Source organism: Pseudomonas corrugata, from assembly GCF_050920615.1.
In the GTDB taxonomy this organism is placed as follows: domain Bacteria; phylum Pseudomonadota; class Gammaproteobacteria; order Pseudomonadales; family Pseudomonadaceae; genus Aquipseudomonas; species Aquipseudomonas corrugata.
On record NZ_CP130434.1, the window covers coordinates 5,892,797 to 5,949,061 of the forward strand.

The window sequence follows — 56,265 nt, forward strand, 5'->3', positions numbered from 1 at the left end:
GGGCTGTTCTATGCCGGGCTGCGCGAACTCTCGCCGCGCCAGGCCCTGGGCCGGGGCTGGTGCTTCGGTTTTGGCCTGTTTGGCGCGGGCACCAGCTGGATCTACGTCAGCATCCATAACTTCGGCGGCGCCTCGGTGCTGCTCGCCGGGCTGCTGATGCTGCTGTTCGTGACCGCCATCGCCTGGTTTTTTGCCCTGCCCGCCTGGCTTTGGGCGCGCTGGCTGCGGCGCAATGAAGCCCCGTTGGCCGATGCCCTGGCATTCGCCGCGCTGTGGTTGGGACAGGAAGCGTTTCGCGGCTGGTTCCTCACCGGTTTCCCATGGCTCTATTCCGGTTATAGCCAGCTCGATGGCCCCTTGGCCGGTCTCGCGCCGGTGGGTGGGATGTGGCTGATTTCCTTCACCCTGGCCCTGACCGCCGCGCTGCTGTACAACACCCCCCGCCTGATCCGCGCCGGACGCAAAGGCTTTATCGCGGCGGGCGTGGTCCTGCTGATCGGCCCTTGGGCCGCCGGCGTGGCGCTCAAGGGTCATGCCTGGACCAGCCCCTCGGGCGATCCGCTCAGCGTTGCCGCCATTCAGGGCAACATCGAGCAAAGCATGAAGTGGGACCCGGAACAGCTCAACGCCCAACTGGCGCTGTACCGCGACATGAGCTTTACCTCCAAGCGCGTCGATCTGCTGATCTGGCCGGAAACCGCGGTCCCGGTGCTCAAGGAGTCTGCCCAGGGCTATCTGGACATGATGGGCAGTTTCGCTGCCGAGCGGCATTCGGCGTTGATTACCGGGGTGCCGATTCGCCAGCTTGTACGTCATGAGAAACGCTACTTCAACGGCATTACCGTGACCGGAGAAGGTGACGGTACTTACCTGAAGCAGAAACTGGTTCCGTTCGGCGAGTACGTCCCTCTGCAGGACCTGCTGCGCGGCTTGATCGCCTTCTTCGACCTGCCCATGTCGGACTTCGCCCGGGGGCCGGCCGACCAGCCGTTGCTGCAAGCCAAGGGTTACCAGATCGCACCGTTCATCTGCTATGAAGTGGTGTACCCGGAGTTTGCCGCCGGCCTTTCGGCCCGCAGCGACCTGCTGCTGACCATCAGCAACGACACCTGGTTCGGCACCTCGATCGGCCCGTTGCAGCACCTGCAGATGGCCCAGATGCGCGCCCTGGAAGCCGGTCGCTGGATGATTCGCGCCACCAACAACGGCGTGACCGGCCTGATCAACCCCTTCGGCCAGATCACCGCCCGGATCCCGCAATTCGAACGCGGCATCCTGTACGGCGAAGTGGTGCCGATGCATGAATTGACGCCGTACCTGCAATGGCGCTCGTGGCCGCTGATCATCCTGTGCGTGCTGCTGCTGGGTTGGGCGCTGGTGACCAGCCGGATCGCCAAGACCGTTTAAGGTTTTTTGATCGTTCCCACGCTCCGCGTGGGAATGCAGCCCGTGACGCTCCGCGTCACATTGGCGGCCGACGCCAGCCCGATTTGGAACGCAGAGCGTCCCTTGAGGCATTCCCACGCAGGAGCGTGGGAACGATCCGCTAACACCTCAGCGGTAAAACAACCAATACCCCACCAACCCCACCGCCTCATTCATCAACTGCCCCGACTGCCAGATCGACTTGAACTCCGGCATCCAGCCGCCCAGCGGCCGGGCATTGTCCTGCCCCAGGAAGCCCACCGGTGCAGCGACCACTTCGAACCCGGCTCGCTGGAAGCTCCAGACAGCTCGCGGCATATGCCAGGCCTGGGTCACCAACACGACACGACGAATCCCTTCCGGGTGGAGGATCCCGGCGCTCATCTGCGCGTTTTCCCAGGTGGTGCGGCTGAGCCCCTCTTGCCAGCGCACGGTGACGCCAAAATCATCCAACATCGAATCGGCCATCAGCTTTGCCTCGCTGGGCGGCGTGCCGTAGTGCAAGCCGCCGGAGGTCAGCACGGGTAAACCAGACGCCTTGGCCAGCCGCGCCGCATAACGCTGGCGCTCCAGCCCGACCCCGGTGGGCTGGTCGGCTCCCCAGGCAAGGTCACCACGCTCGCGGCCCGAGCCCAGCACCACGATGGCATCGGCACGCTCGGCCAGGGTCGCCCACTCACTGCGAGACAGCGGCGGCTCTCGCTCCAGCGCCTTGGCACTCCATTGCACCACTACAGGCAGGCTCAACAGCCAGAAACCGCCCAGTCCTGCGATAAAACACACGCGAGCCAGGCGCGGCCGGGAGTTGCGCCACCACCAGGCAAGCGCCAGCAGCAGCAAAAGAATGCCGGGCGGCAGTAACAGTTGTTTGATGAAATAGCGAAATGGCATCGGGCATCTCCATAGATGCCCGAAGCCTAGGTGGATTGACGCAAAGCGACAACTGATTCGAAAGAAGCCTGAATCAAAAGCTTGGACCAAAAAAGCGCAACGCGTGAATCCGGCTTTACTTGAACTGCAGCGACCGGACTTTTACAGCATCCTTGTCGGGCGTCCGATCCTTGAGCCAGACAACCTTGGCCGAACGGGGCGCATCAAGACGCTGGAGTACCTGAGCCCCGCTTGTGCGGGCCTGATGTCCGACCTGTTCGAGATAAGCCTTGACCAGTTCGAACTCTGCGGGGCTCAAGCCACGCAGTTCCAGCTCTGCCGGACGTTCATTACGCAAGCGTCCGGCGGTTCTTGCAGCGTCCAGGGCCACCCCGAGACGATCGATCAGTTTTTCATACAACTCCGGTGTAGCGACTTCTCGTTGTGATTCAACCATCCCTCACCTCATTGAAGATAAGACTCACTCCCCATTGAGAAGCTTAGCTTCGCTGGGCAAACCGACAGGACGCCGCGACCAACGGCCCTGAACGCCCGACAGCGCCGGCTGTCGACACTGCCCGACACGCAATCAGGGTTTCCCTCCGCAGAGTGCGGTCATGTATGCTACGGCGCTTCCTGTAACTCCACTTCCAGCTCCGCTGGGCATCGAAAGCGCCGCACCTGGCGCCGTCTGCGTCCAGCATGGCAACGAAGAGGATTGGGCCACCCCATTCAGTACAAAAGTAGCCATGCACGAACACTATCAGCCCCGTGAAATCGAAGCCGCCGCCCAGTCGTTCTGGGACGAGCAAAAGTCCTTTGAAGTCAGTGAACAGCCAGGCAAGGAAACCTACTACTGCCTGTCGATGTTCCCTTACCCCAGCGGCAAGCTGCACATGGGGCACGTGCGCAACTACACCATTGGCGACGTGATTTCCCGCTACCAGCGCATGCAAGGCAAAAACGTCCTGCAACCCATGGGTTGGGACGCCTTCGGCATGCCGGCGGAAAACGCCGCGATGAAGAACAACGTGGCGCCCGCCAAGTGGACCTACGAAAACATCGCCTACATGAAGTCCCAGCTGCGCAGCCTGGGCCTGGCGGTGGACTGGTCCCGCGAAGTCACTACCTGCAAGCCCGACTACTACCGTTGGGAGCAGTGGCTGTTCACCCGCCTGTTCGAAAAAGGCGTGATCTATCGCAAGAACGGCACCGTGAACTGGGACCCGGTGGACCAGACCGTGCTGGCCAACGAGCAAGTGATCGATGGTCGCGGCTGGCGTTCCGGCGCGCTGATCGAAAAGCGCGAGATCCCGATGTACTACTTCAAGATCACCGCCTACGCGGATGAGCTCCTGGAGAGTCTCGACGAGCTGACCGGCTGGCCCGAGCAGGTCAAGACCATGCAACGCAACTGGATCGGCAAGTCCCGGGGCATGGAAGTGCAGTTCCCCTACGACGTCGCCTCCATTGGCGAAGCCGGCACCCTGAAGGTTTTCACCACCCGTCCGGACACCCTGATGGGCGCCACCTATGTAGCCGTAGCGGCCGAGCACCCGCTGGCGACCCTGGCGGCACAGAGCGATCCCGCGCTGCAGGCATTCATTGCCGAATGCAAAGGCGGCAGCGTCGCCGAAGCCGATGTCGCCACCCAGGAAAAGAAAGGCCTGCCGACCGCCCTGTTCGTCGAGCACCCGCTGACCGGTGAAAAGCTCCCGGTGTGGGTCGCCAACTACGTGCTGATGCACTACGGCGATGGCGCTGTAATGGCGGTACCGGCCCACGACGAACGCGATTTCGAGTTCGCCCACAAGTACAACCTGCCGGTCAAGACCGTGGTTCGCACCAGCGCTGGTGACCAGACCCCGGCCCCTTGGCAGGACGCCTACGGCGAACACGGCGAACTGATCAACTCCGGCGAGTTCGATGGCCTGGATTTCGCCGGCGCGTTCGACGCCATCGAAGTGGTCCTGATCAAGAAGAACCTGGGCGCCTCCCGCACCCAGTTCCGCCTGCGCGATTGGGGCATCAGCCGCCAGCGTTACTGGGGCTGCCCGATCCCGATCGTGCATTGCGGTACCTGCGGTGACGTACCGGTACCGGAAGATCAACTGCCCGTGGTCCTGCCGGAAGACGTCGTACCCGACGGCGCCGGTTCGCCCCTGGCACGCATGCCCGAGTTCTACGAGTGCAGTTGCCCGAAATGCGGCGCGCCGGCCAAGCGTGAAACCGACACCATGGACACCTTCGTCGAGTCCTCGTGGTACTACGCCCGCTACGCCTCGCCGCACTACACAGGCGGCCTGGTGGAAAAATCCGCCGCCGACCACTGGCTGCCGGTGGATCAATACATCGGCGGCATCGAACACGCCATTCTCCACCTGCTCTACGCGCGCTTCTTCCACAAGCTGATGCGTGACGAAGGCCTGGTGAGCTCCAACGAGCCGTTCAAGAACCTGCTGACCCAGGGCATGGTGGTCGCCGAGACTTACTACCGTCGCGAAGCCAACGGTGCCTACACCTGGTTCAACCCGGCCGACGTCGAACTTGAGCGCGACAGCAAGGCCAAGGTCATCAGCGCCAAGCTGATCGCAGACGGCCTGCCGGTGGAAATCGGCGGCACCGAGAAGATGGCCAAGTCGAAGAACAACGGCGTCGACCCACAGTCGATGATCGACCAGTTCGGCGCAGACACCTGCCGCCTGTTCATGATGTTCGCCTCGCCACCCGACATGAGCGCGGAGTGGTCCGATTCCGGCGTCGAAGGTTCGCACCGTTTCCTCAAGCGCGTCTGGCGCCTGGCCCAGGCTCACGTTGTTCAGGGCCTGCCAGGTAAACTGGACGTCGCGAGCCTGAACGACGAACAGAAAGCCATTCGCCGTTCGATCCACCTGGCCATCAAGCAGGCCAGCCATGACGTCGGCCAGAACCACAAGTTCAACACCGCCATCGCCCAGGTGATGACGCTGATGAATGTGCTGGAAAAAGCCGCGCAGGTGACCGAACAGGATCGCGCACTGATGCACGAAGGTCTGGAGGCCGTGACGCTGTTGCTTGCCCCGATCACGCCGCACATCAGCCACGAGCTGTGGAACCAACTGGGCCACCCTGCCCCGGTGATCGACGCCGGCTGGCCGGTGGTGGACGAAAGCGCGCTGGTGCAGGACAGCCTGACCCTGGTCATCCAGGTCAACGGCAAGCTGCGCGGCCAGATCGACATGCCGGCCACCGCTACGCGCGAAGAAGTCGAAGCTGCCGCACGAACCAATGAAAACGTGCTGCGCTTCGTCGATGGCCTGACGATCCGGAAAGTGATCGTCGTGCCCGGCAAACTGGTCAACATCGTCGCAAGCTAATTGGATCGGGCACCGGGTCAGTGACCCGGCGCCGAATATGACCTGCCGGGGCCGCACTGCCGGCCCATAGGTTTCAAGGGGAGCAACAAGATGATGAAACGTAATCTGCTGGTCATGTGCCTGACGGTCCTGCTGAGCGCTTGCGGCTTCCAGCTGCGCGGCACCGGCACCACCGAACTGGCCATCAATGAGCTGGACCTCAGCGCACGTGACGCCTACGGCGACACCGTGAAGATGCTGCGCGAGATGCTGGAAAACAGCGGGGTGAAAGTCTATAGCGGAGCGCCGTACAAGCTGGTGTTGACCCGTGAACAACAAACCCAGCGCAGCCTGAGCTACGCCGGTGCCGGTCGTTCGGCCGAGTACGAGCTGAACAACGTGCTGAGCTATGAGATCCGCGGCCGGAACGACCTGGTGCTGCTGGACGACAAGCTCCAGGTGCAGAAGGTCTACCTGCACGACGGCAATAACATCACCGGTTCCGACCAGGAGTCGACCGAAGTACGCGAAGAAATGCGTCGCGACCTGGTCCAGCGCATGATGCTGCGCCTGCAACAGCTGAGCCCGGCCCAGCTGGAACAGTTGCAACAGACCGCCGACGCCAAGGCCAAGGCTGAGGCCGAGGCACTGGAAGCGGCACGCAAGGCTGAAGCGGAAACTCCGCAGCAGTCGCCTATGCAAATCCCGGCTGAATAAGCTTCGTGGGGCGCTCCGGCGCCCCGCATGCTCTCTCCTATGAAACTCGCCCCCGCCCAACTCGGCAAACACCTGCAAGGTGCACTCGCGCCGGTCTATGTCATCAGCGGCGATGACCCGCTGTTGTGTCAGGAAGCCGCCGACGCCATTCGCTCTGCCGCCCGCCAGCAAGGCTTTGACGAACGCCAGGTGTTCGCCGCCGACGCCAGTTTCGACTGGGGTACGTTGCTGCAGGCCGGGGCGAGCATGTCTCTGTTTGCCGAAAAGCGTCTGCTGGAACTGCGCCTGCCCTCGGGCAAACCCGGTGACAAGGGCGCTGCCGCGCTCATCGAGTACTGCTCAAGGCCGGCCGAGGACACGGTGTTGCTCATCAGCCTGCCAAAACTCGACGGCAGCGCGCAAAAGACCAAATGGGGCAAGGCCCTGGTCGAAGGCCCACAGACCCAGTTCGTGCAGATCTGGCCGGTGGACGTCAGCCAACTGCCGAGCTGGATCCGCCAACGCCTGTCCCAGGCCGGCCTGTCGGCCAGTCAGGATGCGGTGGAACTGATCGCCGCCCGGGTCGAAGGCAACCTGCTGGCTGCCGCCCAGGAGATCGAGAAGCTCAAGCTGATGGCCGAGGGTGGTCAGATCACCGTGGAAACGGTACAGGCCGCCGTGGCCGACAGCGCGCGTTTCGACGTCTTCGGGTTGACCGATGCGATCCTCAACGGCGAGGCTGCCCATGCCCTGCGCATGCTTGAAGGCCTGCGCGGAGAAGGTGTCGAGCCGCCGGTGATCCTCTGGGCCCTGGCCCGGGAGCTACGGCTGCTGGCCAACCTGTCATTGCAATACAGGCAGGGCGTGCCGCTGGACAAAGCGTTCAGTCAGGCCCGCCCGCCAGTGTGGGACAAGCGCAAACCGCTGATGAGCAAGGCGCTGCAACGCTACTCGGCACCGCGCTGGGCACAATTGCTGCTGGAGGCCCAGCGCATCGACGCACAGATCAAGGGGCAGGCTGCCGGATCGCCATGGATGAGCCTCAGTCGCCTGTCCCTGCTGATGGCCGGCCAGCGACTGGCGCTGCCTGCCGAATAACCTATCGCTCTGCCAGACGCCTTTGTGGCGAGGGAGCTTGCTGTGGGAGCAAAGCTTGCTCGCGACACAGGCGCCTCGGTTTAAGGACAAACCGCGTCAGCTTCGTCGCGGGCAAGCCTTGCTCCCACAACTCCCTCGCCACAAAGCTCGCTGGTCGCAACTTCCGCACACATTTCCTCCAGCCTGCAAGGACTGGACAACACCCCAGCCCTGCCCCATGATTTGCCCCGCAAAACCCACCCCCACGAGAGATCCGAGCATGAGCAAAAAGCCATCCAAGCATGGCCCCAACAAGGCCAAATCCATCATCGCCCAGCCCCTGTTCCGCAGCCGTCAGGAACGGCCCGCCAAGGGCAAAGGCAGCTACCGCCGCGAAGCCTTCCAGTCTGACAACTGGGAGGCTTCTTGCTTTATGGCGGCTTGAAACATCCGGACAAGCCCTTTGCACCCTGCCCATGTTAAGGTCAGCACCTGATTTGCATTTCTGGACCCCTGCATGCCCTTTTGTCTTACCCGCCGCTGGCCAGTGCGCCAATTGATGGCCGCCACAAGCTTCGCGCTGCTTGTCGCCTGCGCAGAAAAACCCACCGCCGCCGATGCCCAACCGCTCCAGACCGTTCCTGCCGTGACCGCCCCGGCCATGGTTCCGCCTGTGGTGCCGACCGGCGAAAACCTGGATATCGTCCCGACCCAGACCTTCGCTGAATGGCAGGCAGGGTTTCGCAAGGAAGCACTGGCTGCCGGGATCCGCGCCGACCTGTTCGATCGCGCCTTTATCGGCGTGAGCCCCGACATGAGTGTGATCAAGGCCGATCGCAGCCAGCCGGAATTCGCCCGGCCCGTATGGGAATACCTGGACGGCGCGCTGTCACCCCTGCGGGTGCGCAAAGGCCAGAGCCTGATCCAGGAACATGCCGAGATTCTGCAAAGCATCGAACAGCGCTACGGCGTCGACCGCCAGGCACTGGTGGCGGTATGGGGCATGGAGAGCAATTTCGGCCAGTTCCAGGGCACGAAGTCAGTGATCAATTCCCTGGCGACCCTGGCCTATGAAGGACGACGTCCGGGCTTTGCCCATGCGCAACTGATCGCCGCCCTGCAGATCCTGCAACAAGGTGATATCGCCCCGGAAAAAATGCTCGGCTCCTGGGCTGGTGCCATGGGCCAGACCCAGTTCATCCCCACCACATACAACACCCACGCGGTGGATTTCGACGGTGACGGCCGCCGCGACATCTGGGGCAGCGCCACCGACGCCCTGGCCTCGACCGCGCATTACCTGCAAAGCTCCGGCTGGCAACGCGGGCAGCCGTGGGGATTCGAGGTCCGGCTGAAGGAAGGATTCAACTACCCCTTGGCCGACGGTTCGATTCGCAAACCCGTGTCCGAATGGCTGCAGTTGGGCGTCAGCCTGCCCAATGGCGGCCGGATTCCGGCCGACACCGAACACCTGTCGGCCGCCTTGCTGCTACCGGCCGGTTATCGTGGACCGGCGTTCCTGGTATTCGACAACTTCCGCGCGATTCTCAAGTACAACAACTCTTCGTCCTACGCGCTGGCAGTGAGCCTGCTCTCGGAGCGCTTCGTTGGTGCGGGATTGATCAACGGCCAATGGCCAAAAGACGACCTGCCCTTGAGCCGCAGCGAACGAATCGAACTGCAGACGCTGCTGGGACAGCATCAATATGATGCCGGCAACCCCGACGGCATCATCGGTGCCAATACCCGTAAAGCGATCCGTAGCGCCCAGCAGTCGCTCGGCTGGCCGGCGGACGGGTATCCGACGCACCAGTTGCTGGAGAACCTGCGCCAGCGTTGAGTCGTCGTTTGGCCGCTACCGTTTCGCGAGCAGGCTCGCTCCCACAGGGAATTGCATTTCAATGTGGGAGCGAGCCTGCTCGCGAAGACTGCCTTCCAATCAACGCCGAACTACCGACCCACCACCACATCCTGCTGCAACACCAACCTCTTCTCCCCCGCATCCAGCCTCACCAATGCCCCCAGGGGCAAGGTCAGGTTCGGATCGCAGTGGCCACTGCGCCAGCCGGACAGCACCGGTATCCGCAACGGCCCGAAGGTCTGCTTGAGCAACTGGTTCAACGCCTCGCCATCCACCCCGGCCACGTCGCCCACCAGCACTCCGCGCAGCTTCTGCAATGTGCCGGCCAACCGTAGCTGGGTCAGCAATCGGTCGATCCGATACAGCGGCTCGTTGACGTCCTCGATGAACAGGATCACCCCTTCGGCGTCGATCTGATAAGGCGTGCCCATGGTCGCCGCAATGATCGACAGATTGCCCCCCAGCAAGCGCCCCTGGGCGACGCCAGGCTCAACCGCGGTCAGTGGATAAGCCTCGGGATGGCTCAGCACACTGCCGGCCTTCAATTGCCCACGCAGCAGACTGAAAAACGAGGTAACCGTAGGCGGTTCCTTGTCCCCCAGGAGATCGGCATTGAGCAGCGGCCCGTGGAAGGTGACGAACCCCGCGTAACGGCTGATAGCCAGGTGCAGCGCGGTGATATCGCTGTAGCCGACGAAAGGCTTGGCGTTGCGCCGCAAGAGTTCGAAGTCGACGCGATCCAGCAGACGTGGCGTGCCATAGCCGCCGCGCAAGCAAATGATGGCGTTGACCTCCGGGTCAGCGAAGGCCCCGTGCAGGTCGTTGAGTCGCGTATCGTCGCTGCCGGCCAGGTAACCATCCTTCTCATAGACACCCGGGAATATCCGCAGCTCATGACCACGGGCGCGCATCCATTGCACCGCCTTATCCGTGTCCAACGGCGCCGGGCCGGCGGGCGCGATCACGCCGATCAGCCCTCCAGATGGCAGGGCCGGGACAGGTTGGTGGGGGCACAGGGTTTGGGTGGAGTGAAGGGGCATTCGTGGGGTTCCCTGTGGGGGTCAGATTGGTTTGCAGATCCGTTGCTTCATGCAAACTGAGCCACCGCTATCGCGAGCAGGCTCGCTCCCACAAGGGAAGCATGTACGCTTCAAAGACAGATCATCTGAACCGCTTTGCTTTTGCTTTTGCTTTTGCTTTTGCTTTTGCTTTTGCTTTTGCTTTTGCTTTTGCTTTTGCTTTTGCTTTTGCTTTTGCTTTTGCTTTTGCTTTTGCTTTTGCTTTTGACCTTCGGGCCCCGTTAACCACGCTGGCCGAACGCAGGTATTGCGCAGTGGGCAACCCGGCATGGATGCCGGGTTAGCCGCGCTGGGCCATGGATGGCCCTTCGCGGCGGGCCCACGGAGCAATGCCGGAGTGAGGGCATGCCGAGCCTAGGCGAGGCACCGAGTGGTGGGGCCAAGACCTTTTGGTTACTTTTGGGGCGTTTGCCAAAAGTAACCCGCCGCAAGGGCGGAACCGTCAGCCGCCATTACCGCAGCAACGGATATACCCCCATACGGCCCGACCCCAATCAGGAACCCAACAACTCCGCCTTGACCAACTTGGCCTGCTCATCAGCATGGTACGAAGACCGTACCAACGGCCCCGAAGCCACGTTCTTGAAGCCCATCTTGTACCCTTCCTCGGCAAACCAGGCAAAGGTATCCGGATGCACGAACCGCTGCACCGGCAAGTGGCTACGCGAAGGTTGCAGATACTGCCCCAGGGTCAGCATATCGATGTCATGCTCGCGCATGCGCTTCATGACCTCGATGACCTCCTCGTCGGTCTCGCCCAGGCCCAGCATCAAGCCAGACTTGGTCGGAATGTGCGGCATCATCTGCTTGAAGCGCTGCAGCAAGGTCAACGACCATTGGTAGTCCGAACCCGGACGCGCAGCCTTGTACAGGCGCGGCACGGTTTCCAGGTTATGGTTGAACACATCCGGCGGCTCGGCGGCGGTGATTTCCAAGGCGATGTCCATGCGACCGCGATAGTCCGGCACCAGCGTTTCGAGCTGCACGTTCGGCGACAGCTTGCGGATTTCACGGATGCAGTCGGCAAAGTGCTGGGCACCGCCGTCACGCAGGTCGTCGCGGTCCACCGAGGTGATGACCACATACTTGAGCTTCAGGTCGGCAATGGCGATGGCCAGGCTTTCCGGCTCATTGACGTCCAGTGGTTTCGGACGGCCGTGGCCGACGTCGCAGAACGGGCAGCGACGGGTGCAGATGTCACCCATGATCATGAAGGTCGCGGTGCCGCCAGAGAAGCACTCGCCCAGGTTCGGGCAGGAGGCTTCTTCGCAGACGCTGTGCAGCTTGTGCTTGCGCAGCAGGGCCTTGATACGGTCGACTTCCGGGGACACCGGAATGCGCACGCGGATCCAGTCCGGTTTCTTCGGCAACTCGGTGGTCGGGATGATCTTGACCGGGATGCGTGCAACCTTCTCGGCGCCGCGCAGCTTGACGCCGGCTTCGACCTTGGCACGTGGGGCCGGACGCTCGGTAACGTCCTGCGTCGGGATCATGGTTTGCACTGCATCAGTAGTCATATCAGTCGATTCCGCCCGTGAGGGTCGTCTGCTCAGCATAGTCGAGGTGTTTGACGAGCTGCGCGCGCAGCCGGGCACTTACCTCGGCAAATTCAATCGATCCTGTGTGATCGCGCAGCTGGGTCATCGCCAGCCCCGCATAGCCACAGGGATTAATCCGTCGAAACGGCGAAAGGTCCATGTCCACGTTCAACGCCAGGCCGTGAAACGAGCAGCCGTGGCGGATCCGCAGGCCCAGGGAGGCGATTTTCGCCCCGTCGACGTAGACACCCGGCGCATCCGGCTTGGCCTGCGCCGAGACACCGTAGCTGGCCAGCAGCTCGATCAGGCAGGTCTCCATGCGCGTCACCAGCTCACGCACGCCAAACCCCAGCTTGCGCACGTCCAGCAACAGGTAGGCAACCAACTGGCCGGGGCCATGGTAAGTCACCTGCCCGCCCCGGTCGACCTTCACCACCGGAATGTCCCCGGGCAGCAGCAGGTGCTCGGCCTTGCCGGCCTGGCCCTGGGTGAATACCGGCGGGTGTTCCACCAGCCAGACTTCGTCTTCGGCGGTGTTGCCACGTTCGTTGGTGAAGCGCTGCATGGCATGCCAGACCGGCTCGTAAGCCATCTGCCCCAGCTCGCGAAAGCCTAGCGTGCCCGGCATCACAACACCATGTGCACGACGCCGGTCGCCCGCAGCTCACTATTGATGTCGTACAACTGCTCCTGGCCAGTAGCAACGATGTGCAACTGGATCGTCGTGTACTTGCCGTTGCTGCTCTGGCGCTCGGCCAGGGTCAGGAGATCAACGGTGGCATGTTTTTCCAGGATGGCAACGACCTTGTCCTTGAAGCCCACTCCGGTGTCGCCAATCACTTTGATCGGATAGTCATTGCAGGGGAATTCGATCTTTGGCGCCTTTACTTCTGAGTCTGTCATGGCGTAACGGCCTCGTAGACGTGATAACGAACAAGGCCCCGCACCGGACAGGAACGGGGCCATGCAGTCAACATTCGATTCAGTTGAACAAGCCGTAGAAGAATAGCCGGATGCTATCCCACATGCGGCGGAAGATACCACCTTCTTCGACCGCGTCCAGCGCGATCAAGTCGGCGCTGTGCACCACTTTGTCTTCCAGTTTGACTTCAACCTTACCGATCACGTCGCCCTTGGCGATAGGGGCGGTCAGTTGCGGGTTCATGGTCATGCTTGCAGCGAGCTTCTTGAGCTGGCCTTTTGGCAGGGTCATGGTCAGGTCTTCGGCCAGACCGGCTTTAACCTGGCTGCTGGCGCCTTTCCAGACCTGGGCCTGGGCCAGTTCGGTGCCTTTCTGGTAGAACGTCTGGGTTTCGAAGAAGCGGAAACCGTAGGTCAGCAGCTTCTGGGTTTCAGCGGCACGGGCCACTTCACTGTTGGTGCCGAACACCACGGCGATCAGGCGCATGCCGTCACGCACCGCCGAAGACACCATGCAATAGCCGGCCTCTTCGGTATGGCCGGTCTTCAGGCCGTCGACAGTCTTGTCGCGCCACAGCAGCAGGTTGCGGTTGGGCTGCTTGATGCCGTTCCAGAAGAATTCCTTCTGGGAATAGATGGCGTAGTGCGCCGGATCTTCGTGGATGATCGCCCGCGCCAGGATCGCCATGTCGTGAGCCGACGAGTAGTGCTCGGGATTCGGCAGGCCGGTCGGGTTCATGAAGTGACTGTTGGTCATGCCCAGGTCGGTGACCGTTTTGTTCATCATGTCGGCGAATGCGTCTTCGCTGCCGGCGATGTGTTCGGCCAGGGCAACGCTGGCGTCATTGCCGGACTGGATGATGATGCCGTGCAGCAGGTCGCTGACGGTCACTTGCGAGCCGACCTTGATGAACATCCGCGAACCACCGGTGCGCCAGGCATTTTCACTGACGGTCACCAGATCGTTTTCACCAATCTGGCCGCGACGGATTTCCAGGGTCGCAATGTAGGCGGTCATCAGCTTGGTCAGGCTGGCCGGTGGCAGGCGCTGGTCACCATTGTTTTCCACCAGCACGTTGCCGCTGCTGGCATCCATGAGTACATAGGATTTAGCCGCCAGTTGCGGGGGCGACGGCATCATCTCGACCGCGAACGCGGCAGGTGAAAGAAGCAGCGGGACTAACAGGCAAAGGCGTTTGGCAAAGGTGGTAATGTTCATCCGTCTCTCGAAATCGCTAATGGACTGCCCGGAGGCAATACTGAACAGGCAGTCTTCTTGATGGACTGCCGCGTATTAAGTTGCTCACTCACATCCCTTGCCGGGCTTTTGTTATTCATGGAGCCAACAACCTGACCCGCTCGAACCGCAAGCGGGCCTTCAATCAATCATTCGGCGGTGACCAGGCTCGGCGAACCGAGATTGGCCAGGCGCACGCTGTTCTGTACCTGCTGGACTTCACCCGGAGAACCGATCGGCCCCAGGCGCACCCGATGCAGTGTCTGCTGGTTGCGCACGATCGAACTGATGAACACCGGGGCGCTCACCATCGAGCTGAGCTTCGAGCGGAGCAGTTCGGCAGCGTCCGGGTTGGCGAACGCGCCCACCTGCAGATACTGGCCAGACGCTGTTGCAGAAGCGTTTTTTTTTGCATCCGCCTGCACAGGCACTACGGTCGCGGCGTGTTGCTGCGGCGGTGGCGTCCATTGTTCGACCGTGCCGGTGGACGCCGTCACGGTCGGCGCGGCATTTTGCGCCACTTTTGGCTCGTTGAGCATCAAAGGCGCCGGACGGCCACGCTGGGCCCACCACTCCTGCGGATCAATACCCTCGACCTTGACCCGCGCGGTGCCGATTTCAGCGTAACCGAGTTTTTTCGCCGCGGCATACGACAGGTCGATGATCCGGTCGGAATAGAACGGCCCACGGTCATTGACCCGCAGGATCACGCTCTTGTTGTTGTCCAGGTTGGTCACCCGCACGTAACTGGGCAGCGGCAAGGTCTTGTGGGCCGCGCTCATGCCGTACAGGTCATACACCTCGCCATTGGCGGTGTTCTGGCCATGAAACTTGGTGCCATACCAGGACGCGGTGCCCGACGCGACGTAGCTCTTGGAGTCGGCCATCGGGAAATAGGTCTTGCCCAGCACCGTATACGGGTTGGCCTTGTAGGGGCCGGTGTGCAGGGTTGGGGTGGCGTCGGGAATGCGCGAGACATCCACGTCCCACCACGGCGCACCATCCTTGTGGGCACGGTTGATGTCCAGGCCCGGCATGGCGCGCACGGCGGTGGAGCTTTTCTGGGTTGGCGCGCGACCGGTCGAACAACTGACGACCAACAGCGACAGCGCAGCCAGTGCCACGAACTTCAGGGGCCTGGCTTTCAGGGGTTGATAGGTAGGCAATGCCTGCATTATTTGACGCCCCGTGCTTTGACCAGCTCTTCAGACAGTTGATGCACAGCCATGGCGTACATCACACTGCGGTTATAACGCGTAATCGCGTAGAAATTCTTCAGGCCCATCCAGTACTCAGGGCCCTGTTCGCCTTCCAGGCGAATGGCGGTGACGGGCATGTCGTCACGCAGCGCATCATGACTCGACCAGCCCAGCGCCCGCAACTCCCCGACGGTTTTCGTCGGTTCGATGCCCTCGCTCAGGCCCTCGTCCACCTGCTCGCCACGCACGTCGGCACGACTGACCACCGGTTGGCCGGCTTCCCAGCCGTGGCGCTTGAAATAGCTGGCAACACTGCCGATGGCATCGGTGGGGTTGGTCCAGATATTGATATGGCCATCGCCGTCGAAATCCACCGCATAGGCGCGGAAACTGCTGGGCATGAATTGTGGCAGGCCCATGGCCCCGGCATAGGACCCCTTGAGGGTCAGCGGATCGACCTGCTCCTCCCGGGCCAGCAACAGGAATTCACGCAATTCCTTGCGGAAGAACTCGGCGCGCGGCGGGTAATCGAAGCCCAGGGTCGACAGAGCATCGATCACCCGGAAATTCCCGGTATTGCGGCCAAAGAAGGTCTCGACGCCGATGATAGACACGATGACCTGGGCCGGCACGCCGTACTCCTGCTCGGCGCGGGCCAGGGCGGCCTCGTGCTGGCGCCAGAAGTCCACGCCCCGGGCGATGCGCGCCTCGGTGATGAACATCGGCCGGTACTCGCTCCACTGCTTGACCCGCTCCGCGGGCCGGGAGATCGCGTCGAGGATCGACTGCTTGCGTTCAGCCTCGCGGAACACCCCCATCAGTTGTTCACCGGCAAAGCCATAGTCGCGGGTCATTTCACCGACGAATTCGGCCACCTGCGGCGAGCCCTCGTATTCACCGGCCAAGGCGTGCGACGCACCGCCCAGGAGGCTGATCAGGCCGACCCACGCATGTCGCGTCGACCAGCCACGCATTGCTTGCATTGAACTCTTCACCTTATTCAAACCTGTGCGATCCACTTGCGGTGGGTATGGATCGACATCAAGACCCCAAACGCTGACAGTAGCGTCACCAGCGAAGTTCCTCCGTAGCTGATGAAGGGCAACGGCACTCCCACAACCGGCAACAAACCACTGACCATACCGATGTTGACGAAAACGTAAACAAAAAACGTCATGGTCAGGCTGCCCGCCAGCAACTTGCCGAACAGGGTTTGCGCCTGAGCGGTGATGACCAGCCCCCGGCCGATCAGCAACAGGTAGATCAGTAGCAGCAGGCAGATACCCACCAGGCCGAACTCCTCGCCCATCACGGCGATGATGAAGTCGGTGTGGCTTTCCGGCAGGAAGTCCAGGTGCGACTGGGTGCCCATCAGCCACCCCTTGCCGAATACCCCGCCGGAGCCGATAGCGGCCTTGGACTGAATGATGTTCCAGCCGGTGCCCAACGGATCGCTTTCCGGGTCGAGGAACGTCAGGATGCGCTGCTTCTGATAGTCGTGCATCACGAAGTACCACATGGCGATCGACACCGGTATCGCAATGGCAATCACGCTCAGGATCCAGCGCCAGCGCAACCCGCCCATGAACAACACGAAGGCGCCACCGGCCAGGATCAGCAGTGAAGTGCCGAGGTCCGGCTGGCGCACGATCAGGATGAACGGGATGCCGATCAGCAACAGGCTGATGCACACGTGCTTGAGCTGCGGCGGCAAGGTGCGCTTGGACAAGTACCAGGCGATGGTCGCCGGCATGATGATCTTCATGAATTCCGAAGGCTGGAAGCGGATCACCCCGGGGATGTTGATCCAGCGCGTGGCCCCCATGGCGTTATGGCCCATCACGTCCACCACCACCAACAGGCTCACGCCCACCACATAGGCCAGCGGCACCCAGCGCGCCATGAACCGTGGTTCGAGCTGGGCAATGACGACCATCGACACCAGCCCGATGCCGAACGAAGTGGCCTGCTTGGCCAGCAGGTCCCAGCTCTTGCCACTGGCCGAATACAACACGAACAGGCTGCCCGCAGCCAGGATCAGCAGCAGGACCAGCAGCGGACCGTCGATGTGTATGCGCTGCAACAGTGTGGCGCGACGGCGCATCACATCTTCGCTGGAGAGGATCCGGTCGAAATTATTCTTCACGGGCCGGAGCCTCCGCGGTGGTGGGACTTGCGTACTCTGGCTTGAGCTGACCGTGTTCATCCAGCAGCCAGGCATCCATGACCTGGCGCACCACTGGCGCGGCGACGCCGGAGCCCGACTCACCGTTCTCGACCATGACCGCCACGACGATCTTCGGATTGTCGGCCGGGGCAAAACCGACGAACAGGGCGTGGTCACGGTGGCGTTCCTGGACCTTGGAGCGATCGTACTTCTCGCCCTGCTTGATCGCGACCACCTGGGCCGTACCGCTCTTGCCGGCGATGCGGTAAGGCGATCCGATTGCCGCCTTGCGCGCCGTACCCCGGGCACCGTGCATCACTTGCTGCATGCCGTTGTTGACCTTCTGCCAGTCCGACGGATTGTGCAGGATGATGTCCGGCATCGGGTCCGGGTCCACGGGCGCCTGGCCTTCGATGGTCTTGGCCAGGTGCGGGCGATGCCACTTACCCTTGCTCGCCACCAGCGCCGTGGCCTGGGCCAGTTGCAAAGGCGTTGCCTGCATGTAGCCCTGGCCGATCCCCAGGATCAGGGTTTCACCCGGGAACCACGCCTGGCGTCGGGTCGCCCGCTTCCATTCCCGGGACGGCATCAGGCCGGGCGACTCCTCGAACATGTCCAGAGAGACTTTCTTGCCGATGCCGAACTTGCCCAGGTAGGACGCCAGCCGATCGATCCCCAGCTTGTGTGCCAGGTCATAGAAGTAGGTATCGTTGGAACGCATGATCGCCGTTTCCAGGTCCACATAGCCGTCGCCGGTACGGTTCCAGTTGCGATACTTGTGGTCGTAATTGGGCAGCATGTAGTAGCCGGGGTCGAAGACCCGGCTCGAAGCGGTCACCACGCCAGAGTCCAGCCCGGCAATCGCCACGGCCGGCTTGATGGTCGAGCCCGGCGGATAGAGGCCGCGCAATACACGGTTGAACAGGGGCCGGTCGATGGAATCGCGCAACTCGGCATAGGCCTTGAAGCTGATGCCGGTAACGAACAGATTCGGGTCGAAACTCGGCTGGCTGACCATCGCCAGGACCTCGCCGGTGGCCGGGTCCAACGCCACCACGGCGCCGCGTCGTCCGCCCAGGGCCGCTTCGGCGGCTTCCTGCAACTTGATGTCCAGGCTCAGGACAATGTCCTTCCCGGGGATCGGGTCGGTGCGCTTGAGAACCCGCAATACGCGACCGCGGGCGTTGGTCTCGACTTCTTCGTAACCTACCTGGCCGTGCAGCTCGGGCTCGTAGAAGCGCTCGATGCCGGTCTTGCCAATGTGGTGGGTACCGCTGTAGTTGACCGGATCGAGGCTCTTGAGCTCTTTTTCGTTGATCCGCCCCATGTAGCCGACCGAGTGGGCGAAATGCGCCCCCTGGGGATAATGACGCACCAACTGCGCCACCACCTCGACGCCCGGCAGGCGGAACTGGTTCACCGCAATCAGCGCTATCTGCTCTTCGGTCAATTCGAACAGGATCGGCACCGGCTCGAACGGTCGACGCCCCTGGCGCATGCGTTTTTCGAAGATGGCCCGGTCCTCGGGCGTCAGTTGCAGCACTTCGACGATGACATCCAGCACATGCTGCCAATCGCCGGAGCGCTCGCGGGTCATGCTCAGGCTGAAGCTGGGCCGGTTGTCGGCCACCACCACGCCATTGCGGTCGAAGATCAAGCCACGGGTCGGCGGGATCGGCTGCACATGCACACGGTTGTTTTCCGACAGGGTCGAGTGGTACTCGTACTGGATCACCTGGAGGAAATAGAGCCGCGCAATCAGCACGCCAATCAGCGTTATCACCGTGATAGCACCGAACACGACGCGACTTCGCACCAGGCGGGCGTCTTTTTCGTGGTCCTTGATGCGGATCGGCTGAGGCATGAGGGCAGGATTACTTGTGGTAAGGGTGCCCGGACAGGACTGTCCAGGCACGATACAACTGTTCACCGATCAGAATCCGCACCAACGGGTGCGGCAACGTCAAGGGCGACAACGACCAGCGCTGGTCAGCCCGGGCACAGACTTCCGGCGCCAGCCCTTCCGGGCCGCCGACCATGAAATTCACCGTGCGCGAGTCCAGCCGCCAGCGATCGAGCTCGACCGCCAGTTGCTCGGTGCTCCAGGGCTTGCCGTGGACCTCGAGGGTAACGATGCGCTCGTTCGGCCCGACCTTGGCCAGCATGGCTTCGCCTTCCTGGCGAATGAAGCGCGCCACGTCGGCGTTCTTCCCACGGGTGTTGAGCGGAATTTCCACCAGTTCCAGGGCCAGCTCGGAAGGAAGACGCTTGGCATACTCATGCCAGCCTTCTTCCACCCACTTGGGCATGCGGGAACCGACGGCGATCAGGCGCAGTCGCACAGCGATCCCTTACTGCTGGTCTTTGTTGAGCTTGGTGAAGTGCTCATGGGTGTTTTCAGGGCTGTGGTGACGGGCATCCGCCGCACGGCTCTGTTCGGCACCGGCCCACAGGCGCTCCAGGTCATAGAACTGGCGTGCCGAGGCGGTCATCATGTGCACGATGACATCATCCATATCCAGTAGCACCCAGTCGCTGTCGCCCTTGCCTTCTTCACCCAGGGGCTTGATACCCTGGGCTTTGACCGCTTCGCGGACTTTGTCCAGCATCGCGCCGATCTGGCGGTTGGAGGTACCGGTGGCGATGATCATGAAGTCCGTGATGCTCTGTTTTTCACGAACGTCGATCACCTGGATGTCCTGGGCCTTGACGTCTTCCAGGGCTGCAACGGCCACCTTGACCAGTTCTTCGCCGGCCAGTACGGCACCAGTGTGAGCCTCCACGGGCAGCGGGGCGCTCTTGAAGGTGCCCTTGCGCTTTACTTTGCTTACGTCTTTGTCAGTCATATAAAACTCGTTTTGCTCGTATATTCGGGCGCTTCGCTACACGCATTCACGTGCCTTGAAGCGGCCTCGTTCAGTTCGACGCACGGTACAGCCCGTGCGCATCGATGTAGGCCAGGACCGCGTCGGGCACCAGGAAACGTACCGACTTACCGCTGGCCAGCAGTTGACGGATCTGGGTGGCGGATACCGCGAGCGGTGTCTGCCAGACGAATGCAATCTGTCCGCTCGGCCCCTTGAGGGCCAGCGGGTCGCTCACCGAGCGTGCCGCCAACAGGTTGCGCAGGGCATCCGGCGGCTCGCTGTCGGCATCCGGGCGTTGCAGCACCAGGATGTGGCAATGCTGGAGCAACTCTTCCCAGCGGTGCCAAGTGGGCAGGCCGCAAAATGCGTCCCAGCCCAGAAGCAGAAAAACCTGGGCATCGGCGGGCATTTCAGCGCGCATCAGCTCCAGGGTGTCAATGGAGTAGGACGGTTTGTCCCGCTGCAATTCGCGGGCGTCCACCACCAGCGGCGACACTCCGGCCACCGCGCACTCGACCATCGCCAGACGGTCCTGCGCCGACACCTGCGGCGTATCCCGGTGAGGTGGCCTGGCGTTTGGCGTCAGGCGTAGCTCATCGAGGCCCAGGGCGTCGGCGACTTCCAGCGCACCGCGCAGATGGCCGATGTGCACCGGGTCGAACGTGCCGCCCAGGATACCTATACGCCGGGGCGGGACTGTCGTCGTCACAGCGGCTGACGGGTCGAGGTCGCCCAAGTCAGACCGGCTCCTGTCCGCGCAACTGGCCATCACCGACCACGACGTACTTCTCGCAGGTCAGGCCTTCGAGGCCCACTGGGCCGCGGGCGTGCAGCTTATCAGTAGAAATGCCGATTTCGGCGCCCAATCCGTATTCAAAGCCGTCGGCGAAGCAGGTCGGGGTGTTGATCATTACCGACGCCGAATCCACTTCAGCCACGAAGCGCCGGGTTTCGCCCAGATGCTCGCTGACGATGGCGTCGGTGTGATGGGAGCCATGACGATTGATGTGCTCGATGGCCTGGTCCAGCCCGTCGACCACGCGGATCGACAGGATCGGCGCCAGGTATTCGGTGTTCCAGTCCTCTTCGGTGGCTTGCGCCGCCTCGATGATCGCCCGGGTGCGCTCGCAACCCCGCAGTTCGACGCCTTTTTCGCGGAACTGGGCGGCCATCGCCGGCAGGAAGTCCTGGGCAACGGCCTGGTCCACCAGCAGGGTTTCCATCGCGCCGCAGATGCCGTAACGATAGGTCTTGGCGTTGAAGGCGATGCGCTGGGCCTTTGGCAGGTCGGCGTGAGCACTGACGTAGACGTGGCAGATCCCGTCCAGGTGCTTGATCACCGGTACGCGGGCATCGCGGCTGACCCGCTCGATCAGCCCCTTGCCGCCACGCGGCACGATGACATCGACGAATTCGGGCATGGTGATCAATGCGCCGACAGCGGCGCGGTCGGTGGTTTCCACCACTTGCACCACAGCGGCCGGCAGACCGGCTTCGGCCAGGCCGCGCTGGATGCAGGCGGCAATGGCACGGTTGGAATGAATCGCCTCGGAACCGCCGCGCAGGATGGTCGCGTTACCGGACTTCAGGCACAGGCTCGCGGCGTCGATGGTCACGTTCGGCCGCGACTCGTAGATGATCCCGACCACGCCCAGGGGCACGCGCATCTTGCCGACCTGAATACCCGATGGCCGGTAGCTCATGTCGCGGATCGCCCCGACCGGGTCCGGCAGCGCCGCCACCTGGCGCAGACCGACGATCATGCCGTCGATGCGCGCCGGGGTCAGGGCCAGGCGCTCGAGCATGGCCGGCTCGAGGCCATTGGCCCGGCCGGCGGCCAGGTCCAGCTCGTTGGCGGCGGACAACTCGGCGCGAGCGGCGTCCAGCGCATTGGCGGCGGCTTGCAGGGCGCGGTTTTTCTGCGCGGTGCTGGCACGGCCGATGATGCGCGACGCTTCGCGAGCGGCGCGACCCAGGCGGGTCATGTAGTCAAGAACGGACTCAGTCATGGTCTGTGTGGTCTTGGCGAAGAGGAAAGCGGCAGATTATAGCTGTCGTAACCCTCGACTAACAGCATGGACTCACAGTGGTGACCGGCGGAGGCGCAAAACTGTCAGGAATTTCACCTGTTCAGCGGTGATTAAGATTTCCATTGCTATGATCGCCCTTCCTTTGGCCTCAGTTCGTCTACCGCCATGACCGATTCGCCTCATACGCCAAACGCCCTGCCCCACGCCTTCTTCGACCGCGACGCCCAAGTGCTCGCCAGGGACCTGCTGGGCAAGGTCATTCGCCACAAGGTCGGTGACCTGTGGCTCAGCGCCCGAATCATCGAGACCGAAGCCTACTATTTCGCCGAAAAGGGCAGCCACGCCTCCCTGGGCTATACGGAAAAACGCAAGGCCCTGTTTCTCGACGGCGGCCACATCTATATGTACTACGCCCGGGGTGGCGACTCATTGAACTTCAGCGCCCAGGGGCCGGGCAATGCGGTACTGATCAAATCGGCGTACCCCTGGGTCGATGGCATCTCCGGCCCGGACAGCCTGGCGCGGATGCAACTGAACAACCCCGACGCCCAGGGCCGTCCACGCACACCGCAGAAGCTCTGCGCCGGCCAGACCTTGCTGTGCAAGGCCCTGGGGCTGAAGGTGCCGGAATGGGACGCCAAACGCTTCGATCCCCAGCGGCTGTTGGTGGAAGATATTCAGGTGCCGACGGTCAATGTGATCCAGACCACCCGCCTGGGCATCCCATTGGGACGCGACGAACACCTGCCCTACCGTTTCGTCGACGCCGCCTACGCGCCCTGGTGTACCCGCAACCCGTTGCGGCGTGGACAGGTCGAGGGGCGCGATTATTTTTTGCTGCCATGAGCGATGCAACACAATTTCCTGTGGGAGCCGAGCTTGCTCGCGATGGCGTCTGCACATTCAATGCTGATGTTGACTGACACACCGCTATCGCGAGCAAGCTCGGCTCCCACAGAGAACCTGCACGAACCAGTTTTTTTTGCTTCACAACAGATCCCCTGTGGGAGCGAGCCTGCTCGCGATGGCGTCCGTACATCCAATATTGATGTTGACTGACACACCGCTATCGCGAGCAGGCTCGCTCCCACAGTAAAACAATGCACATTCAATGGAGTTGTATTTATGGGCCCATGGCTCGATAGCATCACTGGCTGGCTGGCTGCCAACCCGCAATGGCTGGCGGTGGCGGTGTTCATCGTGGCGTGCGTGGAGTGCCTGGCGATTGCCGGGTTGATCGTCCCGGGCACCGTGCTGCTGTTTGCCGTGGCGGTGCTGGCAGGCAGTGGCGCGCTATCCCTGGGCGAGACGCTGTTGCTGGGTTTGCTTGGGGGCTTGCTCGGGGACGTGGTGTCTTATTTTCTCGGCCGGCACTTCCACCAGAACATCCGACGCCTGCCGGGATTGCGACACCACCCGGAGTGGATGAGTGCGGCGGAAAGCTATTTCCAACGCTACGGCATCGCCAGCCTGCTGGTAGGGCGTTTTATCGGCCCGCTGCGACCGATGCTGCCGATGGTGGCCGGAATGTGCGACATGCCCTTCCCCCGCTTTGCCGCCGTCAGCCTGCTGGCCGCGTCGGGCTGGAGCGTGGCGTATCTGCTGCCCGGCTGGGCCACCGGAGCGGCGATTCGCCTGCCACTGCCCGAAGGTTTCTGGCCACAGGCCGGCATCGTCATCGGCAGCATTGCGGTAATGATCGGGTTGAGTGTCAACAGCAGCCTACGGCGTCATCGACACGCCACGGCGCTGATTGCCGGCCTGGGCCTGGTGATCCTGCTTGGCCTGTTCATCGGCTTCCGCTACCTGACGGCCTTCGACCAAGGGTTGATGACCCTGGTCCAGGAACATCGCAGCCCGATGCTGGACGAAATCGCCGTGACCTTCACGCTGATCGGCGAATTCCGCTTCATGCTGATCTTCAGCGCCTTGCTGACCGGATTGCTGTTGCTGGCCCGCCAATGGCGACAAGCAATCTTCGCCGGCGCCACCATGCTGTTCACCGCCCTGGCCAATACCGGCAGCAAGCACTTCTTTGCCCGCGTGCGCCCGGAGATCCTGACCGATCCGCTGACCAGCTATAGCATGCCCAGTGGCCATGCCTCCGGTTCGTTCGCGCTGTTCCTGACGCTCGCAGTCCTGGCCGGTCGCGGACAACCGCCACGCCTGCGCCTGACCTGGCTGCTGCTGGGCTGCCTGCCGGCGCTGGCGATTGCCTTGTCACGGGTGTATCTGGGCGCCCATTGGCCCAGCGACATCCTGGCCGGCGCCATGCTCGCCGCCTGCGTCTGCGCCGCCGTCCTCTGGCTGAGCCAGCGCCAGACCCCGTTGCCCGCCATGCCGCCGAAAATCTGGTGGCTGATCCTGCCGGCGCTGGTGGCGGCATTCAGCTTCTTCGCGCTGCGGCACCTGCCCCATGGGATGCTGCGGTATGCCTACTGAAACACTGGACCGGTAGGCACAGACGAACCCTGTGGGAGCGAGCCTGCTCGCGATGGCGGTGCCTCAGCCAGCACCTGCTTCGCTGACTCGCCGCCATCGCGAGCAGGCTCACTCCCACAATGATTTGCGGTGAACAGCCTCAGGCGAAGAGCTCGCCCTGCAACTCATCGAGCAGCGCCTGAATCGCATCCAGGCGCTGTTGCGGATCATCCAGTTGCAGCAAGTCGATCTTGTCCAGTTCATTGAACGGCAACAGGTAAGCCAGTTGATTGGCGAGCGACTGCTGGCCGGTCGCTTCGGTGCCCATGTTCAGGGCCTCGACCATCGGATGCTCGGCCAGGGCCTGGAGCAGCGCCACCAGGTCGGCGTCCTCGTCCTGCAGCGGTTGCTCCGGCTCATCCTCCAGCCACTCGACGTCGGCCACGGTGAGCTGGTCGGGCTGGACACTGCTGTCATGCACGATAAAACGGCGTCCGCCCTGCACACGAATTCCCAGCAGGCCATTGTCCTGCTGGGAAAAGTCGGTGATCAGCGCCTCACAGCCGACCCGTGCATAACCTAGCGGCGCAATCCCGACTTCCTGCCCGTCCAGGATGCACACCACTCCGAACCCTTCGCCCTTTTTCATGCAGCGCCCGATCATGTCGAGGTAACGTGCCTCGAATATCTGCAGATCGAGGATGCAGCCGGGGAACAGCACGGTGTTCAACGGAAAAAGCGGCAAATTCATAACTATTTCCTAGACCGTCATCGACACCACCAGCGGCAGCAGCACCGCCGTGGCCACACCCATCAGACTCATCGCCAGCGCCGCAAAGGCGCCGGACTCTTCGCTTTCCTGCAACGCCACCGAAGTCCCCACCGCATGAGCCGTCAGACCCAGGGCCATGCCCCGGGCTTCAGGGCTGTGAACGCCCAGCCGGTTCAGGATGCTCGGGCCCAGGATCGCCCCGAGCACACCGGTGATCAAGACGAACACCGCCGCCATGGCCGCCACGCCGCCAATCTGCTCGGCCACCAACATGGCGATCGGCGAGGTCACTGACTTGGGCGCCATGGTCATCAGGATCATGTGCTCGGCGCCGAACGCCCAGCCGAGCAACACTGCGGAACCCGTGGCGAACACCCCGCCTATCACCAGCGTAGTAAAGATCGGCCAGAACAATTGCCGGATCCGTCGCAGGTTCAGGTACAGCGGCACCGCCAGCGCGACCGTGGCCGGCCCCAGCAGGATGCTGAGGATTTCAGTACTCTTGCGGTATTCGGCGTAGGTAATGCCGCAACTGACCAGCACACCGATCAACAGCACCATCGACATCAATACCGGTTGCAGGAATACCCAGCGGGTCTTCTCGAATGCCGCCAGTACCAGTTGATAGGCCCCCAGGGTAATGCCGATGCCGAACAGCGGATGATGGATCACCGACGCCCAGGCGCCCTGCCAGTCGAGGATCATGGGTTGTCCTCCTCCACGGCAGCGACGTGACGCCGACCCAGGCGCTGCATCAGCACCCCGGTGAACGCCATGGACAGGACCAGCGACAACACCAGCGCGCCGACGATGGCCCAGAAATCGGCGGCGATGGCCCGGGCGTAGACCATCACTCCCACCGCAGGCGGCACCAGCAGCAGCGGCAGATAACGCAGCAGGCTGCTGGCGGCCAGGCTCAATGGCTCGGCGACTTCGCCACGAACGATCAAATAGCCGAGCAACAGCAGCAGGCCGATGATCGGCCCCGGCAGCACCGGCAAGAACAAATGATTGATGGCGGTGCCCAGCAATTGGAACAGCACCAGCCAGGTCAGGCCCCGTAGCAACATCCGTCCTCTCCCCTGCAACCTCTACCCAATGAAAGCGCCCGCATTATAAGCATGCCCAGGCTATGGACCGGCATTCGTAAAAAGCATGGTCAGTGACCTGCCCTGTGCGTCATGTTGATCTACAGTGGTTCCCCGGGGGCGCTAGTGGCCTGTACACGAATCAGCCACACAGGCCACCGGCCCCATATCAAAGATAGAACCGTTGAACCAAGGAGAGTCTCAATGCCCTATGTTCCCGTTGCAGCGCTCAAAGATTATGTCGGCAAGGAACTCGGACGTTCCGACTGGCTGACCATCGACCAGGAGCGCATCAACCTGTTCGCCGAAGCCACAGGCGACTTTCAGTTCATCCACGTCGATCCGGTCAAGGCCGCACAGACGCCGTTCGGCAGCACCATTGCCCACGGCTTTCTGTCGCTGTCGCTGATGCCCAAGCTGATGGAAGACATCCTGATCCTGCCCGAAGGCGTGAAAATGGTCGTCAACTACGGACTGGACAGCGTGCGCTTCATCCAACCGGTTAAAGTCGATTCCAAGGTCCGGCTCAAAGTCGACCTGGTGGACGCCACCGAGAAAAAACCCGGCCAATGGCTGCTCAAGGCCACCGCCACGCTGGAAATCGAAGGTTCGGACAAACCCGCCTACATCGCCGAACCGCTGTCGCTCTGCTTCGTGTAGCTTCTCGCGCATGCGAAACCGCCCAGGCAGTTTCGCACCGCTTCTCTAGTTCTATCGCGCATAGCTGCGGCATACTCGTCGCCTGATTATCTGGATCCCGTTATGCGCTTACTTTTCCCCCTGGCTTTGACCCTCTTGCTGGCCGCCTGCGGCGATGGCGAATCACTGTTGCCGCCTGACGCACGCCTGCCCGATGGCGGACGCTATCGCGGCGATCTGGTGAACGGACTGCTGCAGGGCCAGGGACGCGTCGACTATCCCAATGGCAGTTGGTATGCAGGACAGTTCGACAAAGGCCAATGGCATGGCACCGGGGAATGGCACGGCAGCAATGGCGAGGTCTATCGCGGCCAGTTCCAGCAGGGCCTGTTCCACGGCCAGGGCAGCCTCGACACCCCCACCAGCAGCTACACCGGCGGCTTCAAGCTCGGGCGGCGGGACGGCGAAGGTACGCTCAAGGAAAACGGCGTCACCTACCGTGGCGAATTCAAGGCCGACCGCTATTCAGGCCTCGGTCGCCTGGAACTCGCCGACGGCAGCCAGTACCAGGGCCCATTCGCCAACGGCAAGCCCAACGGCGATGGCCAGCGCTTCGATGCCGCCGGCAACCAGTTCACCGGGCATTTCGTCGATGGTCAGCTCCAGGGCAAAGGCACGTTCAACAGCGCCGACGGCGATGTTTATATCGGCAGCTTCAAGAACAACCAGCTCAACGGCCGCGGCCGCTACGAAAATGCCGACGGCGATGTCTGGATCGGCCAGTTCAAGGACGGCGCGCTCACCGGCAAGGGTGAGCTGATCGGCGCCGATGGCAGCCATTACCTCGGTCGGTTCAATGAGTGGCGCTTTACCGGCCAGGGCCGCCTGAACCTTCCCGATGGCAGTTTTTACATCGGTGAGTTCGAAAACGACGGTTACCACGGGCGCGGCACCCTGGTGCTGACCGATGGCACGGTGCAAAGCGGCACTTGGGCCAACGGCCAGCGGGTGCGCGATGCCGATGGCAAGCTGCTGCCGGACGTACTCGAACTCGGCCTGCTGGCGCAGGGCCGCCTGCTGGATGACGCCCTGGCCCAGATCCCTGCTTCAACACCGGCGGTGGAGCTGTACAGCCTGACCCTGGGCGGCGACGGCAAGCAAAGCGTGTTCCTGCGCGAATCCGACTATGTCGCCAACATGCTCGCCAGCCGTTTCGGCGCGCAGGGCCAGATCCGCCTGGTCAATCATCGCGATCACCTGGGCGACCGCCCCATGGCAACCCGCGAAAGCCTGCGCCGCGCCGCCAGTACCCTGGCCGAACGCAGCGGTCCGGAAGACCTGATTTTCATCTACCTGACCAGCCATGGCACCAGCGAACATGAACTGGTACTCGACCAGCCACGCATGGAACTGGCCGACCTGCCCGCCGACGAACTGGCCGTGGTGCTGGCACCGCTGAAGAACCGCGACAAGATCGTGGTGATCTCGGCCTGCTACTCCGGCGGTTTCATCCCGGCGCTCAAGGACGAACGCACCCTGGTCATGACCGCTTCACGGGCCGACCGGGTGTCCTTCGGTTGCTCCGAGGAAGCCAACTTCACCTATTTCGGCGATGCGTTGTTCGCCCAGGCGCTGAACCAGACCGACGACCTGGAACAGGCCTTCAAGCTGGCCAAGGCCACTGTGGCCGAACGGGAGCAGGCCGATAATTTCGAGGCGTCCGAGCCGCAGATCTGGGCCCCCAGGACCGTCCTCTCCCACTGGCAACTGCTGCGCAAATTGCAGGCACGAAAAGCATTGCAAAGTGCTGCACTGAACGACGAGGCCAAAAAGAGCAACTAAGCTGAACCGTATCAAGGGGGAAACACTATGTACTTGACGCCTCAGCATGTTTTGCTCGCCGGCGCTACCGGATTGACCGGGGAACACCTGCTGGATCGGCTGCTCAACGAGCCGACCATCAGCCGGGTCCTGGCGCCCTCCCGCCGGCCGTTGGCCGAGCATCCACGCCTGGAAAACCCGGTGGGCGAACCGGCTGACGTATTGCCACGCCTCAGCGGCCAGGTCGACATCGCCTTCTGCTGCCTCGGCACCACCATCAAGAAGGCCGGCTCGGAGCAAGCCTTCCGCGCGGTGGACCTGGACCTGGTCGTGGCCTTCGCCAAACGCGCCCGGGAGCTGGGCGCACGACACCTGATCGTGATCAGCGCCCTGGGGGCTGATGCGCAGTCATCAGTCTTCTACAACCGGGTCAAGGGCGAAATGGAAGCCGCGCTCAAGGCCCAGGACTGGCCGCAGCTGACCATCTGCCGTCCTTCCCTGCTGTTGGGCGATCGCGTCGAGCCACGGCTGGCCGAACAACTGGCCGGCCCCTTGTCGAAGCTGATTCCCGGCAAATACCACGGCATCGAAGCCTGCCAACTGGCCCGCGCCATGTGGCGCCTGGCGCTGGAAGAGCAGGATGGGGTGCGGGTGGTGGAGTCGGACGAGTTGCGTAAGTTGGGTAAGTGACTCTTAAGGCTGCTGAAACAGGATTTTCAGCAAGCAAACTGTGGGAGCAAGGCTTGCCCGCGATGAAGTTGACGCGGTTCTTGCCTTGGAACCGAGGCGACCGCATCGCGAGCGAGCTTTGCTCCCACCGAAAGTGCCCTCGCCATAAAGGCCAGGACTCGGTGGTTACAACCCACCCGTCGCCTGGAACCCCACCCCAATCGCCGTAAACAACGACAACGGCAATAACAAGGTGTCGAGCAACGCACTGCCCGGCAGATCGACGCCAGGATAGCTCGGGGCTTCGGCGCCAAAGCGATCCTTGGCGCAGCAGCCGCCGTTGAGGGCGTAAAGATCCAGGCGAGTGCCCGCATACACCACCGGCGCGCCAGGCTTGGCGGCATCGAGGGTGCGGACGGTGGCGCAGCCGGTCAGTTGCAGCGCCAGCAGTACGATCAGCAGCTTATTCATCGCTGCTCAAATGGTGCTCACCCCAGCGCGGCAACATGTCCTGGGGGATATTCAACAGGTTGAGAATCCGCGCGACCACGAAATCGATCAGGTCGTCGATGGTCTGCGGCTGGTGATAGAAGCCCGGCGAGGCCGGCAGGATAGTCACGCCCATGTTCGACAGCTTGAGCATGTGCTCCAGGTGAATGCTCGAATACGGAGCCTCCCGCGGCACGAGGATCAACTGACGACGCTCCTTGAGCGTCACATCCGCGGCCCGTTCGATCAGGTTGTTACAGGCCCCGGTGGCAATCGCCGACAGCGTCCCGGTGGAACACGGCACCACCACCATGGCCGCCGGCGAGCCGGAGCCCGACGCCACCGGCGACATCCAGTCTTCCTTGCCATACACCCGGATCTGCCCCGCCGCCGCACCGGTGTACTCGGTGAGGAAGGCCTGCATCATCTGGGTCCTGGCCGGCAGGGTCACGTCGGTTTCCGTGGCCATCACCAACTGCGCGGCCTTGGAAATGAGGAAATGCACCTCGCGGTCTTCGCGCACCAGACAATCGAGCAGACGCAAGCCGTACTGGGCGCCGGACGCACCGGTCATCGCCAGCGTGATGCGCTCCGGACCGTTGCTCTCGAAGCGAGTGTTCATTGCAGCGCCTCAGCCAGTTTGCCGTGCAGGCCGCCGAAGCCGCCGTTGCTCATGATCACCACGTGGGTGCCGGGCTGGGCCTGGCTCTTCACGCGCTCGATGATGCCTTCCAGGGAATCGCTGACAATCGACGGCACCGTGCACAGTGCGGCCGTGGCCCCCAGGTCCCAACCGAGGTTGGCCGGCGCATACCAGATCACCTGATCGGCATCGACCACACTTTCCGGCAGGCCATCGCGGTGGGCGCCGAGCTTCATCGAGTTGGAGCGCGGCTCGATGATCGCGATCAGCGGCGCATCGCCAATACGCTTGCGCAAACCGTCGAGAGTGGTGGCAATGGCGGTCGGGTGGTGGGCGAAATCGTCATAGATGGTGATGCCCCGCACTTCAGCGACCTTCTCCATGCGGCGCTTGACGCTCTTGAACGCACTCAACGCGGCAATGCCCATCGACGGAACCACGCCCACATGACGGGCAGCCGCCAAGGTGGCCAGGGCATTGGCAACGTTGTGCTGGCCGGTCAGTTCCCACTCCACGACGCCTTGGGACTGGCCTTCGAACATCACCTCGAACTGCGAACCATCTTCCTTCAGCAACTTGACTTGCCACTGTCCGCCCGCGCCGGTGGTCTGCACCGGGGTCCAGCAGCCCATTTCGATGACCCGCTGCAAGGCCGGCTCGGTGGTCGGGTGAATCACCAGGCCTTCGCTTGGAATGGTGCGCACCAGATGGTGGAATTGCCGCTCGATGGCCGCCAGATCAGGGAAAATGTCTGCGTGATCGAATTCCAGGTTATTCAGGATCGCCGTGCGCGGGCGGTAGTGGACGAACTTCGAACGCTTGTCGAAAAACGCGCTGTCATATTCATCGGCTTCGATCACGAAGAACGGCGTACCGCCCAAGCGCGCCGACACCGAGAAATTCTGCGGCACGCCGCCGATCAGGAAGCCGGGGCTCATGCCCGCGTGCTCCAACACCCAGGCGAGCATGCTGCTGGTAGTGGTCTTGCCATGGGTACCCGCCACGGCCAGGACCCATCGGCCCTGCAACACGTGATCGGCCAGCCACTGCGGCCCGGACACATACGGCAGGCCTTTGTTGAGCACGTACTCCACCGCCGGATTGCCACGGGACATGGCGTTGCCGATGACCACCAGGTCCGGCGCCGGATCCAGTTGCGCCGGGTCATAACCCTGGGTCAGCTCGATGCCCTGAGCTTCCAGTTGAGTGCTCATCGGCGGGTAGACGTTGGCGTCGGAACCGGTCACATGATGGCCCAGCTCCTTGGCCAGGACCGCCATCGAACCCATGAAAGTGCCGCAAATACCGAGAATATGGATGTGCATAGTCGACCTCGTAAAACATGGCCGCAGGTTAGCCTAGGGAGGGGGAAATCGCACCTTGTCTTTCGACTTGTGGGAGCAAGGCTTGCCCGCGATGAACGATGACGCGGACTTTCATGGAATCGTGTCAAGGCTATCGCGGGCAAGCCTTGCTCCCACAGGGCTTCGGTGCCTGGAGGAGCTGTGATCAGCGAGCGATCGCGTGTTTGCGCAGTTTCCGGTAGAGGGTATTGCGGCTGATGCCCAGTTGCTCGGCCGTGTTGGTCATGTGCCAGCGCGTCTGTTCCAGCGCATTGAGCAACGCCAGACGTTCCGCATCCTCCAGCGGATGTTCGGACGCGGGTGTTTCCTCCAACGCCGGCCGTGTCTGGCGAATCATCGCCGGCAGGTCTTCCAGCCCGATCCTGCCACCGTCGCATAACGCGGCAAGGGTGCGCAGGACATTGCGCATCTGCCGCACATTGCCCGGCCAGTCGAACGCCAACAGCGCCCGGCGCGCCGGTTCGTCGATGGACACTGCCTCGGTGCCACTTTCCTCGGCCAGCAAGAAGTCCAGCAACTGCGACTTGTCGCTGCGCTCGCGCAACGCCGGCAGAGGGATTTCCAGGCCGTTGAGCCGGTAGTACAGATCTTCGCGGAAGCTGCCGTCCTGCACTCGCTCAAGCAATTGCCGGTGGGTGGCGCTGATGATGCGCACATTCACCGTCTCGGGTTCGCCACCGATGGGCACCACCTGACGATCTTCCAGCACCCGCAGCAAGCGGGTCTGCAAGGCCAAGGGCATGTCGCCGATTTCATCCAGGAACAGGGTGCCGCCGTCGGCCTGCTGCAGCTTGCCGCGCATGCCTTCCTTGCGGGCACCGGTAAAGCTGCCGCCGCGATAGCCGAACAGCTCGCTCTCGATCAGGCTTTCGGGGATGGCCGCGCAATTGAGGGCAACGAAGTTCTTCCCTGCACGCTGACTGGCGTGATGCACGGCCTTGGCGAAGGCTTCCTTGCCGCAACCGGTTTCCCCGTTGATCAGCAGCGGGACATCACGCTCGAACACCCGCAACGCCTTGCGAAAATGCTCCTGCAGTTGCGCATCCCCCAGGCAGATGCCCGACAGTCGCGCAGGCTCCATGGCTTTGGGCGCCGGGACGAGCGGAACCGGGATGCTACGAGGCTGCCCCCGCAGCACCGCGAACAAATGCCGACCGTCACGGGTGCGCAGCGGCCAGCTGGCGCTGGCATGGACGCTGGTCCGGCCCAGCAATTCATCCAGTGAACAATCGAAAAACGCTTCTACCGGCTGGCCCAGCAAGCCACCGCGAATATGCCCCAGCAGGTTGAGCGCACTCTGGTTGACGGCGCAGATCCGCCCTTCGCCGTCGAACGCCAGCAAGCCTTCGCTGAACAACCCCACGGACTCGGCCTGCAAATGAAAGCGCAGCAGCCAGTGATGGTCGAAGCAGCGCAGGAAATAGCAGCTCTCGATCATCTTCGCCGAGAGATTGACCAGCGCCATGGTGTGGAACTGGCTCTGGCGCGACACGTCCGGCCGGGCCGAGGACACGTCGAGCACCGCCAGCAGTTCGCCATGTGGGTCGAACACCGGGCTGGCCGAGCAGGTCAGGCCGGTGTGGCGACCACGAAAATGTTCTTCCTGATGGATGGTCAGTGCCTGGCGCTCCACCAGGCAGGTGCCGATGCCATTGGTGCCTTCGCAGGCTTCGCTCCAGTCGGCACCGAGCCAGAGCCCGGCCCGTTCGAAAATCTTGCGCTCGCTGGGAGCGGTGACACAGTTGAGGATCACGCCCCGGGCGTCGGTGAGCAGCACCGCGTGGCCGGCGCCGGACAATTGCTGGTGCAGGCTGGTCATTTCGGAACCGGCAATGTGCAGCACTTGCTGCAGACGCTCGCGGCTTTCCAGCACCCGACCATGTTCGAGCACCGTCGGCGCCAGGTTCTGGGCCGGGTCGAGGTGATAGTCCTCAAGGCAGCGCAGCCAGGAGCGGGCAATCGACGGATCGCTGCCGGGTCCTTGCAGATGGGCCTTGCCCTGGGTCACCGTCAGGACCTGCTGGGCATGGCGACTCAAATGGTTGCTGTGCATTTCTTATTATTCTCCCCGAAGGTTGCGGCCTTGCTGGAGTCACTGCTGAACACCTAGCCCCAGGTAAAGGGTTGTTTCTGTGGGAGCAAGGCTTGCCCGCGATTGCCTTGGCGCGGATCACAGGTAGACCGCGTCATCGTTCATCGCGGGCAAGCCTTGCTCCCACAGGATGCCCGACGTCTCCATCGATATTTGGGCAACTCACAGATCGCCCCAGCATCCTCCAGGCACAAGCGCTTTGCAATGCTGGCGTGACCCGTCGGTCAACGGCTGTCTCACAATTGGCACAAAGTGTCACACACCCTGTATCGCAATCGTCACGCGTAGCCTCCATTGGTCCGATGAAACCCTCCGAAAGTCTTGATTTTCGGGCTCTGCACGGCAATGGCCCAACCTTTGCTCTAGGCTTAATTACCGGCGCTCTATTTGCGCGGCCTCCCGTATAAGCACAAAAGCCAAGGAGAACTCATCATGCGTTACGCTCACCCCGGTACTGAAGGCGCTATCGTTTCGTTCAAGAGCAAATACGGTAACTACATCGGCGGCGAGTTCGTCGCGCCTGTCAAAGGTCAGTACTTCACCAATACTTCCCCGGTCAATGGCCAGCCCATTGCCGAATTCCCACGCTCCACGGCCGAAGACATCGAAAAAGCCCTGGACGCCGCCCACGCGGCCGCTGATGCCTGGGGCGCCACCTCGGTTCAGGCCCGTTCGCTGATCCTGCTGAAAATCGCCGACCGCATCGAACAGAACCTCGAAACCCTGGCGATCACCGAATCCTGGGACAACGGCAAGGCCGTGCGCGAAACCCTCAACGCCGACATCCCCCTGGCCGCCGACCACTTCCGTTACTTCGCCGGCTGCCTGCGGGCCCAGGAAGGCAGCGCCGCCGAGATCGATGGCAACACCGTGGCCTATCACATCCACGAGCCGCTGGGCGTGGTCGGGCAGATCATCCCGTGGAACTTCCCGCTGCTGATGGCCGCCTGGAAACTCGCCCCGGCCCTGGCCGCCGGCAACTGCGTGGTGCTCAAGCCCGCCGAGCAAACCCCACTGGGCATCTGCGTACTCATGGAACTGATCGGTGACCTGCTGCCGCCCGGCGTGCTGAACGTGGTGCAAGGCTTCGGCAAGGAAGCCGGCGAAGCCCTGGCGACCAGCAAGCGCATCGCCAAGATCGCTTTCACAGGTTCGACCCCAGTCGGCTCGCACATCATGAAATGCGCCGCCGAAAACATCATCCCGTCTACCGTGGAACTGGGCGGCAAATCGCCGAACATTTTCTTCGAAGACATCATGCAGGCCGAGCCGAGCTTCATCGAGAAGGCTGCCGAAGGCCTGGTGCTGGCGTTCTTCAACCAGGGTGAAGTCTGCACCTGCCCGTCCCGCGCCCTGGTGCAGGAATCGATCTACGACGAATTCATGCAAGTGGTGATGAAAAAAATCGAGCAGATCAAACGCGGCGACCCGCTGGACACCGACACCATGGTCGGCGCCCAGGCGTCCGAGCAACAGTTCGACAAGATCCTCTCGTACCTGGAAATCGCCAAGGGCGAAGGCGCCCAGTTGCTGACCGGCGGCCAGGTGGAAAAACTCGAAGGCAACCTCGCCAGCGGGTACTACATCCAGCCGACCCTGCTCAAGGGCACCAACAAAATGCGGGTGTTCCAGGAAGAAATCTTCGGCCCGGTGGTGAGCATTACCACCTTCAAGGATGAAGCCGAAGCCCTGGCGATCGCCAACGACACCGAGTTCGGCCTCGGCGCCGGCCTGTGGACCCGCGACATCAACCGCGCCTACCGCATGGGCCGGGCGATCAAGGCCGGTCGCGTCTGGACCAACTGCTACCACCTCTACCCGGCGCACGCCGCGTTCGGTGGCTACAAGAAATCCGGCGTGGGTCGTGAAACCCACAAAATGATGCTCGATCACTACCAGCAGACCAAGAACCTGCTGGTCAGCTACGACATCAATCCGTTGGGCTTCTTCTAAGCCTTGGGGGCGATGCAGGTCATCCTGCGTCGCCCTTTGGATAGCTATCGCGAGCAGGCTCGCTCCCACAGGGACTGTGGAGCAACACCTATCCCCTGTGGGAGCGAGCCTGCTCGCGATAGCGTCATCACCGACACACTCAGAATCAATGCCCTGTCGCTGGCATGAGCTTTGCGTATCCGCTCCAAACCCCCAACCGAAAGTCCAACAGATCAAAAAGAACAGCGAGGACTTATGACAACTACCACCCAACTCAAACCCACACTCGGCACACTCCATTTATGGGGCATTGCCGTCGGCCTGGTGATCTCCGGCGAATACTTCGGCTGGAGTTACGGCTGGGGCACCGCGGGGACCCTCGGGTTTCTGGTCACCGCGCTGATGGTGGCGCTGATGTACACCTGTTTCATCTTCAGCTTTACCGAACTGACCACCGCGATACCCCACGCGGGCGGGCCGTTCGCCTACAGCCGGCGGGCCTTTGGCGAGAAAGGCGGCCTGATTGCCGGGATCGCCACGCTGATCGAATTCGTCTTTGCGCCACCGGCCATCGCCATGGCCATCGGTGCTTACCTCAACGTGCAGTTTCCGGATCTGGACCCCAAGATCGCGGCGGTCGGCGCCTACATCGTGTTCATGACCCTCAACATTCTCGGCGTCAGCATCGCCGCGGCGTTCGAGCTGGTCGTCACCGTACTGGCGGTGGCCGAACTGCTGGTGTTCATAGGCGTGGTCGCACCGGGCTTCAGCTTCAGTAACTTCGTGCTCAACGGCTGGTCTGGTGCAAACGAGTTCAGCCTCGCTTCAATTCCGGGCATTTTTGCGGCGATCCCCTTCGCGATCTGGTTCTTCCTCGCCATCGAAGGCGCGGCCATGGCCGCCGAAGAAGCCAAGGACCCGAAACGCACGATCCCCCGCGCCTACGTCAGCGGCATCCTGACCCTGGTGTTCCTGGCCATCGGCGTAATGATCATGGCCGGCGGCGTGGGCGACTGGCGCCAGCTGTCGAACATCAACGACCCGCTGCCCCAGGCCATGAAAGCCGTGGTCGGCAACAACTCCACCTGGATGCACATGCTGGTGTGGATCGGCCTGTTCGGCCTGGTGGCGAGCTTCCACGGGATCATCCTCGGCTACTCGCGGCAGTTCTTCGCCCTGGCCCGGGCCGGCTACCTGCCACGGAGCCTGGCGAAACTGTCGCGCTTCCAGACCCCGCACCGGGCGATCCTGGCCGGCGGCGTCATCGGCATCGCGGCGATCTACAGCGATGGCCTGGTGAACCTGCAAGGCATGAGCCTGACGGCGGCGATGATCACCATGTCGGTGTTCGGCGCCATCGTGATGTACATCATCAGCATGCTCAGCCTGTTCCGCTTGCGTAAGGTCGAACCGAACCTGGAGCGCACCTTCCGCGCCCCGGGCTACCCCATCGTGCCGGGTATCGCACTGTTCCTGGCCGTGGTGTGCCTGGTGGCGATGGCCTGGTTCAATACCCTGATCGGGCTGGTATTCCTCGCCTTCATGGTCGTCGGCTACCTGTACTTCCAACTGACCGCCAAGCAACGCTCCGATGCGCCGGCGGACGCTATGCTCACAGGTATCTGACAGTGCACCGGCGCCGGGCCAAACGGCCGGCGCCAGCCTTATGGAAGTGCACGCAGAGCCTGCTGGGGGGACTGTGTTCCTTGCCTGAACACAGATCCCCTTGTGTGCGAGCCTGCTCGCGATAGCGGTGTATCAGTCGACTAATGTTTTACTGACCCTCCGCTATCGCGAGCAGGCTCGCTCCCACATGGGTTTCTGCGGTGTACTTGAGTTATCAAGAGAACCAGGAGGACACCGCCCATGGCCGCATTCGCCCATTCCGTCGGCGCCCAGACCTATCGTTTCGACAGCCTCAAAGAGCTGATGGCCAAAGCCAGCCCGGCGCGTTCCGGGGATTTCCTTGCCGGTGTCGCGGCGCTCAACGACGGCGAGCGCGTGGCCGCGCAAATGGCCCTGGCTGACTTGCCCCTCAGCCATTTCCTGCAAGAAATGCTGATTCCCTACGAAGCCGACGAAGTCACCCGGCTGATCGTCGACACCCACGACAAACACGTCTTCGCCGTGGTCAGCCACCTCACGGTCGGCGGCTTTCGCGACTGGCTGCTCAGTGACGCCGCCGACGAACACAGCTTGCGGGCACTGGCCCCTGGCCTGACGCCGGAAATGGTCGCGGCCGTGTCCAAGATCATGCGGGTCCAGGACCTGGTGCTGGTGGCGCAGAAAATCCGCGTGGTGACAAAATTCCGCGGCACCCTCGGCCTGCGCGGGCGTCTGTCCACGCGCCTGCAACCGAACCACCCCACCGACGAACCGGCCGGGATCGCCGCGAGCATCCTCGACGGCCTGCTCTACGGCAACGGCGACGCCATGATCGGCATCAACCCGGCCACCGACAGCACGGCCTCGATCTGCGCCATGCTGGAAATGCTCGACGCCATCATCCAACGCTACGACATCCCGACCCAGGGCTGCGTGCTGACCCACGTCACCACCTCCATCGAAGCGGCCAACCGTGGCGTGCCCCTGGACCTGGTGTTCCAATCCATCGCCGGCACCGAAGCGGCCAATGCCAGTTTCGGCATCAACCTCAACGTGCTGAAAGAAGGCTACGACGCCGGGCTCAGCCTCAATCGCGGCACCCTGGGCAACAACCTGATGTATTTCGAAACCGGTCAGGGCAGCGCACTGTCGGCCAACGCCCACCACGGCGTGGATCAACAGACCTGTGAAACCCGGGCCTACGCCGTGGCACGACACTTCAACCCGTTCCTGGTCAACACCGTTGTAGGCTTCATCGGCCCGGAATACCTGTACAACGGCAAACAAATCATCCGCGCCGGCCTCGAGGACCACTTCTGCGGCAAGCTGCTGGGCGTGCCGATGGGTTGCGACATCTGCTATACCAACCACGCCGAAGCCGACCAGGACGACATGGACACCCTACTGACCTTGCTGGGCGTGGCCGGGATCAACTTCATCATGGGCATCCCCGGCTCCGACGACATCATGCTCAACTACCAGACCACCTCGTTCCACGATGCCCTCTACGCCCGCCAGACCCTGGGCCTGAAGCCGGCGCCGGAGTTCGAGCAATGGCTGGCAAACATGGGCATCTTCACCCAGGCCGACGGCCGGGTGCGGTTCGGCGACAACCTGCCTCCGGCGTTTCGTCACGCCCTGGCTCACTTGGGATGAGTGACCTGCCGATGGACAAAAAACCTGTCGATTCGCAAAACCCCTGGCTGGAACTGCGTCGCCTGACCCCGGCGCGCATCGCCCTGGGCCGCACCGGCACCAGCCTGCCCACACAGGCGCAACTGGACTTCCAATACGCCCACGCCCAGGCGCGGGATGCGGTGCACCTGGCGTTCGACCACCAGGGCATTCGCGCACAACTGGCCGAGCGCGGCCGCGAGAGTCTGCTGCTGCACAGTGCCGCCAGCGACCGCAACAGTTATCTGCAACGCCCGGACCTGGGCCGACGCCTGGATGAAGCCTCGGCGCAAGCGCTGGACGATTATGCGGCGGCCCATCCCGGCGGTGTGGACCTCGCCATCGTGGTGGCCGATGGCCTGTCGGCGCTGGCGGTGCATCGCCATACCTTGCCGTTCCTGGCCCGCCTGGAAGAACAGATCGCCGCCGATGGGTGGTCGGTTTCGCCAGTCATCCTGGTGGAACAGGGCCGGGTCGCGGTGGCCGATGAAGTGGCTGAACGCCTTGGGGCAAAAATGTCGGTGATCCTGATCGGCGAACGTCCCGGCCTCAGCTCGCCCGACAGCCTGGGCCTGTATTTCACCTACAACCCCAAGGTCGGCCTGACCGACGCCTATCGCAACTGCATCTCCAATGTCCGGCTCGAAGGCCTGAGCTACGGCATGGCGGCCCATCGCCTGGTCTACCTGATGCGCGAGGCCTGTCGCCGACAGCTTTCGGGGGTCAATCTGAAGGACGAAGCCCAGGTGCACACTCTAGAGTCGGAAAACGGTGCCGATATGAAAGGTAACTTCCTACTGATGCCGCCCCAAAGCTGAACCGTGCATCCAATTGCGTTTTTGATCCAATTTCAGGCAGCATCAAAAGCACGGCAGCGCGCCGTTGTTGTCAGACTTTGTGTCGATCTTTGTAAACGGGACCTGCCATGCGGATTATTCAAGCGACCCTGGAACACCTGGACCTGCTGACCCCATTGTTCGTCAAATACCGGGAGTTCTATGGCTCGCTGCCATACCCGGACTCGTCCCGGGCCTTTCTCGAAAAGCGCCTGCGCCGCAAGGAATCGGTGATCTACCTGGCCTTGCCCGATGACGACGACAGCAAACTGCTGGGCTTCTGCCAGCTCTACCCAAGCTTTTCGTCGCTGTCCCTCAAGCGCGTGTGGATCCTCAACGACATCTACGTCGCCGAAGACGCCCGTCGCCAACTGGTGGCCGACCACCTGATCCGCACCGCGAAAAAAATGGCCAAGGAAACCAACGCCGTCCGCATGCGCGTCTCCACCAGCAGCAACAATGAAGTGGCGCAGAAGACCTACGAGTCCATCGGTTTCAAGGAAGACACCGAGTTCAAGAACTACGTGTTGCCAATCAGCGAAGATCTCACCTGAATGCCACTGATCGTTCCCACGCTCCGCGTGGGAACGCCGCCAGGGACGCTCCGCGTTCCGCTTCAGCAAAGGTGACGCAGAGCGTCACAGGATGCATTCCCACGCGGAGCGTGGGAACGATCAATCGACATTGCACAATCCGAAATCCCCCGCAACAAACTCAACACGCCCATCACATTACAGCCCGTATAATCCCGATCTTCCCGGCTTGTAAGGAAAAGCTACAAACCCGGTAGCCCTATTCAAAGCCAGACCCACAAGCCCGCCCAACCCGGCCGTCATCACAGGTGTATTGCATGGATTTCAATCCCCTCGACCTCATTCTGCATCTCGATGTGTACCTCGACATGCTGGTGACCAACTACGGCACGTGGGTCTACGCCATCCTGTTCCTGGTGATCTTCTGTGAAACCGGCCTGGTGGTAACGCCATTCCTGCCCGGTGACTCGCTGCTATTCATCGCCGGCGCCGTAGCCGCAGGCGGCAGCATGGACCCGGTGCTGCTGGGCGGCCTGCTGATGCTGGCGGCGATCCTCGGTGACAGCACCAACTACCTCATCGGCCGCACGGCGGGCGAGAAGCTGTTCAGCAACCCTAATTCAAAAATCTTCCGCCGCGACTACCTGCAGCAAACCCACGACTTCTACGACAAACACGGTGGCAAGACCGTGACCCTGGCGCGCTTCCTGCCGATCATCCGCACCTTCGCGCCCTTCGTCGCCGGCGTGGGGAAAATGCCCTATGCGCGCTTCTTCGGCTTCAGCGTGCTCGGCACCGTCCTGTGGGTCGGCGGCTTGGTCACCCTCGGCTACTTCTTCGGCAACGTACCCTTCATCAAGCAGAACCTGTCGCTGCTGGTGGTGGGCATCATTTTGGTATCGCTGTTGCCAATGATCATCAGCCTGGCCCGCAGCAAACTGGCCCAGCGTGCTTCGAAAGCCTGATCGCCCATGTGGTCCCTGAGCAACTGGTGCCGCCAACGCACCCTCGCCAAGCATCCCGTGGCCGAGGACACCTGGCAGCGCGTGCGTCATCACCTGAGCTTCCTCGACGGCATCAGCGCCGCCGAGGACCAGTGGCTGCGTGAAGCCTGCGTGCTGTTCCTGCGGGACAAACACCTGACCGCCCTGCCCGGCGTCGAATTGCATCAGGAACAACGCCTGCTGCTCGCCGCCCAGGCCCAATTGCCGCTGATGCACCTGGGCGAGCTGAACTGGTACCAGGGCTTCCACGAAATCGTCCTCTACCCCGACGACTTCCTCAGCCCCCAGCGCCATCGCGACGCCAGCGGCATCGAACACGAATGGGACGGCGAACACAGCGGCGAAGCCTGGCCCCAAGGCCCGATCATCCTGGCCTGGGACGGCGTGCTCGCCAGCGGTGGCTGGGACGGCTACAACCTGGTGATCCACGAACTGGCGCACAAACTCGACATGCTCAACGGCGACGCCAACGGCCTGCCACCGCTGCACGCCGACATGCGGGTCAGCGACTGGGCCGAAGCCATGCAACAGGCCTTCGACGACCTCAACCGCCAACTGGACCATAACCCGGACGCCGAAACCCTCATCGACCCCTACGCCGCAGAAAACCCGGCGGAATTCTTTGCCGTCACCAGCGAATACTTCTTCAGCGCCCCGGACCTGCTGCACCAGGCCTACCCGCGGGTCTATGAACAGCTAAAGGCTTTCTATCGCCAGGATCCTTTGGCACGGCTGCGGCAACTTCAAGCTGAAGATCCGGTCTATCAGCCGTCATACTAAGGTCTCTAAGACCCTGGTAACGTGGCATCGATGGCTGAATATGCCTATAATCGCCGCCACTTTTGGTCAATCCGACCAGCCTTTTGGTCAACTAACGGGGGCACCGCCCAATGAGTTACAGCAAGATTCCGGCTGGCAAAGACCTGCCGAACGACATCTACGTTGCGATCGAAATTCCGGCCAACCACGCCCCGATCAAATACGAAATCGACAAGGACAGCGATTGCCTGTTCGTTGACCGCTTCATGGCCACCCCAATGTTCTACCCGGCCAACTACGGTTACATCCCCAACACCCTGGCCGACGATGGTGACCCCCTCGACGTGCTGGTCGTGACCCCTTACCCGGTTGCCCCTGGCTCGGTCATCCGCGCCCGTCCAGTCGGCATCCTGAACATGACCGACGACGGCGGCGGCGATGCCAAAGTCATCGCAGTGCCACACGATAAACTGTCGCAACTGTACGTCGACGTGAAGGAGTACACCGACCTGCCAGCGCTGCTGATCCAGCAGATCGAGCACTTCTTCGAGAACTACAAAGACCTCGAAAAAGGCAAGTGGGTCAAGATCGAAGGCTGGGCCGGTGCTGACGCCGCCCGCGAAGCGATCACCAAGTCGGTTGCCGCCTACAAAGGCTGAAACTGATTTAAAGAACAACCCCGGTTTGCACCGGGGTTTTTTTATGTCTTAATAGCGCTTAATACAAAATCGTATTAACAGCGTTTAACTGCGTTTATCCCGCCGCTTTCAAATCCTGCAAACGGAAAGATCGTCTTATAAATTTGAACGACTTGTTTATTGCTCAAAACACAGTCGCTCCTAAACTTTCCGTTTATGAAAAAGACCTCCAGTGGCGACCGCTTCAGAGCCCTTCTCAAAGAAGCACAAATCCGATCCGCCGACTTCGCGAAGTTATACGGCGTTAAATCGCAGCACGTGAACAACTGGTTCAACCGCGGCATCCCGCCGGGTCGTATCCACAGTATCGCCGGCCTGCTGACCGTCAGCCCGCAATGGCTCGCCCACGGCGAAGGTCCACAAACCCCGTTGGGCCTCGGCCCCGGCACCACCTATGACGCCGCCGAAGTCCAGGGCGTCTACAGCGTGGCGGAAACCCAGGACATCGAACTGCCCTTCTACACAGAAGCCCCCATCGCGACGGGCAGCAGCAAAACCCACATCACCGAAATCCCCGACCAATCCATCCGCCTGCCCCGCAGCCACCTCGAATCCCTGGAAATAAACCCCAACGACGCCATCTGCACCACCATGGTCGGCGACAGCATGGCCGAACGCATCGAAGACGGCTCCATCCTCGCCATCGACCGCGGCCTCACCCAGGTCATCGACGGCCAGATCTACGCCCTCGAACACGACGGCATGCTACGCATCAAATACCTCCACCGAATCCCCGGCAACCGCCTGCGCCTGCGCAGCCACAACAGCGCTGCCTACCCGGACGAAGTCTTCAGCGCCGAACAGATCGAAGCGCAAAACATCAAGGTACTGGGCTGGGTGTTCTGGTGGTCCACCCTCAACAAGCAACGCCCGCAAGTGTTTGATTGACCCTGCGGACAAAAGGACAGTAGCCAACGCTCCCCGCCTGAGGGAGATTGCTTGTACCAAGGAGATCCTCTGTGGCGAGGGGATTCATCCCCGCTGGGCTGCAAAGCAGCCCCCCGCTTTTCCCTTGAATCACCGGTAACCCAATGATTCCACACCACTTACCCCTGGGCTTCCGAAGAAAACCCGCGTATCCTGCGCCCCACATTTGCGAGCCCATGCCTCGCACCGACAAGGCAGATCACTTTCTGACCAAGTCCCACAGCCGGCCGCAAGAGCCGGATGTACGTTTTGAAGGCTGGTGAGGTTTGTCAAAAACGAACTGAGTCAGTCAACGAGAAGCCGGCCATAAGCCGGCTTTTTAATGCCCGGCTCTCAGGAGTGGATCCCAATAGTCGCTCACTTTTAGGCCTGCCAGACGCAACGGCACATGAGAACTGGTCGCACAAGCCCCCAAACGTGAGCCCCAAGGTGCTGCGGGAGCATAAAGGTCAAACGTGATCGCAAGCATCAACCTGAAGGGACGACAAGCCCAAACCGCACCTGCTTTAATACGCCAGTACGCCGGTAATCGAACAGGAAGTTACTCATGCCCATCCCTGATTTTCAGAGCGTCATGCGGCCGATACTGGCTACGGTAGCCAGCAGCACTTCGCTGTCACTGAGCGAACTACGCGAGCGCGTTGCCAACGAGTTTAAGCTCAGCGAAGAAGAGCGTAGCGAGCGCCTGCCTTCCGGCAAGCAAACGGTGATCAATAACCGCGTCGGTTGGGCGCGCACCTACCTGAACAAGGCTGGGCTGCTCAGCATTCCTACCAAAGGAATGGTAGAGATCACAGAGCGCGGTCAGGATGCTCTGAAACACGGTCCAGCACGCATCACTATCCGGTGGCTCAAACAATATCCGGAGTTCGCGGAGTTTCATTCAGCCAGCCCCGCCGACAGTTCAGCACTGCCCCTGCAGAGTGAGCCGGTCGAGCAAGCTACCCCCGATGAGCAATTGGCGGCGGCACATCAGGCGCTGACACAATCATTGGCGGATGATCTACTGGCCCAAGTGCGCGCCGCCTCGCCAACCTTTTTCGAGCAATTGGTAGTCGATCTGATGATCGCCATGGGTTACGGGGGATCACGCAAGGAAGCAGGCCAAGCGACGCAGCAAACCAACGACGACGGCATCGACGGCATTATCAAGGAAGACAAGCTGGGCTTGGACGTGATCTACCTGCAAGCCAAGCGTTGGTCGAACACCGTACACCGCCCGGAGATTGACAAGTTCATCGGCGCCCTTACTCGCCAGCGCGCCCGTAAGGGTGTGTTCATTACCACTTCCGACTTCTCTAATGGTGCCCGCGAGGCAGCAATGAGCCTGGATATAAAGGTGGTGCTGATTGATGGCTTGGAGTTGGCACGGCTGATGGTCGAAAACAATCTGGGTTGTAACGTGAAGCAGGTTTACGAAGTTAAGCAGCTAGATAGTGATTACTTCGTGGAGGACTGACAGGAATTTCACTATCCCAACAACGAGTATCCAGGACTCCTTGATAAATCGGGCGGACCTCCTCACCGCATGCACTACCCAAACGAGACGACGTATGCTTAATCAAAATTTGCTGAATGACTTCTCGACTTTGTTTGCCTATAGTTGGTATCGCGACTTCCCCTTGGATGGTTATAGCCGTGACATCGGCTCCCTCTCAGATTGGAATATCCATACCGGATACACCGTGCGCCGTGTCGCCGACCTAATGGGCTATTTCGCACACTTCGAGTCTGGCAATCGAACTGACGCGGTGATACGTGATACTCAACGGGCACCCATTGTTTTCGCCGAGTGGGAATGGTTAAGTCCTTATGAGAACAATATCAACGAGCCTGAAAAGCTCTGCAATGCAGCCCTCAAAGAGCGACCAGGGTTCTGCTTCCTGTTTAGCTATGCGCCGGTAGGAACAATTGAAAGGCAGCTGGGCTATATTTCCAGCAAATGGAACGCTGACGTACCGCTGCTTGTATCACTTGTGGAATTCGAGGGATGTACTACACGTATCTTCAAGGGCATGTCTATATATCGTTTCGACGGCGGAACTTGGCAATTACTGCGAGAGCAGCAAGCATTAGCTTGGAATGTACAAGGTGCGCGTTGGGCATAATGCTCCTACTTGAATTTAGAAGCTAACCTAGCCAGCCATCGACGCTTTTGCGCAGTTGGCCCCAGCTCAAACAACACAGGCTCACTATTCAAGATGAAAGCAAGGCGCACGGCTTTCTCGAAGCAATCAGCTTCTTTCGGCTCACACTGCGATAAGCGGTACCGACAATAGCGATTAAATAAGTCAGCCAGCATAGCTACTGGTCTAGGGCTCTGCCGTGATCATGATCGACATCAGCGATTAAATGAAATGTCACAGCTAAAACGGAACAACGGACCCTCGGCGCTCCCAAACCTGACAGTTCATTGCCGCGAGTTCGCGGGGACAGAAAAGGTCTTGCCAGGCAAGACCTTTTCTCAGACAGGGATAGGCAACTCCCCCGCTACCTCACCTCAACAATATCCAAAGCCCGATTCGCCAACAGCTCACTCAACTCAATCACCTGCAAAATCCCCAACGCCACATGCCGCCTTGACCCATCCAGGTCAAACGCCAAATCGCTGATCATGGCGTTCGCCGAAGCCAGGTTCTCACTGAGGTTCGCAAGCAAACACTCAGAATCAACATCAGGCGCGATAAGAAACAGCGGGTGAGCGTTGTCGGACGTTTCTTTTTCGGGTGTGGGCTTCAGATAGAAGTCCAACGCTCGCGCAGCAGCGTCGTCGAGTTTTTTGTTTCGGGCCGATTGGGCGCGGGAGACGGTATCGTCTGTGGTTGGAGGATTCGGAGTAACTTTTGCCATTGTCTTGCTTCCTGTAGTTGGAGCCATCACCCGCTCGCGACTAAACGATGGGAGGCAGCTGTACGCAGGTTAGTCGACCGGGGAAACAAGAAACCGGCGCGTCCGAGGACGCCCTGCGCACAGCCACCATCGAGTGCAGGATAGGAATCCTGACTGGATGACGCCTTGCACAACCTGTTTCACCCTGGGCGACTAAACCCGATCACTGATGAGCAGTGACAGGACTCAAACTACCGACGCGGCCCAAGACGCACAAGCCGGCGGATTCTGGCGTAGTTGTAGGCAATGGCGCAAGGCGATGTCGGTCGTGGCTAGTCTCGTGGAGTCACGATAAACAGCGGGCCGGAAGGTTGCTGATACACAGCTATCGCGAGCAGGCTCGCACACAGGGGATTGGGGGTGGGCCAGGTGATCATGTTGCAGAGACGTAGCGTGTCATCCATCGTCAGGTTCTGCCTTTGTTGGGCTACTGCTTATAAACCCCGAGCCATCAGGCATTGCTCTTTCCCCCACGCCTCGAAGCGCTCCAACTCTTCCCAGCCCAGCTTGGCGTAGTAATGACTCTGGCTGTGGGTGTGCAGGTACAAGGTGGAAAATCCAGCCTCTCTCGCGTGAGTACAAATGCCTTCGATCAACTGTGCGGCGAGCCCTCTGCGTCGGGCTTCTGGTGCGATGTAGACGCATGCCAACCATGGCCCCAGTTCTGGTCGGTCGGGTAGGTCGTTATCGGCCAATGAGGCGCCGCCCAGTAGTTGGCCTTGTTCCGTGGCGATCAGGCATTTCCAGCGTCCATCTTGTTGTCCGGCCGAGAATTCGTGCTGCCAACTGGCGAGAGATTGTTGTGTGAATTCGTAGCTGAACTCCTGATAAAGCCATTCGGCCATCAGGTCGCATTTGTCCATGTGGTGACTGAGCCAATCCATTTGCAGCATGTGGGGCGCTCCTTGGGTGTTCTCTGGTATCACTGATGAGCAGTGACAGGCCTCAAACTACCGACCCAACCCAAGGCGCACAAGCCGGCGGACTCTGGCGTCATTGCAGACAACGCTGCGAGGCAGTGTCGGTTGAGGGGTTTGTCAGGGACATCAACGCAGCATGACCGTTGTTGGCCCCGATCCACGGCGAGTAGACTGACTCACGGTGTGCAGGACGCCATTCCACGGCGGCGTCGAACAGACGGCGAGCATGTCGCTGCCAGTGTACAGAAGGAGAAGAAGCATGAGCCTACCGCCCGACGGGCTTCCCATTTACAGGGTGCTGACAGGCCCCGACGATGCTGCATTTTGCCATCGGGTCAGCGATGCCCTGAAAATGGGTTATGCGCTGCACGGCGGTCCGGCCGTCACGTTCAATGGCGAGCGAACCATCGTCGCTCAAGCGATTATCTGGCCTTCGGGTTCAGGCACGACGGTGCCTTCTGACGAGACCAGATAGCACTAAAAAGCCATGACTCCATCCGGCAAACGGATTGGATCCAGGGCTTGTCTCAAGGTGCGTAATGGGGCTATTTTGTGTCCGCATAAGAATATAGCCGTTCGAAATATTATGACTTCAAGTCAGGTGCAAGCCGTGCGATTCGTCTCGAACAGGAAATTCGAACGCGACGCTCCACTCCCTTGGGCGGGCTTGTGATTCGAACAACTGGGGCAGCGTTCCCCATGACAGTCTTCCTTATTCAAACGATCCGAACTTTCGGATTGCTGCCAATGAAAATGTATGTGGGGTGGCGACTCAGCCACGAGCACACGGATGTTCATAACCTTGCGTTATTAGCCTGATAACGCAGTGGCTTACAGGGAGGTTGACATGCTGGATCGCCAACAGTTGGAAGCGTTTGCCTGTGTCATTGAGCATAAGAGTTTTGAACGCGCAGCCTCGGCGCTCAACATCACCAGCGGTGCCATTTCGCAACGAATAAAGTCGCTGGAAAACTCGCTTTCAACCATCCTGGTCATTCGCGAAAGACCGATCCACCCCACGTCAGCCGGCCAGGCCCTACTGCAGCATGTCTCGGCATTGCGCTCGCTGGAACATGATGTCCTGAGGCTGCTTTCGCGCAAGGGCAATACCAATTCAAAGATTGCCATTGGTGTACATCCCGACTCGCTCAACACCTGGTTCGCCCCTTTACTGATCGAGTTGATGCGCGCCGAACAGGTCTGTGTGGAAATCATTTCCGATGACCGCTGCTCCAGCCTGAACATCCTCAAACGCGGGGATGTCCAGGGTTGCGTTTCGGTGGTTGCCGAGCCCCTCGATGGATTTGAAGTCCATCCGCTGGGGGCCATGGAATACAAATGCGTCAGTACACCTGACTATATGCACCGCTATCTGGCCCGGGGCATGGGCACGCATTCGCTGCTCGATGCGCCGGCGATCACCCGCGGGCGCAATGACACGCGCCATACGGCCTTCCTCCGCGAACTGCTTGGTGTTTCGATCGAGCGCTTCCCTTGTCATTACTTGCCTTCATTGCCCATGGTCCAGGATGCGGTCCTGGCGGGGCTTGGCTATACGCTGATGCCTGCGGATGTCGCCGCGCCGTTGCTCGAAGAGGGGCAGTTGGTCGATCTGATGCCGCAAAACTGCTACAGGGAACCCCTTTACTGGCATGGCTGGATGAACCACTCAGTGGTCAAGGATCTGGTGGGAAGACGCATCATCGATACCGCCAGCAAGTCCCTTCAACCCGCGCCCTGTTGAGCGATCCGTAACGACGTCAAGGCTCGTTAAGCGTTACTGCCGTCGCTTTAAAAAATCTAACGCGCCGTTTGCGCGTCATGCTTGGGCGTAGACTCAAGTGACATCAAGACAGGGTGAGTGAGGGGGCTCGTCATCGTGAAAAGTACTGGATCGGATGCTTACCACGCGCACCCCATGGCCCCCGATGCCATATTGAGATGTTTGACTGATTCCATGGGGAGCGATACCTGGCAACGGGTCCTCGCCCACCGTTTCTCCACGCCGGATGACTGTGTCGCGGAGATATTCAATTCCCGCCGGCCGGGCGGTGCCTATCTCTGTACGCGCTGGGACGGGGTGCCGTCGGGCTGGGCCGTGTACTTTCGGTTTCACGAACGCGCCGGCTACGACGGCAGCATGAAGCTGGTCCTGCACAGTGAAGACGAAGACGCCAGTTCCACTGTGTTCGATGTGCTTTCCACGGCATGCGCTTCAAAGGGAATAGAGCAAGGCGTTCACACGCTGATCAGCGTGGTGGACAGCCATATGCAACACCATGCCTCATGGTTTTCCGACAGCCCCTTCCTGTTGGGCGGCGCAGTAGGCGCACGCGGAAATTCGATGCTGAACGTGTTTTACAGGAAGTTACTAGATGATTCGGCCGGCCACTCCCGATGATTTGCCCTCCATGGTGGAAACCTACAATCAGGCCATTGCCGACAAGGTATTCGCCAACTGCGATGTCCCCCACGACTCGATTGAAAAGTTCAGGCTGACCTATTTTGGAAAAGATCGGCGCTTTGCCGTGCTTGTCTATCTATCGAGTGATGGCGATACGGTCGCGTGGGGTGCCCTGAAGCCATTTTCCGCCCGGCCCGACGACGAAACCATGGCGGAAGTCGCCGTGTATGTGCGGCGAGACATGCGCGCACGCGGGGTCGGTATTCGATTGTTGCAGGCCCTGGAGGTCTCGGCCCGGGAGGCAGGTTTCGAATCGTTGGTCGCCATTATCCTGGGGCCGAATCACGCCAGCGCCCGCGGGTGCAAGTCTCAGGGCTTCGCCGAATGTGTACGGATTCCTCGAATCGCAAGGCTGGAAAACAATCTGGTCGACATAGTGTGGCTACAGAAAAAAATGGAAGGGAATGCTCATGGTTTTGATCGTTGACGAGTCGTATCAGTTGGGAACCTTTCGTGACAACGAAGACTCCCTGCGCCGCCTGAAATCCCAGGCAGGTATTGCGCTGGACCTGGAGTTCGATCACTTGAGGCAAGCCGGCCTGACCCAGGGACAACGGGTTCTGGATGTCGGCTGCGGTCCCGGCATCATCACCACCCAGATCGCGCTTCGTGCCCAGCCAAGCCGCCTGACGGCACTGGATTGCAACGAAACCAGTATCAGCGAAACGCGCAAGCAATTGTCCAGCGCCGGGATTGACGAAGCGCAGGTACGCCAATGCAACCTTTATGACGACAGCCTGACCGACCCCGGGCAGTTCGATTTCAGCTATGCGCGGATGGTCTTCCAGCACTTGTCGGACCCGTTGAGCGCCTTGCGCAATATCCACCGCAGCCTGGCCATCGGCGGGCGACTGTGTATCTGCGACATTGACGACCGTTGGTTCGGCGCGTCACCCCAGCCGCCCGAGCTGCAGTCATTTCTCGCTCGCGTGGCCAGGGCTCAAGCCGCTCGCGGAGGCGATCGTCACGTCGGCAGCAAGCTGGCGAGTTACCTGGAAGAAGCCGGCTACGGCGATATCCGCTGCAGCATGTTGCTGGTCTCCACCTCGTTGATCGGCGCGAGCGCCTTCTGCGACCTGGTCTTTGGCTACAAGATGGAAGTGATTCCAGAAGACGAACTCGAACTGGCCCGACGCGAGATGGCCGTGATCACGCAAAGCATCGAGAGCCCGGGCGGTTGGGCGGGGATCGGCGTATTCTTCGTCTCTGGAGAAAAACAGTAACTGAAAGGAATCGAGCACATGCCTGACAAAACCGAACTCAACCAGAAAATTGCTCCCACGGCGCGGATTGCATCGAGTGCTGTCCTGGAAGGCAATGTGTCCATCGGTGCCGGAACGGTCATAGGGCACGGTGCGGTCCTCGTCGCAGAAGGCGGTGAGCTGTCGATCGGGGAAAACTGCATCGTTATGGAAAATGCAGTGATCCGCAGCACCGCCCATGACGACTGCCACATCGGCAATCACGTGATGGTGGGACCGCACTGCCATCTGACCGGTTGCCGCATCGATGACGAGGTGTTTGTCGCAACCGGTGCGTCCGTTTTCAACGGCGCCCGCCTCGGCAAAGGCTCGGAGGTCCGCATCAATGGGGTGGTCCATATCAAGACCGTGCTGGAGGCAGGCACGACGGTGCCGATCGGCTGGATCGCCGTGGGCGATCCGGCACAGCTCTTTTCTCCGGACCAGCATGATCAGATCTGGGACGTACAGAAGGACCTGGATTTCCCCCGTTACGTTTTCGGCGTTGACCGCGAAAGCGAAGGCGTCGTCAGGCAGATGATGGAGCGTTACGCACGCTTCCTGCGCAAGCAGCAGGTGGGCGATGAGTGATGTGCCCGGGGATATCGACGAACCGACGCTCATCGACGGCCATAGCCACGTCGCCTCCACACGTTTCACCCCGCTGAGTTTTCTGGAGGGGGTGGCCGATAATATCGAAGTGAAGCTGCGGGCCAGCGGATTCCCGGTTTCCCGGTCGAGAATCATCGATCAGTTCCAGCGCGAATTAAGCGACCACCAGGGGGACGCCCAGGTTGCCGCGATGGACAGGGCGGGAATCAGTCGCTCCGTCCTGCTGCTTCCGGACTTCTCCTTCGCGTTGCCGGACGTCGAACTGAGTATCGATGAGATGTTCCAGGAACACCGAGCGATTCTCCAGCGCCATGCCGGACGTTTCGACATCTTTGCCGGCGTGGATCCACGCTGGGGGCAGGACGGGCTCGACCTGTTCATCCGTGGCATCGAGGAGTACGGTTTCAGCGGGCTGAAGCTCTATCCACCTTGCGGATACCAGGCCGATGACCCGGCGCTGACGCCCTTCTACGAATACTGTGACGCTTATCGCCTGCCGGTATTGCTGCACATCGGGCCGACCTCCCCGGCGCTCTCCTTCGCTCCCGCCCAAGCGATGTGGGTGGACGAACCGGCGCGTCGCTACCGGAATATCCCGTTCATCCTCGCCCACGGGGCGGTCAACGATCAGGCCCAATGTATCCAGCTCTGCAAGTACCGCCCCAACGTCTACCTGGACCTGAGTGGCGCCCAGCACGCAATAGATGCCCGCGGCAACTCACCCATGCTGACCACGCTGTTCCAGAGCGAGATCAATCACAAGATCATCTTTGGCACGGACTGGCCCATCAATAATCATGAAGCGATCAATAAACGACTGCGCGCATTCATCGTCGACCCGGATCAGGGTATTGGCACTCACGATGCGCGCCTGGTACTTTCGGGGAACATGCAACGCCTGCTCGACGGAATCACCCCGCGCGGCCGGTGAGGACAGTGCATTGCGCTCTTGAGCGCAACGCACCGACCTGTCCGGTCAAGCTCGCAGGTGGATCGGCTCCTCATCCTGTAAACGGTCGACAAAGAACGTACGAAAGGGTGAAGGGTGACGCAGGCTGCGTCCCTGTTGGATGAGCTGTCTTGCACGATCGAATTGCCGGGCCCGTATGGCCGCCTCGATCGTGGTCAGTTCCAGCAGATCACGTTGCGCATTGCTGCCGCCAATGGCCCGCACCGCCGGCAATATCTTGCTCAACAATTCCAGGGCACTGTCGTAGTCCTCTTGCTGGAAGGCAATCAGCCCCCGGCAAACGGTGCGAGTCACGTTGGCAATCATCGGGACCTTGGCATACGTGGCGTCGATACGTCGCAAGATGCGCTGCACCAGCACCTGGTGATTGGAGCTGGCCATCGCCATGATCGAATGCACATCGTTGAACCAGTACTGTGATTGATCGATGGACGGCATCCAGTATTGCGCCACTTCCTGCCACAGTTCGGAAACATCCACCCCCGTCAGCGACAAGCGCCACAACAGACTGACTGCGTCCAGATCCTCATATCCGTCTGGGTCGTTCTTGATCCTGATTTTCTGATGAAAAGTCTGCAGGACCGCATCGGGGCGCTGCATGTAGAGATTGAACAGCGCGTGATGCCACCACAGATGAATGCGCATGCAGAGGTTGTCGGCCCAATTACGCTCGGTGTCGTCCAGCCACTTCAGCGTTTGGGCGTACTGCCCACGTTCGTAGCCGACGTGACAGGCAGCATGGATCGCATAGATGTCCCGCGGGTTGATCGCCAGCGCGCACTCGGCCGCGATACTCGCGGCGTCATAGTCGCCGTTTTCCACCAGGGCAAAGGCTTCGATGCCCCGCACGTACCCATACAGCGGATGCGCGGGTCCCCAGAAGGGCCTTATCGCGACCACGGTTTCGCGCATCCGCTCGGTCCACCCCATGTTGAACTCCAGCATATGCACGCTGAACAAGGCCACGATGTCGCGCGGATGCTGGACCAGCAGTTCGCGCCAGCAAGCATGGGCCTGATCATAGTCCTGGTTGACCCAGTGATTGCAGGCCGCCAGATGCCCTCGCTCACGGGGGTTCAACCGTTCAGGGTCGAGACTGCCCAGCAGCAGCGTGGCCTGCTGGATCTGCCGGTCTTCCATGCTCGATAACCTGACGACACTTTCGATCAACCGAGAAATCGGGCAACGCACTTCGCGCCGCTGCAGGAGTGGGAGTGGATCGAACTCCATTCCAAGAATGCCCGTCAGGGCAGTCTCCAATTCGTCTGCTTCGGCGGCGTCCTGCACTCGCACAGGCACACCGCGAGAATCAATGAACTCGATCATAAAAAGTCCTTCCTGTGGGTCTCTGCGTCGGCCTGGACATTCTCACGCGGCCAGTTCAGCGAGCCTGGCTGGAGTGATGCCGTTGACCAGCGCGGCCGGGTTGATCTCGCGATCGAGCCGCTCATGGATCAGATTCAGTATCGCGATCAACAGCATCGAGTTGCCCCCGGCGTCGAAAAAGTCAGCCTGATCGGTTTGTGCCGGATGCTTGAGCACCTCGGCCCAAATGGTGTGGACCGTCGACAACGCGCTGGTGTCGGTCGGAGTGTGCAGTTCCTGGGTTGGCATGTTCATGGGCGTTCCTCCAGAGAGCGATATTGGATGGGTCACGGTTGATGTTTGTATTGAGCAAGCAGGTTGGCGCGCAGGTTGGGGGCATCGATCGAGAACAGGAATTTCTGGTCCTCGGCCGGCGTGTTCTGTCGGACATAGTCGACATAGTTGATTAACGTATCTGCCGAGAAGCAGTGCCCGCAGCGCGCCACGTTATCCAGATACAGCTGCCGGCGCGAAAACCCGAGACGGGTTTCCTTGAGCTGCGTCACGGGGCGGAAGATGTTGTTGCAAAACACTTTGCTGACATCGGCCAGGGTTACCGCGCAAGACTCCAGTACGTCATTCAGGATTCGCCCGTAAAGTTCAGGCTCGTCTTTCCCGTGATTGGACGTGATCGGATCCTGGCTGACACCGAAACGCGCAGACACTATTTCCAGGCCCGGCCCCTCGCAACGGGTCACCAGGCAACTGGCCGCCGAGTCGCTGAGCAAGGCGAAGTTGTTGAAGCGTATGGACTCGTCGTAGACCTTGTCGGCGGTGATGATCAGGATGTTGTTGTAGATCCCGCTGCGCACCATGCTCTCAGCCATCACGATCGCACTCATGAAACTGATGCAGTTGTTCAGCGTGATGCCGATGGGAAATGCTTTCTTCAGTTCCAGACGTTCATACAGTCGAACGTTGTAATTGATGTACTCGATCTCGTTTCCGGGAAAACAGGTCGAGCAAAACATGACGAAATCGACATCATCCGAAGATACGCGGCTCTGGGCCAGGGTCTGGCGAGCAGACCTGATGCCCAGGTCGAATATGTCGCCGTCGGTCTTGAAGTAACTTCCCCAGCCAAATACCGAGGGTTCATCCGGATAACCAAAGCGATCAAGCATATTCTTGAAGTCAGGCACATCGTGATAAGGACGTTCTACTTCACCCAAGGCGTAGGAACAAGCGTCAATCATTATGCGCATCCGCATTCGTCCTTATACAGAACAGGGCCGGAATCGATCCGGCCCGACAGTGATCAGGCAGGGATGAACGGCTCGCCCAGCATGTTTTTTTCGCGAATACGGTTATGGGTATAGCGGTTCTCGCCCGACACCACGACAGCGCCATAATTTTCGAGGCTGACCTCTCCACCGAACTCGTGAAGCATGTCGGTATCGGGGTGGATAAGGACTTCCGGCGGTACGTAGCGAGCGGAGTACCCCAGGCGCATCTTGTTGGTCAGCCCCAGGTGCGGCAGCGAGGAGTGCAGTACCGTCGACCAGAAAATCACGCATTCGCCGGCTTTCATCTCGA

Annotated in this window: 58 protein-coding genes (2 of these 58 only partly in view); 30 read left to right on the forward strand and 28 right to left on the reverse strand. The window is 61.2% G+C overall.

Annotated elements, in window-relative coordinates; genetic code table 11:
• Positions 1-1,407, forward strand: the 3' portion of a protein-coding gene (gene lnt / locus QZH45_RS26365; RefSeq protein WP_055135878.1) for an apolipoprotein N-acyltransferase. 117 nt of this gene lie to the left of the window's left edge; the window shows 1,407 of its 1,524 coding nt (coding positions 118-1,524); its start codon lies off the left edge, out of view; it ends in the stop codon at positions 1,405-1,407.
• Between the two features lie 147 nt (positions 1,408-1,554).
• Here lnt and QZH45_RS26370 read toward each other — a convergent pair whose 3' ends face one another.
• The gene (locus QZH45_RS26370) at positions 1,555-2,316 is read right to left on the reverse strand and encodes a YdcF family protein (RefSeq protein ID WP_053191351.1); all 762 of its coding nucleotides are present in this window, start codon (positions 2,314-2,316) and stop codon (positions 1,555-1,557) included.
• Between the two features lie 115 nt (positions 2,317-2,431).
• The gene (locus QZH45_RS26375) at positions 2,432-2,752 is read right to left on the reverse strand and encodes a hypothetical protein (RefSeq protein ID WP_024780842.1); all 321 of its coding nucleotides are present in this window, start codon (positions 2,750-2,752) and stop codon (positions 2,432-2,434) included.
• Between the two features lie 292 nt (positions 2,753-3,044).
• Here QZH45_RS26375 and leuS point away from each other — a divergent pair, with 292 nt between their 5' ends.
• The 5 genes from leuS to QZH45_RS26400 all read left to right on the forward strand — a co-directional run bounded on the left by leuS (position 3,045) and on the right by QZH45_RS26400 (position 9,243).
• Complete coding sequence (gene leuS, locus QZH45_RS26380) at positions 3,045-5,651, forward strand: leucine--tRNA ligase (protein WP_024780841.1); 2,607 nt, start codon at positions 3,045-3,047, stop codon at positions 5,649-5,651.
• A 90-nt stretch (positions 5,652-5,741) separates the two neighbouring features.
• Positions 5,742-6,347 (forward strand): LPS assembly lipoprotein LptE, encoded by a 606-nt coding sequence (lptE, locus tag QZH45_RS26385; protein WP_055135879.1) that lies wholly within the window; start codon positions 5,742-5,744, stop codon positions 6,345-6,347.
• A 39-nt stretch (positions 6,348-6,386) separates the two neighbouring features.
• Positions 6,387-7,424, forward strand: coding sequence for a DNA polymerase III subunit delta (gene holA, locus QZH45_RS26390; RefSeq protein ID WP_055135880.1), 1,038 nt, complete (start codon positions 6,387-6,389; stop codon positions 7,422-7,424).
• Positions 7,425-7,683: 259 nt separating this feature from the next.
• Positions 7,684-7,848, forward strand: coding sequence for an alternative ribosome rescue factor ArfA (gene arfA, locus QZH45_RS26395; protein ID WP_041022108.1), 165 nt, complete (start codon positions 7,684-7,686; stop codon positions 7,846-7,848).
• Positions 7,849-7,920: 72 nt separating this feature from the next.
• Complete coding sequence (locus tag QZH45_RS26400; protein ID WP_024780837.1) at positions 7,921-9,243, forward strand: lytic murein transglycosylase; 1,323 nt, start codon at positions 7,921-7,923, stop codon at positions 9,241-9,243.
• A gap of 110 nt (positions 9,244-9,353) precedes the next feature.
• On the opposite strand, the gene QZH45_RS26405 is transcribed toward QZH45_RS26400, so the two are convergent.
• Positions 9,354-10,304 (reverse strand): S66 peptidase family protein, encoded by a 951-nt coding sequence (locus QZH45_RS26405; protein WP_053191359.1) that lies wholly within the window; start codon positions 10,302-10,304, stop codon positions 9,354-9,356.
• 101 nt (positions 10,305-10,405) lie between these two features.
• Here QZH45_RS26405 and QZH45_RS26410 point away from each other — a divergent pair, with 101 nt between their 5' ends.
• Positions 10,406-10,627 (forward strand): hypothetical protein, encoded by a 222-nt coding sequence (locus tag QZH45_RS26410; protein WP_432783591.1) that lies wholly within the window; start codon positions 10,406-10,408, stop codon positions 10,625-10,627.
• A gap of 210 nt (positions 10,628-10,837) precedes the next feature.
• Here QZH45_RS26410 and lipA read toward each other — a convergent pair whose 3' ends face one another.
• The 12 genes from lipA to QZH45_RS26470 form a co-directional block, all read right to left on the reverse strand.
• A complete protein-coding gene (gene lipA / locus QZH45_RS26415) occupies positions 10,838-11,860 on the reverse strand; it encodes a lipoyl synthase (protein WP_024776648.1) in 1,023 nt (340 codons plus the stop codon).
• Position 11,861: 1 nt separating this feature from the next.
• Complete coding sequence (lipB, locus tag QZH45_RS26420; RefSeq protein ID WP_024776647.1) at positions 11,862-12,509, reverse strand: lipoyl(octanoyl) transferase LipB; 648 nt, start codon at positions 12,507-12,509, stop codon at positions 11,862-11,864.
• Entirely contained in the window at positions 12,509-12,784 is a 276-nt protein-coding gene (locus QZH45_RS26425; RefSeq protein ID WP_024776646.1) for a DUF493 domain-containing protein, read from the reverse strand. Before QZH45_RS26425 ends, lipB begins: the two co-directional genes overlap by 1 nt.
• Before the next feature lie 79 nt (positions 12,785-12,863).
• A complete protein-coding gene (locus QZH45_RS26430; RefSeq protein WP_024776645.1) occupies positions 12,864-14,021 on the reverse strand; it encodes a D-alanyl-D-alanine carboxypeptidase family protein in 1,158 nt (385 codons plus the stop codon).
• A gap of 167 nt (positions 14,022-14,188) precedes the next feature.
• Positions 14,189-15,214, reverse strand: a complete 1,026-nt coding sequence (locus QZH45_RS26435) for a septal ring lytic transglycosylase RlpA family protein (protein WP_024776644.1) — start codon at positions 15,212-15,214, stop codon at positions 14,189-14,191.
• Entirely contained in the window at positions 15,214-16,221 is a 1,008-nt protein-coding gene (mltB, locus tag QZH45_RS26440) for a lytic murein transglycosylase B (RefSeq protein WP_024776643.1), read from the reverse strand. The genes QZH45_RS26435 and mltB overlap by 1 nt, the downstream gene beginning before the upstream one ends.
• A gap of 17 nt (positions 16,222-16,238) precedes the next feature.
• Positions 16,239-17,342, reverse strand: a complete 1,104-nt coding sequence (gene rodA / locus QZH45_RS26445; protein ID WP_050593776.1) for a rod shape-determining protein RodA — start codon at positions 17,340-17,342, stop codon at positions 16,239-16,241.
• Between the two features lie 31 nt (positions 17,343-17,373).
• Positions 17,374-19,269 carry a penicillin-binding protein 2 gene (mrdA, locus tag QZH45_RS26450; RefSeq protein ID WP_024776641.1) on the reverse strand — a complete coding sequence of 632 codons (1,896 nt, stop codon included), beginning with the start codon at positions 19,267-19,269 and terminating at the stop codon, positions 17,374-17,376.
• Between the two features lie 10 nt (positions 19,270-19,279).
• A complete protein-coding gene (gene rlmH / locus QZH45_RS26455) occupies positions 19,280-19,747 on the reverse strand; it encodes a 23S rRNA (pseudouridine(1915)-N(3))-methyltransferase RlmH (protein WP_003185785.1) in 468 nt (155 codons plus the stop codon).
• 9 nt (positions 19,748-19,756) lie between these two features.
• Positions 19,757-20,251 (reverse strand): ribosome silencing factor, encoded by a 495-nt coding sequence (rsfS, locus tag QZH45_RS26460; RefSeq protein WP_024776640.1) that lies wholly within the window; start codon positions 20,249-20,251, stop codon positions 19,757-19,759.
• Between the two features lie 70 nt (positions 20,252-20,321).
• Positions 20,322-21,041 carry a nicotinate-nucleotide adenylyltransferase gene (gene nadD / locus QZH45_RS26465; protein ID WP_033034070.1) on the reverse strand — a complete coding sequence of 240 codons (720 nt, stop codon included), beginning with the start codon at positions 21,039-21,041 and terminating at the stop codon, positions 20,322-20,324.
• Positions 21,010-22,281 (reverse strand): glutamate-5-semialdehyde dehydrogenase, encoded by a 1,272-nt coding sequence (locus QZH45_RS26470; RefSeq protein WP_024776638.1) that lies wholly within the window; start codon positions 22,279-22,281, stop codon positions 21,010-21,012. Before QZH45_RS26470 ends, nadD begins: the two co-directional genes overlap by 32 nt.
• 186 nt (positions 22,282-22,467) lie before the next feature.
• On the opposite strand from QZH45_RS26470, the gene QZH45_RS26475 reads away from it, so the two are divergent.
• Both QZH45_RS26475 and QZH45_RS26480 read left to right on the forward strand, forming a co-directional pair.
• Entirely contained in the window at positions 22,468-23,148 is a 681-nt protein-coding gene (locus QZH45_RS26475; RefSeq protein WP_024776637.1) for a DNA-3-methyladenine glycosylase, read from the forward strand.
• Positions 23,149-23,427: 279 nt separating this feature from the next.
• Entirely contained in the window at positions 23,428-24,744 is a 1,317-nt protein-coding gene (locus QZH45_RS26480; protein WP_024780110.1) for a bifunctional DedA family/phosphatase PAP2 family protein, read from the forward strand.
• Positions 24,745-24,883: 139 nt separating this feature from the next.
• Here the strand turns inward: QZH45_RS26480 and QZH45_RS26485 are convergent, their stop codons facing one another.
• Genes QZH45_RS26485 through QZH45_RS26495 form a run of 3 tightly spaced genes read right to left on the reverse strand, consistent with a single transcriptional unit; the run spans position 24,884 to position 26,565 of the window.
• Positions 24,884-25,474 carry an LON peptidase substrate-binding domain-containing protein gene (locus tag QZH45_RS26485; protein ID WP_024780109.1) on the reverse strand — a complete coding sequence of 197 codons (591 nt, stop codon included), beginning with the start codon at positions 25,472-25,474 and terminating at the stop codon, positions 24,884-24,886.
• Positions 25,475-25,483: 9 nt separating this feature from the next.
• Positions 25,484-26,200, reverse strand: coding sequence for an LrgB family protein (locus QZH45_RS26490; RefSeq protein ID WP_024780108.1), 717 nt, complete (start codon positions 26,198-26,200; stop codon positions 25,484-25,486).
• A complete protein-coding gene (locus QZH45_RS26495) occupies positions 26,197-26,565 on the reverse strand; it encodes a CidA/LrgA family protein (RefSeq protein WP_024780107.1) in 369 nt (122 codons plus the stop codon). The genes QZH45_RS26490 and QZH45_RS26495 overlap by 4 nt, the downstream gene beginning before the upstream one ends.
• 222 nt (positions 26,566-26,787) lie before the next feature.
• Here QZH45_RS26495 and QZH45_RS26500 point away from each other — a divergent pair, with 222 nt between their 5' ends.
• From QZH45_RS26500 to QZH45_RS26510, 3 genes are all read left to right on the forward strand, one after another.
• Positions 26,788-27,243 carry a MaoC family dehydratase gene (locus QZH45_RS26500; protein WP_024780106.1) on the forward strand — a complete coding sequence of 152 codons (456 nt, stop codon included), beginning with the start codon at positions 26,788-26,790 and terminating at the stop codon, positions 27,241-27,243.
• A 102-nt stretch (positions 27,244-27,345) separates the two neighbouring features.
• Positions 27,346-29,064 (forward strand): C13 family peptidase, encoded by a 1,719-nt coding sequence (locus tag QZH45_RS26505; RefSeq protein WP_024780105.1) that lies wholly within the window; start codon positions 27,346-27,348, stop codon positions 29,062-29,064.
• Positions 29,065-29,091: 27 nt separating this feature from the next.
• Entirely contained in the window at positions 29,092-29,733 is a 642-nt protein-coding gene (locus tag QZH45_RS26510; protein WP_055135952.1) for an oxidoreductase, read from the forward strand.
• Between the two features lie 165 nt (positions 29,734-29,898).
• Here QZH45_RS26510 and QZH45_RS26515 read toward each other — a convergent pair whose 3' ends face one another.
• The 4 genes from QZH45_RS26515 to QZH45_RS26530 all read right to left on the reverse strand — a co-directional run bounded on the left by QZH45_RS26515 (position 29,899) and on the right by QZH45_RS26530 (position 34,261).
• Positions 29,899-30,183 carry a YceK/YidQ family lipoprotein gene (locus QZH45_RS26515; RefSeq protein WP_024780103.1) on the reverse strand — a complete coding sequence of 95 codons (285 nt, stop codon included), beginning with the start codon at positions 30,181-30,183 and terminating at the stop codon, positions 29,899-29,901.
• Complete coding sequence (gene ubiX / locus QZH45_RS26520; protein ID WP_024780102.1) at positions 30,176-30,823, reverse strand: flavin prenyltransferase UbiX; 648 nt, start codon at positions 30,821-30,823, stop codon at positions 30,176-30,178. The genes QZH45_RS26515 and ubiX overlap by 8 nt, the downstream gene beginning before the upstream one ends.
• The gene (gene mpl / locus QZH45_RS26525) at positions 30,820-32,169 is read right to left on the reverse strand and encodes a UDP-N-acetylmuramate:L-alanyl-gamma-D-glutamyl-meso-diaminopimelate ligase (RefSeq protein ID WP_069018337.1); all 1,350 of its coding nucleotides are present in this window, start codon (positions 32,167-32,169) and stop codon (positions 30,820-30,822) included. The genes ubiX and mpl overlap by 4 nt, the downstream gene beginning before the upstream one ends.
• A gap of 184 nt (positions 32,170-32,353) precedes the next feature.
• On the reverse strand, positions 32,354-34,261 hold the full coding sequence (locus tag QZH45_RS26530; protein ID WP_053191365.1) for a sigma-54-dependent Fis family transcriptional regulator: 1,908 nt from the start codon (positions 34,259-34,261) through the stop codon (positions 32,354-32,356).
• Positions 34,262-34,732: 471 nt separating this feature from the next.
• Here QZH45_RS26530 and exaC point away from each other — a divergent pair, with 471 nt between their 5' ends.
• The 11 genes from exaC (at position 34,733) to QZH45_RS26585 (ending at position 46,376) form a co-directional block, all read left to right on the forward strand.
• Positions 34,733-36,253, forward strand: coding sequence for an acetaldehyde dehydrogenase ExaC (exaC, locus tag QZH45_RS26535; RefSeq protein WP_053191367.1), 1,521 nt, complete (start codon positions 34,733-34,735; stop codon positions 36,251-36,253).
• 234 nt (positions 36,254-36,487) lie between these two features.
• Positions 36,488-37,858, forward strand: a complete 1,371-nt coding sequence (eat, locus tag QZH45_RS26540) for an ethanolamine permease (protein WP_055135662.1) — start codon at positions 36,488-36,490, stop codon at positions 37,856-37,858.
• Between the two features lie 240 nt (positions 37,859-38,098).
• The gene (locus tag QZH45_RS26545; RefSeq protein WP_055135661.1) at positions 38,099-39,493 is read left to right on the forward strand and encodes an ethanolamine ammonia-lyase subunit EutB; all 1,395 of its coding nucleotides are present in this window, start codon (positions 38,099-38,101) and stop codon (positions 39,491-39,493) included.
• 11 nt (positions 39,494-39,504) lie between these two features.
• Complete coding sequence (gene eutC / locus QZH45_RS26550) at positions 39,505-40,329, forward strand: ethanolamine ammonia-lyase subunit EutC (RefSeq protein WP_053191469.1); 825 nt, start codon at positions 39,505-39,507, stop codon at positions 40,327-40,329.
• Between the two features lie 107 nt (positions 40,330-40,436).
• Complete coding sequence (locus tag QZH45_RS26555) at positions 40,437-40,901, forward strand: GNAT family N-acetyltransferase (RefSeq protein ID WP_024780096.1); 465 nt, start codon at positions 40,437-40,439, stop codon at positions 40,899-40,901.
• A gap of 296 nt (positions 40,902-41,197) precedes the next feature.
• The gene (locus tag QZH45_RS26560; protein ID WP_024780095.1) at positions 41,198-41,845 is read left to right on the forward strand and encodes a DedA family protein; all 648 of its coding nucleotides are present in this window, start codon (positions 41,198-41,200) and stop codon (positions 41,843-41,845) included.
• 6 nt (positions 41,846-41,851) lie between these two features.
• Positions 41,852-42,664, forward strand: coding sequence for a zinc-dependent peptidase (locus QZH45_RS26565; protein ID WP_024780094.1), 813 nt, complete (start codon positions 41,852-41,854; stop codon positions 42,662-42,664).
• A gap of 110 nt (positions 42,665-42,774) precedes the next feature.
• Complete coding sequence (gene ppa / locus QZH45_RS26570) at positions 42,775-43,302, forward strand: inorganic diphosphatase (RefSeq protein WP_024780093.1); 528 nt, start codon at positions 42,775-42,777, stop codon at positions 43,300-43,302.
• A gap of 195 nt (positions 43,303-43,497) precedes the next feature.
• The gene (locus tag QZH45_RS26575) at positions 43,498-44,229 is read left to right on the forward strand and encodes a LexA family transcriptional regulator (protein ID WP_024780092.1); all 732 of its coding nucleotides are present in this window, start codon (positions 43,498-43,500) and stop codon (positions 44,227-44,229) included.
• Positions 44,230-44,815: 586 nt separating this feature from the next.
• Positions 44,816-45,727, forward strand: coding sequence for a restriction endonuclease (locus tag QZH45_RS26580; protein WP_024780091.1), 912 nt, complete (start codon positions 44,816-44,818; stop codon positions 45,725-45,727).
• A gap of 94 nt (positions 45,728-45,821) precedes the next feature.
• On the forward strand, positions 45,822-46,376 hold the full coding sequence (locus QZH45_RS26585; protein WP_024780090.1) for a hypothetical protein: 555 nt from the start codon (positions 45,822-45,824) through the stop codon (positions 46,374-46,376).
• A 382-nt stretch (positions 46,377-46,758) separates the two neighbouring features.
• Here the strand turns inward: QZH45_RS26585 and QZH45_RS26590 are convergent, their stop codons facing one another.
• Positions 46,759-47,118 (reverse strand): DUF6124 family protein, encoded by a 360-nt coding sequence (locus tag QZH45_RS26590; protein ID WP_053191369.1) that lies wholly within the window; start codon positions 47,116-47,118, stop codon positions 46,759-46,761.
• A 473-nt stretch (positions 47,119-47,591) separates the two neighbouring features.
• Positions 47,592-48,050: a GNAT family N-acetyltransferase gene (locus QZH45_RS26595; protein WP_024780088.1), complete on the reverse strand. Its 459-nt coding sequence runs from the start codon at positions 48,048-48,050 to the stop codon at positions 47,592-47,594.
• Between the two features lie 286 nt (positions 48,051-48,336).
• Between QZH45_RS26595 and QZH45_RS26600 the strand changes: the two genes are divergently transcribed.
• From QZH45_RS26600 to QZH45_RS26630, 7 genes are all read left to right on the forward strand, one after another.
• The gene (locus QZH45_RS26600) at positions 48,337-48,552 is read left to right on the forward strand and encodes a DUF1737 domain-containing protein (RefSeq protein WP_024780087.1); all 216 of its coding nucleotides are present in this window, start codon (positions 48,337-48,339) and stop codon (positions 48,550-48,552) included.
• Positions 48,553-48,924: 372 nt separating this feature from the next.
• Positions 48,925-49,821 (forward strand): HTH-type transcriptional regulator ArgP, encoded by an 897-nt coding sequence (argP, locus tag QZH45_RS26605; protein ID WP_024780086.1) that lies wholly within the window; start codon positions 48,925-48,927, stop codon positions 49,819-49,821.
• Between the two features lie 201 nt (positions 49,822-50,022).
• Entirely contained in the window at positions 50,023-50,478 is a 456-nt protein-coding gene (locus tag QZH45_RS26610) for a hypothetical protein (protein WP_265075377.1), read from the forward strand.
• On the forward strand, positions 50,453-50,968 hold the full coding sequence (locus QZH45_RS26615) for a GNAT family N-acetyltransferase (protein WP_024780084.1): 516 nt from the start codon (positions 50,453-50,455) through the stop codon (positions 50,966-50,968). Before QZH45_RS26610 ends, QZH45_RS26615 begins: the two co-directional genes overlap by 26 nt.
• Positions 50,952-51,764, forward strand: a complete 813-nt coding sequence (locus tag QZH45_RS26620) for a class I SAM-dependent methyltransferase (protein ID WP_024780083.1) — start codon at positions 50,952-50,954, stop codon at positions 51,762-51,764. Before QZH45_RS26615 ends, QZH45_RS26620 begins: the two co-directional genes overlap by 17 nt.
• Before the next feature lie 18 nt (positions 51,765-51,782).
• Positions 51,783-52,373, forward strand: a complete 591-nt coding sequence (locus QZH45_RS26625; RefSeq protein WP_055135443.1) for a gamma carbonic anhydrase family protein — start codon at positions 51,783-51,785, stop codon at positions 52,371-52,373.
• On the forward strand, positions 52,366-53,325 hold the full coding sequence (locus QZH45_RS26630; protein WP_055135442.1) for an amidohydrolase family protein: 960 nt from the start codon (positions 52,366-52,368) through the stop codon (positions 53,323-53,325). Before QZH45_RS26625 ends, QZH45_RS26630 begins: the two co-directional genes overlap by 8 nt.
• A 45-nt stretch (positions 53,326-53,370) precedes the next feature.
• Here QZH45_RS26630 and QZH45_RS26635 read toward each other — a convergent pair whose 3' ends face one another.
• The 4 genes in view from QZH45_RS26635 to QZH45_RS26650 are tightly spaced (at most 53 nt apart) and all read right to left on the reverse strand, a layout consistent with a single transcriptional unit that may run on beyond the window.
• A complete protein-coding gene (locus QZH45_RS26635) occupies positions 53,371-54,690 on the reverse strand; it encodes a tetratricopeptide repeat protein (protein WP_024780080.1) in 1,320 nt (439 codons plus the stop codon).
• A gap of 42 nt (positions 54,691-54,732) precedes the next feature.
• Positions 54,733-54,984, reverse strand: coding sequence for an acyl carrier protein (locus tag QZH45_RS26640; RefSeq protein WP_053191375.1), 252 nt, complete (start codon positions 54,982-54,984; stop codon positions 54,733-54,735).
• A 32-nt stretch (positions 54,985-55,016) separates the two neighbouring features.
• Complete coding sequence (locus QZH45_RS26645) at positions 55,017-55,934, reverse strand: hypothetical protein (RefSeq protein WP_055135441.1); 918 nt, start codon at positions 55,932-55,934, stop codon at positions 55,017-55,019.
• Positions 55,935-55,987: 53 nt separating this feature from the next.
• Positions 55,988-56,265 carry the end of a chlorinating enzyme gene (locus QZH45_RS26650; RefSeq protein ID WP_055135440.1) on the reverse strand. The gene runs 667 nt beyond the window's last position, so 278 of the gene's 945 nt are visible here — the last part of the coding sequence; the start codon falls outside the window, past its right edge — the gene reads right to left on this strand; the stop codon is at positions 55,988-55,990.

Bases quoted from the DNA above. Each gene is read 5' to 3' on its own strand.
- nadD (WP_033034070.1), bottom strand. From the start codon at position 21,041: ATGGCCAGTTGCGCGGACAGGAGCCGGTCTGACTTGGGCGACCTCGAC.
- QZH45_RS26510 (WP_055135952.1), top strand. From the start codon at position 29,092: ATGTACTTGACGCCTCAGCATGTTTTGCTCGCCGGCGCTACCGGATTG.
- QZH45_RS26645 (WP_055135441.1), bottom strand. From the start codon at position 55,934: ATGCGCATAATGATTGACGCTTGTTCCTACGCCTTGGGTGAAGTAGAA.
- eat (WP_055135662.1), top strand. From the start codon at position 36,488: ATGACAACTACCACCCAACTCAAACCCACACTCGGCACACTCCATTTA.
- QZH45_RS26500 (WP_024780106.1), top strand. From the start codon at position 26,788: ATGCCCTATGTTCCCGTTGCAGCGCTCAAAGATTATGTCGGCAAGGAA.
- QZH45_RS26600 (WP_024780087.1), top strand. From the start codon at position 48,337: ATGAGCCTACCGCCCGACGGGCTTCCCATTTACAGGGTGCTGACAGGC.
- rodA (WP_050593776.1), bottom strand. From the start codon at position 17,342: ATGCGCCGTCGCGCCACACTGTTGCAGCGCATACACATCGACGGTCCG.
- mrdA (WP_024776641.1), bottom strand. From the start codon at position 19,269: ATGCCTCAGCCGATCCGCATCAAGGACCACGAAAAAGACGCCCGCCTG.
- QZH45_RS26590 (WP_053191369.1), bottom strand. From the start codon at position 47,118: ATGGCAAAAGTTACTCCGAATCCTCCAACCACAGACGATACCGTCTCC.
- QZH45_RS26625 (WP_055135443.1), top strand. From the start codon at position 51,783: ATGCCTGACAAAACCGAACTCAACCAGAAAATTGCTCCCACGGCGCGG.
- QZH45_RS26575 (WP_024780092.1), top strand. From the start codon at position 43,498: ATGAAAAAGACCTCCAGTGGCGACCGCTTCAGAGCCCTTCTCAAAGAA.
- QZH45_RS26490 (WP_024780108.1), bottom strand. From the start codon at position 26,200: ATGATCCTCGACTGGCAGGGCGCCTGGGCGTCGGTGATCCATCATCCG.
- QZH45_RS26585 (WP_024780090.1), top strand. From the start codon at position 45,822: ATGCTTAATCAAAATTTGCTGAATGACTTCTCGACTTTGTTTGCCTAT.
- exaC (WP_053191367.1), top strand. From the start codon at position 34,733: ATGCGTTACGCTCACCCCGGTACTGAAGGCGCTATCGTTTCGTTCAAG.
- QZH45_RS26425 (WP_024776646.1), bottom strand. From the start codon at position 12,784: ATGACAGACTCAGAAGTAAAGGCGCCAAAGATCGAATTCCCCTGCAAT.
- QZH45_RS26400 (WP_024780837.1), top strand. From the start codon at position 7,921: ATGCCCTTTTGTCTTACCCGCCGCTGGCCAGTGCGCCAATTGATGGCC.
- lipB (WP_024776647.1), bottom strand. From the start codon at position 12,509: ATGCCGGGCACGCTAGGCTTTCGCGAGCTGGGGCAGATGGCTTACGAG.
- eutC (WP_053191469.1), top strand. From the start codon at position 39,505: ATGGACAAAAAACCTGTCGATTCGCAAAACCCCTGGCTGGAACTGCGT.
- QZH45_RS26580 (WP_024780091.1), top strand. From the start codon at position 44,816: ATGCCCATCCCTGATTTTCAGAGCGTCATGCGGCCGATACTGGCTACG.
- QZH45_RS26430 (WP_024776645.1), bottom strand. From the start codon at position 14,021: ATGAACATTACCACCTTTGCCAAACGCCTTTGCCTGTTAGTCCCGCTG.
- ppa (WP_024780093.1), top strand. From the start codon at position 42,775: ATGAGTTACAGCAAGATTCCGGCTGGCAAAGACCTGCCGAACGACATC.
- QZH45_RS26530 (WP_053191365.1), bottom strand. From the start codon at position 34,261: ATGCACAGCAACCATTTGAGTCGCCATGCCCAGCAGGTCCTGACGGTG.
- QZH45_RS26470 (WP_024776638.1), bottom strand. From the start codon at position 22,281: ATGACTGAGTCCGTTCTTGACTACATGACCCGCCTGGGTCGCGCCGCT.
- QZH45_RS26405 (WP_053191359.1), bottom strand. From the start codon at position 10,304: ATGCCCCTTCACTCCACCCAAACCCTGTGCCCCCACCAACCTGTCCCG.
- QZH45_RS26435 (WP_024776644.1), bottom strand. From the start codon at position 15,214: ATGCAGGCATTGCCTACCTATCAACCCCTGAAAGCCAGGCCCCTGAAG.
- QZH45_RS26635 (WP_024780080.1), bottom strand. From the start codon at position 54,690: ATGATCGAGTTCATTGATTCTCGCGGTGTGCCTGTGCGAGTGCAGGAC.
- lipA (WP_024776648.1), bottom strand. From the start codon at position 11,860: ATGACTACTGATGCAGTGCAAACCATGATCCCGACGCAGGACGTTACC.
- QZH45_RS26545 (WP_055135661.1), top strand. From the start codon at position 38,099: ATGGCCGCATTCGCCCATTCCGTCGGCGCCCAGACCTATCGTTTCGAC.
- QZH45_RS26495 (WP_024780107.1), bottom strand. From the start codon at position 26,565: ATGTTGCTACGGGGCCTGACCTGGCTGGTGCTGTTCCAATTGCTGGGC.
- argP (WP_024780086.1), top strand. From the start codon at position 48,925: ATGCTGGATCGCCAACAGTTGGAAGCGTTTGCCTGTGTCATTGAGCAT.
- QZH45_RS26515 (WP_024780103.1), bottom strand. From the start codon at position 30,183: ATGAATAAGCTGCTGATCGTACTGCTGGCGCTGCAACTGACCGGCTGC.
- QZH45_RS26560 (WP_024780095.1), top strand. From the start codon at position 41,198: ATGGATTTCAATCCCCTCGACCTCATTCTGCATCTCGATGTGTACCTC.
- QZH45_RS26615 (WP_024780084.1), top strand. From the start codon at position 50,453: ATGATTCGGCCGGCCACTCCCGATGATTTGCCCTCCATGGTGGAAACC.
- QZH45_RS26555 (WP_024780096.1), top strand. From the start codon at position 40,437: ATGCGGATTATTCAAGCGACCCTGGAACACCTGGACCTGCTGACCCCA.
- rsfS (WP_024776640.1), bottom strand. From the start codon at position 20,251: ATGACTGACAAAGACGTAAGCAAAGTAAAGCGCAAGGGCACCTTCAAG.
- QZH45_RS26375 (WP_024780842.1), bottom strand. From the start codon at position 2,752: ATGGTTGAATCACAACGAGAAGTCGCTACACCGGAGTTGTATGAAAAA.
- leuS (WP_024780841.1), top strand. From the start codon at position 3,045: ATGCACGAACACTATCAGCCCCGTGAAATCGAAGCCGCCGCCCAGTCG.
- QZH45_RS26410 (WP_432783591.1), top strand. From the start codon at position 10,406: ATGTACGCTTCAAAGACAGATCATCTGAACCGCTTTGCTTTTGCTTTT.
- ubiX (WP_024780102.1), bottom strand. From the start codon at position 30,823: ATGAACACTCGCTTCGAGAGCAACGGTCCGGAGCGCATCACGCTGGCG.
- lptE (WP_055135879.1), top strand. From the start codon at position 5,742: ATGATGAAACGTAATCTGCTGGTCATGTGCCTGACGGTCCTGCTGAGC.
- QZH45_RS26640 (WP_053191375.1), bottom strand. From the start codon at position 54,984: ATGAACATGCCAACCCAGGAACTGCACACTCCGACCGACACCAGCGCG.
- holA (WP_055135880.1), top strand. From the start codon at position 6,387: ATGAAACTCGCCCCCGCCCAACTCGGCAAACACCTGCAAGGTGCACTC.
- QZH45_RS26595 (WP_024780088.1), bottom strand. From the start codon at position 48,050: ATGCTGCAAATGGATTGGCTCAGTCACCACATGGACAAATGCGACCTG.
- mpl (WP_069018337.1), bottom strand. From the start codon at position 32,169: ATGCACATCCATATTCTCGGTATTTGCGGCACTTTCATGGGTTCGATG.
- QZH45_RS26630 (WP_055135442.1), top strand. From the start codon at position 52,366: ATGAGTGATGTGCCCGGGGATATCGACGAACCGACGCTCATCGACGGC.
- QZH45_RS26485 (WP_024780109.1), bottom strand. From the start codon at position 25,474: ATGAATTTGCCGCTTTTTCCGTTGAACACCGTGCTGTTCCCCGGCTGC.
- QZH45_RS26505 (WP_024780105.1), top strand. From the start codon at position 27,346: ATGCGCTTACTTTTCCCCCTGGCTTTGACCCTCTTGCTGGCCGCCTGC.
- mltB (WP_024776643.1), bottom strand. From the start codon at position 16,221: ATGCAAGCAATGCGTGGCTGGTCGACGCGACATGCGTGGGTCGGCCTG.
- QZH45_RS26565 (WP_024780094.1), top strand. From the start codon at position 41,852: ATGTGGTCCCTGAGCAACTGGTGCCGCCAACGCACCCTCGCCAAGCAT.
- QZH45_RS26370 (WP_053191351.1), bottom strand. From the start codon at position 2,316: ATGCCATTTCGCTATTTCATCAAACAACTGTTACTGCCGCCCGGCATT.
- QZH45_RS26475 (WP_024776637.1), top strand. From the start codon at position 22,468: ATGACCGATTCGCCTCATACGCCAAACGCCCTGCCCCACGCCTTCTTC.
- QZH45_RS26620 (WP_024780083.1), top strand. From the start codon at position 50,952: ATGGTTTTGATCGTTGACGAGTCGTATCAGTTGGGAACCTTTCGTGAC.
- arfA (WP_041022108.1), top strand. From the start codon at position 7,684: ATGAGCAAAAAGCCATCCAAGCATGGCCCCAACAAGGCCAAATCCATC.
- QZH45_RS26480 (WP_024780110.1), top strand. From the start codon at position 23,428: ATGGGCCCATGGCTCGATAGCATCACTGGCTGGCTGGCTGCCAACCCG.